This is a genomic window from Psychrobacter sp. 1Y11, assembly GCF_052259045.1.
Lineage (GTDB): Bacteria > Pseudomonadota > Gammaproteobacteria > Pseudomonadales > Moraxellaceae > Psychrobacter.
In genome coordinates this window covers 57,672-101,950 of record NZ_JBQQER010000010.1, presented here as the reverse complement: position 1 = coordinate 101,950, position 44,279 = coordinate 57,672, and the positions used below count along the sequence as shown (strand labels likewise).

Annotated in this window: 43 protein-coding genes; 17 read left to right on the top strand and 26 right to left on the bottom strand. The window is 44.4% G+C overall.

Annotated elements, in window-relative coordinates; genetic code table 11:
* Positions 1 to 399: 399 nt before the first annotated feature.
* Both ACTXGJ_RS10030 and ACTXGJ_RS10025 read left to right on the top strand, forming a co-directional pair.
* Complete coding sequence (locus ACTXGJ_RS10030) at positions 400 to 1,206, top strand: hypothetical protein (RefSeq protein ID WP_439240464.1); 807 nt, start codon at positions 400 to 402, stop codon at positions 1,204 to 1,206.
* A 374-nt stretch (positions 1,207 to 1,580) separates the two neighbouring features.
* The gene (locus tag ACTXGJ_RS10025; RefSeq protein WP_439240466.1) at positions 1,581 to 1,961 is read left to right on the top strand and encodes a hypothetical protein; all 381 of its coding nucleotides are present in this window, start codon (positions 1,581 to 1,583) and stop codon (positions 1,959 to 1,961) included.
* Positions 1,962 to 2,094: 133 nt separating this feature from the next.
* Here ACTXGJ_RS10025 and ACTXGJ_RS10020 read toward each other — a convergent pair whose 3' ends face one another.
* Complete coding sequence (locus ACTXGJ_RS10020; RefSeq protein WP_439240468.1) at positions 2,095 to 4,611, bottom strand: Tex family protein; 2,517 nt, start codon at positions 4,609 to 4,611, stop codon at positions 2,095 to 2,097.
* A gap of 430 nt (positions 4,612 to 5,041) precedes the next feature.
* Here ACTXGJ_RS10020 and ompR point away from each other — a divergent pair, with 430 nt between their 5' ends.
* A complete protein-coding gene (ompR, locus tag ACTXGJ_RS10015; RefSeq protein WP_439240470.1) occupies positions 5,042 to 5,797 on the top strand; it encodes an osmolarity response regulator transcription factor OmpR in 756 nt (251 codons plus the stop codon).
* Between the two features lie 20 nt (positions 5,798 to 5,817).
* Positions 5,818 to 6,519, top strand: coding sequence for an exopolysaccharide biosynthesis protein (locus ACTXGJ_RS10010; protein ID WP_439257352.1), 702 nt, complete (start codon positions 5,818 to 5,820; stop codon positions 6,517 to 6,519).
* A gap of 45 nt (positions 6,520 to 6,564) precedes the next feature.
* On the opposite strand, the gene ACTXGJ_RS10005 is transcribed toward ACTXGJ_RS10010, so the two are convergent.
* The 4 genes from ACTXGJ_RS10005 to ubiG form a co-directional block, all read right to left on the bottom strand.
* Positions 6,565 to 6,831: a DksA/TraR family C4-type zinc finger protein gene (locus ACTXGJ_RS10005; RefSeq protein ID WP_439240474.1), complete on the bottom strand. Its 267-nt coding sequence runs from the start codon at positions 6,829 to 6,831 to the stop codon at positions 6,565 to 6,567.
* A gap of 148 nt (positions 6,832 to 6,979) precedes the next feature.
* Positions 6,980 to 7,801, bottom strand: a complete 822-nt coding sequence (locus ACTXGJ_RS10000; protein ID WP_439240678.1) for a YciK family oxidoreductase — start codon at positions 7,799 to 7,801, stop codon at positions 6,980 to 6,982.
* A gap of 77 nt (positions 7,802 to 7,878) precedes the next feature.
* Entirely contained in the window at positions 7,879 to 8,589 is a 711-nt protein-coding gene (locus tag ACTXGJ_RS09995) for an HAD family hydrolase (RefSeq protein WP_439240476.1), read from the bottom strand.
* Between the two features lie 89 nt (positions 8,590 to 8,678).
* Positions 8,679 to 9,500: a bifunctional 2-polyprenyl-6-hydroxyphenol methylase/3-demethylubiquinol 3-O-methyltransferase UbiG gene (gene ubiG / locus ACTXGJ_RS09990; protein WP_439240478.1), complete on the bottom strand. Its 822-nt coding sequence runs from the start codon at positions 9,498 to 9,500 to the stop codon at positions 8,679 to 8,681.
* A 424-nt stretch (positions 9,501 to 9,924) separates the two neighbouring features.
* Between ubiG and ACTXGJ_RS09985 the strand changes: the two genes are divergently transcribed.
* Complete coding sequence (locus tag ACTXGJ_RS09985; protein WP_439240480.1) at positions 9,925 to 10,542, top strand: thiol:disulfide interchange protein DsbA/DsbL; 618 nt, start codon at positions 9,925 to 9,927, stop codon at positions 10,540 to 10,542.
* A gap of 160 nt (positions 10,543 to 10,702) precedes the next feature.
* On the opposite strand, the gene ACTXGJ_RS09980 is transcribed toward ACTXGJ_RS09985, so the two are convergent.
* Entirely contained in the window at positions 10,703 to 12,229 is a 1,527-nt protein-coding gene (locus ACTXGJ_RS09980; protein WP_439240483.1) for a DUF3360 family protein, read from the bottom strand.
* 179 nt (positions 12,230 to 12,408) lie between these two features.
* On the bottom strand, positions 12,409 to 12,747 hold the full coding sequence (locus ACTXGJ_RS09975) for an HNH endonuclease (RefSeq protein ID WP_443565834.1): 339 nt from the start codon (positions 12,745 to 12,747) through the stop codon (positions 12,409 to 12,411).
* Positions 12,748 to 12,961: 214 nt separating this feature from the next.
* Here ACTXGJ_RS09975 and ACTXGJ_RS09970 point away from each other — a divergent pair, with 214 nt between their 5' ends.
* Positions 12,962 to 13,567: a DUF4442 domain-containing protein gene (locus ACTXGJ_RS09970; protein WP_439240488.1), complete on the top strand. Its 606-nt coding sequence runs from the start codon at positions 12,962 to 12,964 to the stop codon at positions 13,565 to 13,567.
* A gap of 152 nt (positions 13,568 to 13,719) precedes the next feature.
* On the opposite strand, the gene rplS is transcribed toward ACTXGJ_RS09970, so the two are convergent.
* The 4 genes from rplS to rpsP all read right to left on the bottom strand — a co-directional run bounded on the left by rplS (position 13,720) and on the right by rpsP (position 16,102).
* Positions 13,720 to 14,151: a 50S ribosomal protein L19 gene (gene rplS, locus ACTXGJ_RS09965; protein WP_439240490.1), complete on the bottom strand. Its 432-nt coding sequence runs from the start codon at positions 14,149 to 14,151 to the stop codon at positions 13,720 to 13,722.
* A 231-nt stretch (positions 14,152 to 14,382) separates the two neighbouring features.
* Positions 14,383 to 15,135, bottom strand: a complete 753-nt coding sequence (trmD, locus tag ACTXGJ_RS09960; RefSeq protein WP_439240492.1) for a tRNA (guanosine(37)-N1)-methyltransferase TrmD — start codon at positions 15,133 to 15,135, stop codon at positions 14,383 to 14,385.
* 20 nt (positions 15,136 to 15,155) lie between these two features.
* On the bottom strand, positions 15,156 to 15,686 hold the full coding sequence (gene rimM, locus ACTXGJ_RS09955; protein WP_443565831.1) for a ribosome maturation factor RimM: 531 nt from the start codon (positions 15,684 to 15,686) through the stop codon (positions 15,156 to 15,158).
* Between the two features lie 146 nt (positions 15,687 to 15,832).
* A complete protein-coding gene (gene rpsP / locus ACTXGJ_RS09950) occupies positions 15,833 to 16,102 on the bottom strand; it encodes a 30S ribosomal protein S16 (protein WP_439240496.1) in 270 nt (89 codons plus the stop codon).
* Positions 16,103 to 16,342: 240 nt separating this feature from the next.
* Here rpsP and ACTXGJ_RS09945 point away from each other — a divergent pair, with 240 nt between their 5' ends.
* Positions 16,343 to 17,815, top strand: a complete 1,473-nt coding sequence (locus tag ACTXGJ_RS09945; protein ID WP_443565830.1) for an ATP-binding protein — start codon at positions 16,343 to 16,345, stop codon at positions 17,813 to 17,815.
* A gap of 98 nt (positions 17,816 to 17,913) precedes the next feature.
* Here the strand turns inward: ACTXGJ_RS09945 and ACTXGJ_RS09940 are convergent, their stop codons facing one another.
* From ACTXGJ_RS09940 to ACTXGJ_RS09880, 13 genes are all read right to left on the bottom strand, one after another.
* Positions 17,914 to 18,093 carry a hypothetical protein gene (locus ACTXGJ_RS09940; RefSeq protein WP_439240500.1) on the bottom strand — a complete coding sequence of 60 codons (180 nt, stop codon included), beginning with the start codon at positions 18,091 to 18,093 and terminating at the stop codon, positions 17,914 to 17,916.
* 85 nt (positions 18,094 to 18,178) lie between these two features.
* The gene (locus tag ACTXGJ_RS09935; RefSeq protein WP_439240502.1) at positions 18,179 to 19,861 is read right to left on the bottom strand and encodes an ATP-binding protein; all 1,683 of its coding nucleotides are present in this window, start codon (positions 19,859 to 19,861) and stop codon (positions 18,179 to 18,181) included.
* Positions 19,862 to 20,034: 173 nt separating this feature from the next.
* Positions 20,035 to 20,751 carry a response regulator gene (locus tag ACTXGJ_RS09930; protein WP_439240504.1) on the bottom strand — a complete coding sequence of 239 codons (717 nt, stop codon included), beginning with the start codon at positions 20,749 to 20,751 and terminating at the stop codon, positions 20,035 to 20,037.
* A gap of 532 nt (positions 20,752 to 21,283) precedes the next feature.
* Complete coding sequence (locus ACTXGJ_RS09925) at positions 21,284 to 21,700, bottom strand: F0F1 ATP synthase subunit epsilon (RefSeq protein WP_439240506.1); 417 nt, start codon at positions 21,698 to 21,700, stop codon at positions 21,284 to 21,286.
* Positions 21,701 to 21,811: 111 nt separating this feature from the next.
* Positions 21,812 to 23,245 carry a F0F1 ATP synthase subunit beta gene (gene atpD, locus ACTXGJ_RS09920; RefSeq protein ID WP_439240508.1) on the bottom strand — a complete coding sequence of 478 codons (1,434 nt, stop codon included), beginning with the start codon at positions 23,243 to 23,245 and terminating at the stop codon, positions 21,812 to 21,814.
* Positions 23,246 to 23,283: 38 nt separating this feature from the next.
* The gene (gene atpG, locus ACTXGJ_RS09915) at positions 23,284 to 24,165 is read right to left on the bottom strand and encodes a F0F1 ATP synthase subunit gamma (protein ID WP_439240510.1); all 882 of its coding nucleotides are present in this window, start codon (positions 24,163 to 24,165) and stop codon (positions 23,284 to 23,286) included.
* A gap of 201 nt (positions 24,166 to 24,366) precedes the next feature.
* Positions 24,367 to 25,911 (bottom strand): F0F1 ATP synthase subunit alpha, encoded by a 1,545-nt coding sequence (atpA, locus tag ACTXGJ_RS09910; RefSeq protein WP_439240513.1) that lies wholly within the window; start codon positions 25,909 to 25,911, stop codon positions 24,367 to 24,369.
* A 109-nt stretch (positions 25,912 to 26,020) separates the two neighbouring features.
* The gene (locus ACTXGJ_RS09905; protein ID WP_439240515.1) at positions 26,021 to 26,644 is read right to left on the bottom strand and encodes a F0F1 ATP synthase subunit delta; all 624 of its coding nucleotides are present in this window, start codon (positions 26,642 to 26,644) and stop codon (positions 26,021 to 26,023) included.
* A 13-nt stretch (positions 26,645 to 26,657) separates the two neighbouring features.
* A complete protein-coding gene (locus ACTXGJ_RS09900; RefSeq protein WP_443565826.1) occupies positions 26,658 to 27,128 on the bottom strand; it encodes a F0F1 ATP synthase subunit B in 471 nt (156 codons plus the stop codon).
* A 116-nt stretch (positions 27,129 to 27,244) separates the two neighbouring features.
* Positions 27,245 to 27,493, bottom strand: a complete 249-nt coding sequence (gene atpE / locus ACTXGJ_RS09895) for a F0F1 ATP synthase subunit C (protein ID WP_010197960.1) — start codon at positions 27,491 to 27,493, stop codon at positions 27,245 to 27,247.
* Positions 27,494 to 27,526: 33 nt separating this feature from the next.
* Positions 27,527 to 28,393 carry a F0F1 ATP synthase subunit A gene (atpB, locus tag ACTXGJ_RS09890; protein WP_439240520.1) on the bottom strand — a complete coding sequence of 289 codons (867 nt, stop codon included), beginning with the start codon at positions 28,391 to 28,393 and terminating at the stop codon, positions 27,527 to 27,529.
* 911 nt (positions 28,394 to 29,304) lie between these two features.
* Entirely contained in the window at positions 29,305 to 29,703 is a 399-nt protein-coding gene (locus tag ACTXGJ_RS09885; protein WP_443565825.1) for an ATP synthase subunit I, read from the bottom strand.
* A gap of 272 nt (positions 29,704 to 29,975) precedes the next feature.
* Positions 29,976 to 30,857, bottom strand: a complete 882-nt coding sequence (locus ACTXGJ_RS09880) for a metal ABC transporter solute-binding protein, Zn/Mn family (protein WP_443565824.1) — start codon at positions 30,855 to 30,857, stop codon at positions 29,976 to 29,978.
* A gap of 112 nt (positions 30,858 to 30,969) precedes the next feature.
* On the opposite strand from ACTXGJ_RS09880, the gene ACTXGJ_RS09875 reads away from it, so the two are divergent.
* The 6 genes from ACTXGJ_RS09875 (at position 30,970) to gluQRS (ending at position 36,189) form a co-directional block, all read left to right on the top strand.
* Positions 30,970 to 31,488 (top strand): transcriptional repressor, encoded by a 519-nt coding sequence (locus ACTXGJ_RS09875; RefSeq protein WP_443565823.1) that lies wholly within the window; start codon positions 30,970 to 30,972, stop codon positions 31,486 to 31,488.
* Between the two features lie 91 nt (positions 31,489 to 31,579).
* The gene (locus tag ACTXGJ_RS09870) at positions 31,580 to 32,371 is read left to right on the top strand and encodes a metal ABC transporter ATP-binding protein (RefSeq protein WP_439240528.1); all 792 of its coding nucleotides are present in this window, start codon (positions 31,580 to 31,582) and stop codon (positions 32,369 to 32,371) included.
* Between the two features lie 79 nt (positions 32,372 to 32,450).
* Positions 32,451 to 33,269: a metal ABC transporter permease gene (locus tag ACTXGJ_RS09865; RefSeq protein WP_443565821.1), complete on the top strand. Its 819-nt coding sequence runs from the start codon at positions 32,451 to 32,453 to the stop codon at positions 33,267 to 33,269.
* Positions 33,270 to 33,470: 201 nt separating this feature from the next.
* Entirely contained in the window at positions 33,471 to 34,316 is an 846-nt protein-coding gene (locus ACTXGJ_RS09860; RefSeq protein WP_439240532.1) for a metallophosphoesterase, read from the top strand.
* Between the two features lie 267 nt (positions 34,317 to 34,583).
* On the top strand, positions 34,584 to 35,021 hold the full coding sequence (dksA, locus tag ACTXGJ_RS09855; protein WP_439240534.1) for an RNA polymerase-binding protein DksA: 438 nt from the start codon (positions 34,584 to 34,586) through the stop codon (positions 35,019 to 35,021).
* Positions 35,022 to 35,262: 241 nt separating this feature from the next.
* Positions 35,263 to 36,189 carry a tRNA glutamyl-Q(34) synthetase GluQRS gene (gene gluQRS / locus ACTXGJ_RS09850; RefSeq protein WP_443565842.1) on the top strand — a complete coding sequence of 309 codons (927 nt, stop codon included), beginning with the start codon at positions 35,263 to 35,265 and terminating at the stop codon, positions 36,187 to 36,189.
* 86 nt (positions 36,190 to 36,275) lie between these two features.
* On the opposite strand, the gene ftsW is transcribed toward gluQRS, so the two are convergent.
* Positions 36,276 to 37,472: a putative lipid II flippase FtsW gene (gene ftsW / locus ACTXGJ_RS09845; protein WP_439240536.1), complete on the bottom strand. Its 1,197-nt coding sequence runs from the start codon at positions 37,470 to 37,472 to the stop codon at positions 36,276 to 36,278.
* Positions 37,473 to 37,619: 147 nt separating this feature from the next.
* Positions 37,620 to 39,047: a UDP-N-acetylmuramoyl-L-alanine--D-glutamate ligase gene (murD, locus tag ACTXGJ_RS09840; protein ID WP_439240538.1), complete on the bottom strand. Its 1,428-nt coding sequence runs from the start codon at positions 39,045 to 39,047 to the stop codon at positions 37,620 to 37,622.
* 418 nt (positions 39,048 to 39,465) lie between these two features.
* Between murD and ACTXGJ_RS09835 the strand changes: the two genes are divergently transcribed.
* The 4 genes from ACTXGJ_RS09835 to ACTXGJ_RS09820 all read left to right on the top strand — a co-directional run bounded on the left by ACTXGJ_RS09835 (position 39,466) and on the right by ACTXGJ_RS09820 (position 44,128).
* Positions 39,466 to 40,965 (top strand): SulP family inorganic anion transporter, encoded by a 1,500-nt coding sequence (locus tag ACTXGJ_RS09835; RefSeq protein ID WP_443565820.1) that lies wholly within the window; start codon positions 39,466 to 39,468, stop codon positions 40,963 to 40,965.
* A gap of 34 nt (positions 40,966 to 40,999) precedes the next feature.
* On the top strand, positions 41,000 to 41,854 hold the full coding sequence (locus ACTXGJ_RS09830) for a universal stress protein (protein ID WP_443565819.1): 855 nt from the start codon (positions 41,000 to 41,002) through the stop codon (positions 41,852 to 41,854).
* Positions 41,855 to 42,409: 555 nt separating this feature from the next.
* A complete protein-coding gene (locus tag ACTXGJ_RS09825) occupies positions 42,410 to 42,748 on the top strand; it encodes a P-II family nitrogen regulator (protein WP_201611156.1) in 339 nt (112 codons plus the stop codon).
* A gap of 117 nt (positions 42,749 to 42,865) precedes the next feature.
* Positions 42,866 to 44,128, top strand: coding sequence for an ammonium transporter (locus ACTXGJ_RS09820; protein ID WP_439240545.1), 1,263 nt, complete (start codon positions 42,866 to 42,868; stop codon positions 44,126 to 44,128).
* The last annotated feature ends 151 nt before the right edge of the window (positions 44,129 to 44,279 follow it).

Sequence of the window (44,279 nt, the reverse complement as noted above, 5' to 3'; positions counted from 1 at the left end):
TGAATAAGTCATCGTTTATTTCATTAAATGCAATTGTTAATAGGATTGTATCGGTTTTATTTGGATTAGACTATATATACAATGTTATCAAATAATAACAACGTATCACTTGCGTAATTGACGCTGCTAATTTTTAGATATTAAACACATAATGCTACATATTGTTAGCCGAATGACACAGCGATAATTTAAGCGCTCAAGTAATATTGTTTGTGTCTAGGCGTTAATTATTGAAAAGAAGCACTTATTAGTCAGTAAAAGCTAAATACTAAGAAAGATTATCTCAGCTAGATAGTTCTAATTAATAGAGTTGTTTTAACGAAATAAAAACCGACTAACGCTTAAGAATGACCACGAACTTTGTTAAAAATTAATGATAATAATTGAGAGGGAATAATTATGAAATTCAATGTATTGACAGCAGCTCTACTCACCTCTGGCCTAGCTATGGCTGGAACTAGTGCTAACGCTGCTATGACGACGGATAGTCACGGTAACGTCGGTTATGACAGCTATGATGAATGCGTCATGGCGGTAAAAGACGGTTCTGCCAAGTTCTATACTCCTTATACTTACCAAAAGCCTATGCCACGTGCTGGTGAAGCTAGCGTGGCAAAAATGCGTTTATCAGAGGTGATGATTCCTCAGCGCGTTGTTAGCGATAATAACTTGCGTACTGGTGATTATGAAGCAGGTGCTTGTGATCTAGGTGTGGGTCAATCAAATGGTCGTTATGGCGTGTCTGGTGCATTAGTAGGCAAATACGTTCCTTTCGCTGCGGATATGCCTGTGAACGTTTATATGGATAGCAGCGGTAATCCATTACGCGTTACTATGCAGCAATGTGATAACCATTTTGGTAGTAACTTTCCAACGCCTGTCATCAGTGAGATGAAAGCTCCAGAAGCTGAAGTTGCTATCGCTGAAGCGCGTACTGTCGAGCCAGTCGTTGTGCAGACCAGACGTGTCATCCGCCCTTCTACTTATAGCGTAAAAGAAGTGATTGTTGCTCCTGCAGATCAGATTCAGCGCGTTAATACGAATACAGGCACTGCCATTGCTATTCAAGATGGTCGTCAGACAGCTATCGTAGGACAAGAAGTGGATCCTGCTATATTAAATCAAACTGAAGTCGATCAAACCTTCCCAGTTATTCGAGTTCCTGATGCAGATGTAGAAATGGATGATATGGAAGATATGAATTAATAAAGTTAATGTAGTTTTACTATATTTTCATACCCGACAATAAGAGTACAATAGTTGCACAAAGTCACTTACGAACATTAATGTGTTAGATTTTTAATCTATGCACTACTGAATTAACGGTAACTTAATTGGTATTCTGCCGCTTAGAGTTTTTGACTGATTTAGATTGGTTAATGATACTCTTTATTCGAATCGATCATGATAGTCGCTTAGCGATTATCATGATTTTATTTTATTTAGAGATAATATGTTAGATATAATAAATATATAGATTTAAAATTCTAAATAAATTCGTAATATACAAAGCCAAATACAGGTTAAGTTTAATGTCTTTTAAGCTGACACTATAAAAATGCAAACTAAGGAATCAATTGATGAAACACCGTACTCTACCTTTATCGTTAGTTATTGGCGCTGCACTTACTATCCCAAGTTTAGCAATGGCAGCACCTACTGAGACTACCCCAGTAGATATACAAGATGCTGCTACTGCAACCACTCTTGAAACTGAAGCTAGCAACGCTAATAATGAGTCAGTATTAAATCAATCTGATTCGTTTCAAATCAGCGAGACCCAAACCATATCTAGAGCAAACACTAATAATCCTAACCAACAGCCGATGACTACCGAATTAGAAGCTCCAGCAGATGCTTTGCAAGACCAAGAGTTGCAAACAACTGAAGTGACCTCTCAAGATGCTTTGTTAGATGAAGCAGAAGATCTACCGGAGGTTTCGGAAGAAGACGATCAATAAGTACATAGCTCATCAACTTTACTTACGCAATCATTGCTATATCTCATTAGTCAAAAACAATGTTGGTATCGATGATTCAACAAAAAAGGCAGCCTGATGGCTGCCTTTTTAGTGCTAGTTTATAATAATATAGTTATTTCTTTTTGGTGACGCCAGCTTCTTGTAACAGAGCTCCTAGCGTACCGATTCTGCTAGGCGTTTCCGCTTTTGGTTTTGGCGTACGATTGGGCTGATTACTCGAACCTTTGCGCTCTTTGTCAGTACGCTTACCACGCGGCGCTGAACGCTTATCTTTGGGACGATTAGGCCGATCAGTAGTGTTGGTACTCGCCTCTTTAGTCTTGATATCCGCTGCAGGCTTCACTCGGCCTTCAGACTTTTGGGCTTCGGGTTTCATGCTAAAGCCAATGCGCCCACGCGGCTCATCAATAGAGATGACACGTACTGAAACGATGTCGCCTGGTTTGACACGATTCATCGGATCAGCGACAAAATCATTAGCCATCTGCGAGATGTGCACGAGCCCATCTTGATGCACGCCCACATCTACAAAGCAGCCAAAAGCCGTTACATTCGTCACGACGCCCTCTAACTGCATACCTTCTTCTAGATCTTTGATGCTATTAACGTCATCGCGGAAGCTTGCGGTCTTAAACTCAGGACGCGGATCACGAGCGGGTTTGGCAAGCTCTTCTACTATCGCTTTAATACTAATGTTGTCATCGTTAGCAGCGATCGTACTAGTATCTAGACTATTAAGCACCCCATCATTACCGATAATCTCGTTTAAGTCTTTATTGGTGTGTTCAAGTAAGCTATTCACCATATCGTAACTCTCAGGGTGTACGCCAGTTGCATCAAGAGGATTACTCCCCCCATGTACTCGCAAAAACCCAGCGGCTTGCTCAAAGGTTTTCACGCCCAAACGTGGTACCTCTTTTAGCGCTTCACGACTAGCAAAAGCGCCGTGCTCTTTGCGATAACTGACGATCTGCTGCGCGACATTGCGATTAAGACCAGCGATGTGCGTCAGTATTGCTGGGCTTGCCGTATTGACATCAACGCCCACCGCATTGACGCTATCTTGAGTGACTTTATCCAGACTATCGGCCAACTGGTTTTGATTAACATCGTGTTGATATTGTCCCACACCAATAGCTTTTGGATCGACTTTTACGAGCTCAGATAACGGGTCTTGCAAACGACGAGCAATAGATACCGCGCCGCGTACCGAGACATCTAAGTCAGACAATTCATCACTAGCCAGCTCACTGGCAGAATAGACCGAAGCGCCAGACTCATTAACGATGACAGCCTTGGCCTTTAATGATTGGTTAGCCGATAAAATCTCTTTTATCATAGCGTCCGTTTCGCGGCTAGCGGTACCGTTACCTATAGCGACCAAATCGACGGCATAAGTGCTTAATAACTCATCGATAAGCGTTTTGGCCTCGCTCATTTTGTTATCAGGAGCAAAAGGATACACGGTAGCGACAACAGGCTTGTCAGCACTATCAAGCATTACATGGCCTTGCGCATCGATGATAGCCATTTTGACGCCATGACGAATACCAGGATCGACACCCAAGATCACTTTCGGGCCTGCTGGAGCTGACATCAATAAATGCTGCAAGTTATTAGCAAAGACATCGATAGCGTCAGCTTCTGCGGCTAAGCGCTTTTCCGTTAATAAGCGATGCTCAATATGTGGACGCCATTTATCTTTCCACAAGCTGTTCGCCGCCTCTAATAGAAACTCGCGGCGCTCGCTTGGCGCTGTCGCATCAATATTGAAATGATTGATAATTTTTTCGATAAAAGGCGTATCTTCGCCGTCAACTTTTATACCTAACACATTCTCTTGACGACCGCGTAGCATGGCAAGCAGGCGATGATTGGGCAGACGCGCTAGACTCTCACTATGATCAAAATAGTCTTTGAACTTCTCTCCGACTTCGCGTTTATCTTCACTGGCAACGCTTGTGACGATGCTAGCCGTTTTGGCAAAGCCACTACGTAAGTTATCGAGCAGGTCAAGCGCTTGCGTCCACTCATCAACGATAATGGCCTGGACACCCGCCAGCTGCTTATCGAAGTCGCTAAAATCAACTTCAATCTCATTGCCGCTATCATCAGTGACACTCGTAGGCAGCTGATACTCTGCTAGCGCCTGCGTAGGCGTAATCTCTTGCGTTAACAGAGCTTGTGCTGCGCTGTCTAAACCAGCAGCGCGGGCCTTAGCCGCCGGGGAGCGGCGACGTGGACGATACGGTAAGTAGATATCTTCAAGCTCAAGCTTCGACGCCGCATTATCAATACGGGCTTGTAGCTCGTTCGTTAGAGTGTCTTGCGCGCGCAGCAGCTCAGTGATTTTCAAGCGACGGTTGGCCATATCACGCTCATAGTTGAGCGACTTTTCTAGTGCCCTGAGCTGTGCATCGTCGAGATTTTGCGTTTTTTCTTTACGATAACGCGCAATAAAAGGAACCGTTGCGCCTTCATCAAAAAGTTTGACAAAAGCGTTGACTTGAGCCGTCTTAATGCCAAGCGCGCGAGCAAGCTTGTCGTGGATATTCGCGTGTGTGGTTGCATCTAATCCCTGCGCATTTGCTGAGACTGCCGATGACGTTAAGCTATCAGTGCTACTCATATACGTATCAATCGTTGAGAAATGGTGATTGGCATTATAGCAAAAGCTGACTGATTTATAATCCTTTTTATACTTTCGCTGTATATCCTTGTATTTTATGGATGAAATAGCATTTTTTTAGGCTAAAATGACGCAAAATCAAACAAATAAATGTTTTATTTACCCTGTTAAACAAACGCATACAGCATTTCAGTGAACAAGTGATGCAATTAGTAGCGCAATCTTATACACTGAGGTACTACTTTGATACTTTTAAAAGTAACCCTAGAAGAAAGAAAAAACAATAGGGAAAAAGATAAGGTTTTAAGGATTAAACAGCTCAGTAAAAGCGATGACACAAATTCAGAACCATTACATAATTATGAATAGATGGGTTCTCCAATCATTACCGCTATTTTTATAATAATAACCTTCACTAGAGGATATCTATATGACTGATAATAAAAGCTCCGATACTCTGACTCAGCGTATCTTAGTCGTTGACGATGATGCGCGTCTGCGCTCTTTGCTCCAGCGCTTTTTAGAAGATGATGGCTTTGTCGTACGTACCGCCCATGACGGCAGTCAAATGGATAAACTCATGCAGCGTGAACTGTTTTCTTTAGTCGTTCTCGATTTAATGCTACCAGGTGAGGATGGTATCAGTATCTGTAAGCGCTTGCGCGAAGATAACGCCGATATTCCGATCATTATGCTAACCGCAAAAGGCGGCGATGCCGATCGTATCGCTGGCCTAGATGCCGGCGCTGATGATTATCTGCCAAAGCCTTTTAACCCAAAAGAGCTGCTCGCCCGCATCAAAGCAGTATTGCGTCGGCAGAACCGTGAGTTACCTGGCGCGCCAAGCCATCAGCTAGAGGTGGTTGAGTTTGGTCCCTGGACGCTTGATTTGTCTACACGTACCCTCAAACGTGACGGCAATGTGGTAACGCTGACCACTGGTGAATTTTCAGTACTAAAAGCCTTAGTACAGCATCCTCGCGAGCCTTTGACCCGTGATAAGCTGATGAATCTTGCGCGTGGCCGCGAATGGGGCGCGATGGAGCGCTCTATCGATGTGCAAGTATCACGTCTGCGTCGCCTAATCGAAGATAATCCTTCGCAAGCTCGCTATATTCAAACCGTATGGGGCGTCGGCTATGTATTCGTTCCAGACGAGGCGGATGCTGACGTTGAAAACAGGTAAGGCGTAAACGTTTAGGAACTATGGTGACAGATCATAACGCTCCCCCTCACAAGTCTAACGTTCGTACAGACCACACTCAAGCGACTCTAGATGAGCATGAAAATGCTCATTATGACAAAGATGATGCAAAGTCGAATCCTTCTTCATCAGAACACAGTTTAACTGCCGTACTTGAGCAATTAGACCCTGATAAAGATGCTGGCAAGGTAAATATCGGCGATATCATGGATACGCTTAACTCTAAAGGCTTTGGGCCTTTAATATTTGCCCCTGCACTTATTGCCATCATGCCAACGGGAGGCATCCCTGGGGTGCCAACGGTTTGCGGTGTGATCATTATTTTGATAAGCATTCAGATGCTGTTTGGCAAAGAGCGGCCTTGGCTACCGCAATTTGTCGATAATATCTCTTTTGATGAGGACAAGCTGGATAAAGGTGTAAATATTGCATCAAAAGCCACAAAACAGATTGATAAAGTCGTTAAACCCAGACTTGAGCAGTTAACATCTAATAAAGCAAAAAAGGTGGCGGCAGCCCTTTGTATTCTTGCCGCCCTTGCTATGATTCCGCTTGAGCTCGTGCCTTTCGCGGTTATGATACCTGCGGCCTCGGTGATTTTATTTGCCATCTCTTTAATTACAGAAGATGGCTATGTATTTTTAGCCGGTTTATTGCTCAATTTGGCTACTATTTGTTTTTTGATTACGCAAGTGCTTTTATAAAAAAACCAACCGCATCGAGTTGGTTTTTTTATAGATATACGCTTATCAACGCAGTTGACTGTCCTTACTACCACGGCGATTAAATAGCTCAGAAGCCTTAGCGTCTTGTTCAAGATCGTTCTGACAGCCAATACAGTGCTGCACACCAGGTACCGCAGCTCTTCGCGCTTCTGGTATTGGCTCACCGCACTCATCACAATACTGCGCACTCTCGCCCTTTGGTAGTGCTTGGCGTACCCGGTCCAACGCATCGTTGACGGTAGCATCCATTTGTTCGTGCTCTGCTCCATCTCTTGACCATCCACCTGCCATAATCTAACTCCTCTCAATCTTATCTATATTTATCATAAAATTCTTTAATTACAGATAGATGGGGCGTATTAGCTAGGATTTCAACACATGGATCGTTAGGTATATACAAGAGGATTTGGGCAGTAAAAGCCGCGCATACTTTATTATATTATTTGGGCTGCAGGGCTATCACTTGTCCGCGCACATCGATACTCTCATCGCTCATCAAGCAAATATAACCTGGCATAATGTCTTCTGGTGTTTTGAGACTCATAGGACTCTCTCCCGGATAGGCATGTGCGCGCATATTAGTGCGAGTGCCACCTGGATTGATGCAATTAAAACGAAGGTTGGTGGTGTTTTGCGTTTCTTGAGTAAAGATATCGCTCATTCCTTCGACGGCCTGTTTGGATAAGGCATAAGCGCCCCAAAAAGCGCGTGGATAAGTGCCGACCGTGCTTGAGGTAAAGACAATAGAGCCGTTTTTGGCATCTTTCAATAGTGGCAGTAACGCTTGAGTCAGCTTAAAGGTAGCGGTGAAGTTTATCTGCATGACTTTAGCAAACATATCGACATCATACATCTCAAGCGGAGTTAATGCTCCCAAGATGCCAGCATTATTGAGAAGACCATCTAATTGACCGAACTCTTTATCAATAAGCCGCTCAAGTTTTTGCATCTCATCATAACTGGCGGTTTCTAGATCCATAGGCAAAATAGCCGGCTGCTTACCGCCTATATTTTCGATTTCATCATAAACAGTCTCAAGCTTACTAGTGGTGCGGCCTAAGAGCAGTACTGTCGCACCAAAACGTGCATAAGTTAAAGCGGCAACTCGGCCAATACCGGCCCCCGCTCCAGTCACTAGAATAACCTTGCCCTCCAAGCTGTTATCCTTTGCGACAAAATTACGGATTTGCTCATGACTTAAAGGCTGATGACTGTTTTTGGTTGTCGTATTACGCTCAGAGTTTTTCTCAGTACCGCTCATAGTATTATTCATGGTATTGCTCACTGCTATCGATGTATTTTGGACGAGATTCATTACTATTAAAAAAGCACTACCGCTTACAAGTAATCAAACTTACCAGACCTTAATAATAACTGCTTAAGCTGCATCGGCGTCTCGACAATGTGAGTTGCACCCCACTTTTTTAGGGCAGGCTGATCATCTACTGAGATATAGCCATAAGCCGCTAGAATGGTAGGCATACCAGCGGCATTTCCCGCTTCGATATCACGAATATGATCACCAACATAAAGTACGCAAGCAGAGCCGCCACGCGCTATTCCTAATTTCTCTAGTGCCAGATACATAGGCTCAGGATCAGGCTTAGTACGTGACACATCCTCAGGACAGACCAGTACCGAGCAGCGCTCCTCGAGCTGTAGTTTATTCAGTAGTAACTCTGCTAAGTGGCGTGGTTTGTTAGTGACAATACCCCAAGGTGTGCCATTCCTCTCAAGGGTTTCTAGTAGCTCGTCAAGCTCAGTAAAGACACCACTATCGACACAGATATCGGCTTCATAATCATCCAAAAACTGCTGACGATAAGTGAGTAGCTCCTCCTCAGTGACACCAGCTTGACCATTATGCTCTAGCATCAGCTTAACCATTGCTGAGGCGCCAGCAGAAACCTGCTGACGAATATCGGCATCGCTTGGCGCTTGCCAACCATTTTCTTGGCTCATCTTGCCAATGATACGCACAAAATCAGCAGCGGTATCGATCAAAGTGCCGTCTAGATCGAAAAGTACCGCCTTTACAAAATTAGTCATAGTAGCTGCCTTAATTGATAAGCATTATTATGCTTTTATAAAAAACACGTTTGCACTTACTTCTAAGCTTTATTTATTGAAAAACTTATTTATTCAGCATTGGGCTTATGCACCGCCATCATATAATTGACATCGACATTCTGTGCTAACCAATAGCGCTTGGTAATTGGATTGTAGTGCAGTCCAATAATATCTTGGCGGTTAAATCCGGCATTGAGCGCCATTTTATCTAGCTCAGCTGGGGTGATGAATTTGGCGTAATCGTGCGTACCGCGATCTAGTAGTCGCAGCACATATTCAGCACCAACGATAGCAAACAGATAGGACTTAGGATTACGGTTAATAGTCGATAACACACAAACACCGCCTGGCGCTAATAGATCGTAACAAGCCTGCACGATGGCACTCGGATCTGGGACATGCTCTAGCATTTCCATACAAGTGACTACATCGAACTGACCTGAATGCTTCGCAGCAAAATCCTCAACCGCGATATGCTGATAACGTAGCGTCTCCGCAAGACCGCTTTGCTGCGCATGGACAGTAGCCGCCTTTAGGTTTTCAGTACCCAAATCGATACCAGTGACGTCCGCACCGCGCCGTGCCATAGACTCGGATAAAATCCCGCCGCCGCAGCCGATGTCGAGTATCTTTTTACCTTGTAAGCCATCGGCTGCAGTCTTGCTAGTATCCGCGCTTTGATAACCGCGCTCCACATTTTCGGTGATCCAGTTGAGCCGCAAAGGATTGATCTCATGCAAAGTCGCAAACGCGCCTGTTTTGTCCCACCACTCGCCGGCAAGTTTGTTGAATTTATCGACTTCACTAGGATCCACATTGGTTACCGTTTGATCAGCTATATCCTCTTGAACATTGTTAGTCGTATTTTGCTGAGGTTGCGTTGCGCTCATAGAAATATCCTTTAGTACCATTATTGTCGTTGTTATTAGATCGTAGCGATTATGCTCAAAAAACTAAGAATTCATCAATGATAGCGATAAGGTCTTAGCAAGCTAATACTAAAAACACCTTATTACCAGTATCAATAGCGTTAGAAACAAAAGTTAATGTTAACATGAGAGCCGTTGTTTTACCTTAGGCACCTAGTGACTGATTGTGAACGTCTGCATTAGATAATCAGTTGTCTAATATTCGGCGTCTATTCGTTATCTGACTATAAATAATATCTACAGCATGGCAACTATTGGTTAAGAATACGGTTCACAATGACTGTGATTTTACGTTATTATAGCCGAACTGTATTTAATCTTTTCTTAACACTTTTGAATAAGTGTTTTTTAATACCCTCAAGCCTTAAGAATCAAAGGAAAAAGTATGAAACGTGTCCTCGCATTGACTGGTTTGGCCTGCGCTGTTGGTTTCGCCAGTATGGGCGTACAAGCGGCCGATTATGTCGCCGGCAAAGACTATAAAGTTCTTGATAATCCAGAAAAAATCAGCGGTGATGCTATCATTGTTCGTGAGTTTTTTTGGTACGGTTGCCCGCATTGTTACTCTTTGAACCCGCATATGGAAAAATGGGCAAAAAGCAAAGATAAGGACGTCGCTTTTTTTAAAACTCCCGCCGCTTTAAACCCGGTTTGGGAAGCTAGCGCTCGTGGGTTCTACGCCGCGCAGCTACTTGGCTATGAGAACAAAACTCATGACGCGCTGTTCGATGCGATCCACAAGGATGGTAAAAAACTATTTGATCAATCCTCACTCGCCAATTGGTATGCCTCACAAGGCGTCGACAAAAAGAAGTTCAACAGCCTTTATAACTCTTTTGCGGTAGGTACGAAAATTGGACGCTCGCAAGCAGGCGCCAAGCGTTATCAGCTATCAGGAGTACCAGCAGTCGTGGTGCAAGGCAAATACGTAGTGTCTGGTGAGAGTGCGAAAGTCCCTAAAGTAGTAGATTTCTTAGTCGACAAAGTACGTGCTGAAAAATAACAGCGCCGTTAAATAGCAACTGAGTCCAACACCCTATCGGTACATAATACTGGAAGTACGTCGGACAGAGAGTGCATAACGTTGAGAGTATAAAAAGCCAGCTTCATCAAGCTGGCTTTTTACGTTTGTGGCTCTGTTATATTAAAGCTTTAGCCCCACCCTAATGGCGGAAGTTTGGTAATAGTGCAGGAATACCGGGCAGCATACCCACAATAGCCATCACCCCAGTCAAGATCACAAAGGTCACTACCGGAATAATCCAGCGACTCATCTTAGATAAGCTAGCACTGCGCTCTTTTGAGCCAATCAGACCTAAGTTATCTAATACTAAGGTAATAGACCAACCAAAAGCTGGATTTACTAACGCTGAGGCAAAAACGACTATCGCGGCCGACTGCGTTGTTTTGCCTTCACGAGTCATCTCCATACCTGCCTCAAGTAGCGGAATAAACACCCCAACGATTAAGGCCACACACATGACTGGCTCCCAAATCGCAAGGTCCATTGGATAACCCCAAACGCCTGCAATCACACAAAATAGTCCCGTTAGTACCGCGCCGGCGGGAATAGGGCGCTTAGCAATCGCGGCGGGCACAATATAAGTGCCCCAAGAGGAAGCAAAATTAGAGCCACCAAGCACGGAGCCTGCTACCTGACGGACCGAGGCGCTAATCATAGTATCATCGATATCCATGCGCACGCGCTCAGTGCGTTTAGGGTAGCTTATCTTTTGGAATACTTGATGTCCCAAAAAATCCGGCGACCACATCGCCACTGCTAAGACCGCAAATGGCAGTACCACGATGAAACTCTCAATCGTTGGTAGTCCTAACATCCAGCCGGTGTTTTCACCCCACCAATACATTGGGCTCATATTTGGTAAGCCGGGCGTGGTTTTAAACGCAAACGGTGCGCCCATAGCAAAGGCCACTCCGCCCCCTAATAAGCAGCTTAGCGGCACCGCAAGCCAACGTTTCTGATAGTTTTCTAGCACCGCATATAGCACAATAGTGAGTAAAATCACCACAAAGGCAATATGCGCCATACCGATGCCTTCTGCCCAAGCAAAGAGGTTTTTGACTTGCGAGGTAGTACCAATAAAGCCGAGATAGAGCAGCAGACCGCCACAAACCCCCTTACTGGTTAGATTGGCCAATAAGCTCCCGCCTTTGCTGATCGCTAGCAGCAGACCAAAAGCACCAATGAGTAAGCCAAAAGCCATAGGATGGCCACCAGCTGCGACCACAATTGGGATAAGAGGAATTAGCGGGCCATGAGTACCAGCAAGGTTAGCAGTGGGGAGTAAAAAACCTGAGAATAAAATGACAAAAAACGCAACAATGAGCAGCTCATAACGCACGTTTTCTAAAACAAATGCCTCCCCTAAACCAAGAGGACCTGCAAAAGTAGCAGCGATAGCGCCGACCATGACCACTTTACCGATAGTGGCTGCCATCGCAGGGATGGTATCTTCAAATTCGAAGCGATAATCTCTAAAGGGTAAGTTTGGTCGCCAGCGCTTAGGCTGCATGATCTGTAATTCATGGTTGAGATAAGCGTCGCGACTTTCAAAACTAGCGTAGGGTTGATGTAATTCTTCATAGCTACCTTGCAAATTATCGTTTTCTTGGGCAAGGTTGGGATTAGCTTCTGCGGTTTTCGATGCGGGGATTTGAGGATTACTCATCACATCTCCTTATGTTGACTGAGAACTTAGATAATCCTTTATTCGCTTCAATTACCGATAGTTAGGACTGCTGTCTAGACCTATTCTTAAAGGTTAAACTACCGCGAACAAAGGGGTGGCCATTGTAGGTCATCAGTATCCATAATGCGAGTGTTGTTTTTCTAGAACGATTTGTAGCTTTAATTTCTCACCCTTATTTTCAGCCTCGTTGGCCGCTTTTTTACCCAATTTACAAATTTTTCGACTTCGCTATGCTTTTGTAAGCGCGCTACCGTGTGATAGTAATTTGCCAACTCATGATTAGCAAAAATGTTATGGATTTGGCTGTGGCAAGGACGACAGAGCATAGCAATATCATCGCTCATCTCCGTACGGCTAAAACGGCGCTGCGTACGGGCTTTATTATGGCGTGAGCGCGGAATAAGATGATGTCGGGTTAAGGGCAGATTCGTACGTCCACAGAGCTCGCAGCTCTCCTCTAACGCTGCCTCCTTGTGCTCACTATTCATCTTTGACATAGATAGTCTCCTTTTGTCCTTCTCTCGCTTTATTTTCTATTATAGAATAAAATTTGAGCATTCTAAGTGTACACTTGTACGTTAGACATGCTAACGAATGATAAGTAACGGATGCTTTTCATTATGCAAACCTCTACTTGCGAGAGCTTATTTACTCACAGCTGATTGTAACTAATTGATATTATTATAAATATTAGGGATTGAAGGATAAAAAATGAAGCTATTTCCAAAAAAATTCGAGATACTCAATCGTAAAGCCAAGCAATACATTATGCCGATACTGACGCCGCATCTATTAAAACTACGTATCAATACCTATGCGCCTTATGTGGGTGCCGGTATCAAGCTTGAGTACTTAGATACCGATCAAGGGTTATGCGTCGTCAGTATGGATCTGACGGCTTTGAATAGGAATATCGTTGGCACGCAGTTTGGCGGTAGTTTGTACGCCATGACCGACCCTTTTTATATGCTGCTATTGATGCAGCAATTGGGTAGCAACTATGTGGTGTGGGATAAAAGCTCGCACATTGAATTTGTCGCCCCAGGAACTAGTAAAGTAACTGCGCGGATAAAGGTATCGAGCAGTGAAGCGACGACTATTCGTAAATTAGCTGAGAGCGGCGAGCCGGTATTTCGCGACTATCGCACTGAAATCGTCGATAACAATCAAAAAATCATCGCTATCGTGACCAAGACCGTCTATATTCGTCTGCGTAAGCACAGTAAGTCTAAGAGTCAAGCCAGTCGTCTAGATTTACCTGATAAGCCAAGCGACCAAGCAGCTGATAAAGCAAGCGGCAAACCAGACACTAAATAAAGTTAGTAAGTTTTTGCCTTATAAATACAAAAACCCCAATCTAGCTTATGCATAGATTGGGGTTTTGTCTTTTTTGGTACGCCTACTTATTTATATAATAAACCTATGAATAAGGGCTGGTAACGAAGCTCAAACTGAACTTCGTTACGAATTTAGATACCAGGTGCGGTATCCACAGCGTCAGGTACGCCGGCGTCAGTTTTCTTCTGAGCGCCTTGTTTTGCTGGACGTGCGCCAAGCTTCTCACGGATACGTGCTGATTTACCAGAACGCTCACGTAAGTAGTATAGTTTCGCGCGACGAACGGCACCGCGACGTTTCACTTCGATGCTGTCGATAATAGGAGAGTGCAATTGGAAAGCACGCTCAACACCAACGCCACTTGAGATTTTACGAACCGTAAAGGCTGAATTCAGACCACGGTTACGCTTAGCGATGACGACGCCTTCAAAGGCCTGTAGACGCTCACGCTCGCCTTCACGTACCTTTACTTGTACGACAACGGTATCACCAGCGCTAAAGTCTGGGCGTTCTACTAGTTGAGCATTTTCAACGCTTTGAACTAATGGATGTTTGTTGCTCATGAGAGTTATCTCCTCACATTAGATAATAGAGGCTAAGCGCATATCACCTGTTTGTAATAATTAATTGTCTCTGCCTACTCTTTTAATCAATAGTAGGTAGATACAAGGTAAATGGGGTTGGTTAAACGGCCATTACACTATAGCCGGTTAATTATTGCGCAAAATTCTTTTTTAACGGTTTAGCTATACTTATACTGACTATATTAGTTAGCGTCTAGATATTTAGACAGGCTACTTTGACTGCTCTTTTAGCCAACGTGCTTGTTCAGTAGTTGGACTAAAAGCTTGCCATAAGTCCGGACGCCTGGTCTGAGTACGCTGTACTTGCTGATGAAAGCGCCACTTAGCAATATTGGCATGATGGCCTGAAAGCAGTACTTCCGGAACCGCCATACCCGCAAACTCATGCGGCTTAGTGTAGTGAGGACAATCGAGCAAGCCATCGACGAACGAGTCTTGCATCGCGGATTTATCATCACCCATAATGTCAGGTAGACGACGTATCACACTATCCATCAACACCATAGCTGGGAGCTCACCGCCGGTTAAGACGTAATCACCAAGCGATACTTCCGCATCGACGTATTGTGCTAATAAGCGCTCATCAATGCCTTCATAACGACCACATAATAAAATCATGCCGTCATAATCAGCCATTTCAAGCACGCTATCTTCACTGAGCGTCTGCCCTTGTGGTGACAAGTAGATCACCGGACAGTGTTTGCTATCAGTACGGCAACCTTGCAGACCAGCTCGCTCTTTCGCATCGTCAATCGCTTGCGACAATGGCTGAGCCATCATCACCATACCAGGACCACCACCATAAGGACGTTCATCAATACGGCGATAATTGTCCGTGGTATAGTCGCGTGGATTGATGCAGTCAATCAGAACTTGCTGCTGAGTCACAGCGCGGCCAGTGATACCAAAATCACGAATCGCGGCAAACATCTCAGGAAAGATACTTATAACGGCAAAATACATCAGCAATCACTAATCACTGGTCAATAGTCACTAGGCCAAGCCGCTATAACGGTTTTAGCCGTTATATCGACTTTAAGCACTGTTTGCTTATGCCAAGGTATGAGACGCTCTTCATTATCTAAGCTGTCTGAGGTAGCCGCTACCCGCATAATGTCATGGGCACCAGTTTCAAACATCTCAGTAATATCGCCTAAATACTCATCTTGCTCATTAAATACTCGTACCCCGATCAGATCGGACCAATAGTACTCATCTTCACCAGTCTCAGGCAAGACATCTTGCTCCACCCAAAGGGTTACCCCATTCATGGTTTCTGCAACATTGCGATCAGGAACTTGCTCAAACTGCGCAACAATGCCCGATCCTTGCTCTCGCCAAGCTTTGACAGTCAAAGGCTTCATTCCCATAGCTGTCTTCATATACCAAGGCTGCATAGCAAATATAGCGGTTCGATCATCGGTATCGCTAAAAACCCAAAGCCAACCTTTTATACCGTAAGGCTTTTTGAGCTGACCTATTTTCATAAGGTTATTAGCAGGTGCTGATGACATAACGACTCTAAATGTTATAAATACAGTGTAGGATAAAGAAGATAACGATATGCTATGGAACGCTAGATTTTTAAGTCAGTATTTTTAGTTTTTAAATTCAGACCTTAAAATAGCTCGTAAGCTATCTATAGATCATCACTTAAAACTTAAGCCGTCGCTTCGCTTTCAGCAGCAGTCTTATTGTAAGACTTCGCTAATGAAGCAACGCGATCTGAAGGCTGTGCGCCTTTTGCGACCCACGCATTGTATGCTTCCATGTTTAAGCGAACCGCTTCTTCTGACTCTTTAGCCAATGGGTTAAAAAAGCCAATGTTTTCGATGTAACGGCCATCACGCGCGCGGCGTTGATCAGCAACTACAACTTGATAAAATGGGCGTTTTTTGGCACCGCCCCGTGCTAAACGAATAACAACCATCTGATTTCTCTCTTTCGCAGGTATACCAAAAAGGGCACAATTATATCATAGTCTATTATTTTTGAAAACATAATCTGTGTTTATTTAGTTGTTTGATAACAATCACTTAGCTGAGCTGTTTTTGCTGAGCATTTAACGCAAGCCATAGCGCATTTTATGCGATTGCACTATACTCATCTCAGAACGTCTTTATCTTATTTCTAACTATTTTTTGTACCTCTTTTGGAGCAATCGTCTGCTATGAGTACCGCGAATATCCCGACACGTCGCTCTAGTAGTTGGTCGAACAGCTGGCTGACCACTTTTATGATTACCTTTATGGTCATTATCAGCGTCAGTTTATCTATTTGGTTTTTTTGGCGTAGTCTTTATTTACCTGAGCTAAAAACCCATGCCCGCTATTTGACCAGTGAGCTACAATTGATGAATAGTGCCAAACAAGATTGGCGAGATAACCCTGAGGTTCAACGCTGGATCTATGAGCACTCACATGTGGTGACGATAGACAATCCTAGCGACTTTCCGCAAGTTGAGAAAAAAGTCTTTGTCGGCTTTTTTACCAATGTATTACAACGTGAAATCAGTGCGCAGTTAGGCCGCCCGGTAGAGGTTTATTTTAAGTTTAAGCCAACCCCGCAGTTATGGGTGCAAGATAGCCGGGATACGAGTTTTTGGATACGTGAGCCTGTTATCTACTACTCCCAGTACAGTCCGACCCTGTTAGGTTTTTTTCTACTCGGTATTCCTATTCTCACACTGCTAACCATTATCCTGATAGCACGACAGTTGAACCGGCCGCTGCGGCACTTACAACGAGCCGCGACTAACTATATTCGTCGTGGTCATGCCACTACCCTTCCGACTCAAGCAGGACCTACTGAGATTCGACAAGTCAATTTGGCTTTTAACCGGCTTTTTACCACCCTTAATCAAGCACAAAAGGAGCGCACGATTATGCTTGCGGGTATCTCGCACGATTTGCGAACGCCGCTGACACGCATGCGCCTCACCGCTGAGATGTTACCGGATGATTTTTTTCGGGAAGGCTTGATTTATGATGTTGAAGATATGGATGCGATTTTGGAGCAGTTTATCTCCTTTATGAAAGATGGCTCTGACGAGCCGGTGCGCTTGACTGATTTAGATACGATATTTAATGAGGTTATAGTACAGTTTGCACCAATGGAATTCGTTTACGAAGACCAACTTGATAAGCAAGTACCGGTAAGACCCTTATCTATCAAGCGTATGGTTATCAATCTAGTCAATAACGCCAATCGTTACGGAAAGACGCCTATTTATTTGTCAGCGACGGTCGTACCAACTTTCAAAGAAACGCTAGTCACAAGTGAAAGCGATGTGGTTAGCGAGAGCGAGGTCATGGGTGAGGCGCAGGAGCAGCTTGTCATTTGTGTTCGTGACTGCGGTGATGGCGTGGCAGAAGATCAATTAGAGCGTATTATGCAGCCGTTTGAGCGCGGCGAAACTGCTCGTACCACTCAAGGTAGTGGTCTAGGTCTGGCTATTGTGAACCGTATTGCTAGATTGCATCACGGTACGGTAGAGGCGATTAATCACCCCGAAGGCGGCTTACAAGTCTGTATCAAAATACCGCTGATATCTAAAGTGGATCAAGCAGCAGCTACAGATAAAGAAACTGTCGATAAAGAGGTTAGCTACAAAGAGACCGAGGATACAACCGAAAATAGCTAAGTGCTATTATTTAAATGCTATCGGCGACACTCTTAAGGTGGTAAAGAGTTAAGATACGGTGAAAATAAAAGATTGCTGATTAACAGGTAACCCAAGAGTTAATTTGTAGTGCCAATAGGCGGCGGTATATGCTCTGAGCTGTTGATAAAGTCTATAGGCTGCACTAGCTCATCTTGCGCTTGTTGTAAGCTTTGCGTAGTACTGGGCTGTTGAAAAAACAAATAGCTGATCAGTACAGCCGCATTGAGTATTATCAAGCCACCAAACAAATAAGGCATCCTCGCTCTCCTCTATTGTCATCCTATTGATAAAGCGCAGCTATAATATTTAGCAAACATCCTGTCATAGGCTAATTGTTTAAGCTCAACTCTCAAAGCTGCGCTCGCTCTTTTCTTGCGTGATTTGGTCAGCGGCAATGGTCTGGGTTAAGGGTTTGATAGGCCAAGTCATGATAAAACGGGCACCGCCAAGCTCTGGACTCTCATCAACGCTCATATTGCCATTGAACCAAAAAGCAATTCGCGAAACAATAGACAACCCCAACCCATAACCACCTGAAGCGCGGGTACGGCTGTCATCTAAGCGTGCAAAAGGAATAAAGACTTTTTCGCGATCTTCCTCTGGAATACCCTGCCCATCGTCTTCGACACTGACATATGCATTGCCTTTTTTCACCCAAGCACTAATAATGATCGTACCTTCGGCATAACGCAGCGCATTACCCGCAAGGTTTTGAATCACTCGGTGCAAGTAGCGCCGATCGGCGACGGCGGTCACTTTACTATTCGGTGGATTACCAACGATTTTGATATCCTTGCCTAGAGCGTTAGTCTCACGGACGATTTGCTCAACTAACTCCTTTAAATTGACCGACTCTAAGTCGAGCTTAGGCGACCCTTCCTCTAATTTAGCATAGGTTAAGATCTCATCAATTAGACCATTCAAAGATTCGATATCTTCGTCGATATAATCCCGCTGCATAAAGCGCGAGTCTTCATCGTCGGTATCGGCTAGCATATCGACCGCAAAGCGAATACGGGCAACCGGTGTTCGTAGTTCGTGCGATACCGCGCGTGTCAGCTCGCGCTGCGACTCAATCAAGCGCTTGATATGGGAGGTCATCGCATTGAAGGTAGCGGATAAGCGCGCAATCTCATCTTGACCAATAACTTGTACCTGAATATCAAGATTGCCATCGCTAACTTCATTAACCCCAACTTGTATCAGCTGTAATTTGCGCTCAAGTGGGAAAATGAGCGCATAGACGCCTAAGCTGATTAGAAACATACTAATCAATACCATACTGATAATCAAATTCAGTGGAAACCAGTTAAATAAAGGTATCGGCCCCATAAGAACGGCCATATCATTGATCTCAGAGGGAATAACAATCTTGATAGAAGAGTTGCCTTGGCTACTATTGCTATCTTGCAACAAAATAACCACTTCATCACGGCGCAAGCGTGCCAATTGGTCATCATCTAGATTAAAAGTATCTATAGTGTCTAAAGACAACGGATAAGAGAATTTGTTTTCGAGCTCTGTCAAGCGTGCACGCTTCTCAGGAAGCGTAGCGTAATAAGAGAGATCATCTAACAAAAACACCGCCATAGCGCGTACTTGCTGTTCAGTGACCTGCGAGACTCTTACTGTCAACACTTTATCATTGGGTAAACGGTGATAAACATCGGCATAAGCCGGCTGACTCACATAGCGAACTACCGTCTCACCATTTTCGAAACGACGCCGTTCACTGGCGCTGAAATCTATATTTTCTAGCGCTACTATACGAAAGGTCGAACCAAATAAACTACTGGCATCAGATAGCCAATATTCGCGCTGGGTTTCCGTCTCTTGATGCGCAAGACCCTCGCTCACCAAATAAAAAGCGCCAGTCGCCATATTCTCGCGATAGGTTTGCATACGCTCTTGATTGATAGTATCCATCAATAACTGCGCAAAAAGAGCAACACACAAGCAGACTATCAATAGCCCAGCGTATATTCGAACAAAGATACTGTGTTTCAAGGATGAGACTAATGACATAATTGCCGTAACCAAAGCATGGGATGAGTTATGAGTAACACTTACTGCTGCTATTCTATAGCAACGCTCATAAATATGTTAGAGTTTGCTGCATTAAAACCTGAATTAAGAGCTTTGGCTAAAAAATAAAAAACCAGCATAGCGCTGGCTTTTTATAGACTCTCAACAAAGGCTTAGTTGCCTTCTTTGACGAACAGATAGCCTTTACTGCGGACCGTCTTGATACGTTTTGGATTTTCTGGATCATCACCAATCTTCGGACGAATACGTGAGATACGCACATCGATAGAGCGATCTTGACCATCATACTCAATACCGCGCAGACGCTCGAAAATATCCTCACGTGATAAGATGCGGCCAGCATTAGAAGCTAATAACCACAATAAATCATATTCAGCACTCGTAAAGTCGACCAACTCATCGCCTAAATTGACTGAACGACCGCCATTATCGATGACGAGCTCGCCAAACTCAAGACGCTGCGGCACATCTTCTGATGGTGCGTTTTCTGAGCGGCGTAGTAGCGCACGAATACGTGCAAGCAGTACGCGCGGCTGAGCGGGCTTAGCAACATAATCATCCGCACCCATCTCAAGACCTAATACTTGATCCATATCTTCAGTACGAGCGGTCAACATCAAAATTGGGTTTTGATAATGCGGGCGTACTTCACGGCAGACGGTCAAACCATCGCTACCTGGTAGCATGACATCAAGTACTACCATATCAGGCTGTTCATTAACGATACGACGAATAGCACGGTTGCCGTCTGTCTCAATTGCGACTTCTAAGCCATTTTTAACCAGATAATCTTGGGTTAACATAGCCAGACGCTCGTCATCCTCTACAATCAAAATTCGCGGGGTGTTGTCGTCTTCAGGTGTTGTCATCGTTATATCCTCTAATACATCTCAATTAAAAACAGAAAATTTGCAGCGGGAAATAAGTATCAAGGCAGCAATAGTCTTAAAAATGCTACTGCTTATCCTCAATATCTTTGTATATTTTGTTTGTAAGTGCAGCTCAGTCATAGCAAGCTAGTATACTACTAAACTTATAACTTACCCTACTATAGCTTATTGTCGTTAACAAAACCTATAAAGAAGCCCGCCTAAAATCTTAGTTTTCGTCCAAAATCAGATAAATACAGATCTTTTATAAAACAAAAAATAGATAGTGACGTCATTTATAGGTTTTGATTAAAAATTAATAGTTAAGCTAAGTATTATCTAACTATTTAGATAAGCCTAATATAAGTAGCCGAATGATAAAATACTAAGCCAGCTATATACTTTTATGTTAATAATATAACTAAATTCTTGTCTGACTACTAGGGTCTATAAACAAAAAAAACAGCCCCTATGGACTGTTTTTAGCAAAACCTTAAAGTAACTTAGACGCCCGTCTAGCGCATCAAGCTAATTAAGAGCGGTTTTGATACTTACGAATAGTCTGTAGCTGCGCAACTGACTCAGCCAATGAAGCTAATGCTGCATTGGTCTGCAGTGTGTCGGTTTGATTGACTAATAACTGCTCAGCCTGCCGACGAGCTTCGACGATTTTACTTTCATCAAGATTATGCGCACGCATAGCAGTATCGGCTAGTACCGTAACCATTTTTGGCTGTACTTCAAGTACGCCACCGGACACGTAGATGACTTCCTCTTGACCGTCTGGTGTTTGTACTCGCATTGAGCCAGGCTTTAGCAAGGTAATCAATGGCGTGTGACCTGGTAGAACACCAATCTCGCCTTCGCTACCAGTGGCAATTAGCATACTGATCTCGCCTGAATATAACTCTTCACGGGCGCTTACGACGCGGCATTGTAACGTTGCCATACCTAAATCCTTATTATGAAAAAGTCTCAAAAACAGCTAGCTCTCTATAAAGCCAACTAGCGAATGAAAGTGATAAGCCAACTTTATTCGCTAGGCTGACTCTCTAGCGATTTATGCCGCTGTAGATTTCATTTTTTCGGCCTTAGCGACAACTTCGTCGATACCGCCAGCCATATAGAAGGCTTGCTCTGGAAGGTCATCGTACTCACCAGCGATAATCGCTTTAAAGCTAGCAATGGTATCGCGTAGTGGTACATATTTACCAGGTGCACCAGTGAATACTTCAGCGACGTGGAATGGCTGAGATAAGAAGCGCTGAATCTTACGCGCGCGATAAACGACGAGTTTATCTTCTTCTGATAGCTCATCCATACCTAAGATGGCGATGATGTCTTTTAGCTCCTTATAGCGCTGCAATACTTCCTGCACACCACGAGCTACGTTATAGTGCTCTTCACCGATGACTTGTGGATCGAGCTGACGTGAGGTTGAATCTAGTGGATCAACCGCAGGGTAGATACCTTGTGAAGCGATATCACGGCTTAGTACGACAGTCGCATCCAAGTGCGCAAACGTCGTCGCTGGTGATGGATCCGTCAAGTCATCGGCTGGTACATATACCGCCTGAACTGAAGTGATAGAGCCTGACTGGGTTGAAGTAATACGCTCTTGTAGCATACCCATCTCTTCAGCGAGTGTTGGCTGATAACCAACTGCTGAAGGCATACGGCCAAGTAGAGCTGATACTTCGGTACCCGCTAGCGTATAACGATAAATGTTATCAACGAATAGTAGTACGTCACGACCTTTGCCAGTAGCAGGATCTTTAGTATCACGGAAGTACTCAGCCATAGTTAGACCAGACAACGCAACACGTAGACGGTTACCCGGTGGCTCATTCATCTGACCATATACCATGGCAACTTTAGACTTACTAAAGTCTTCAGTGTTCACAACGCCCGCTTCTTGCATTTCGTGATAAAAGTCGTTACCTTCACGAGTACGCTCACCAACACCAGCAAATACCGATAGACCTTCGTGTTTTAGAGCGATGTTGTTGATCAACTCCATCATGTTGACGGTTTTACCAACACCAGCACCACCAAACAGACCAACTTTACCACCTTTTGCGAACGGGCAAAGTAGATCGATAACTTTGATACCAGTCTCTAATAGCTCAGTGCTGTTAGACTGATCCGCGTAGCTTGGTGCTTCACGGTGGATAGACCATTTCTCATCAGCAGCTACAGGACCTTCTTCATCGATAGGACGACCTAGTACATCCATAATACGACCAAGCGTACCAACACCTACAGGTACTGCGATTGGGCCACCAGTATTCGTCACTGGCAAATTACGCTTAAGACCTTCAGTTGAGCCCATAGCAATCGTACGCACGATGCCATCGCCTAGTTGTTGCTGAACTTCTAGAGTGGTTTCGGTGCCATCAACTTGTAAGGCATCAAAAATTTGAGGAACTTCGTTACGGTTGAACTCGACGTCAAGAACCGCGCCAATAATCTGTACAATACGACCGCTACTCATTGCGTTCTCCTTGAACTTCTATATATGGTTGTAGTCAATTATGAAACAGCAGCAGCACCGCCAACGATTTCCGAGATTTCTCGGGTAATCGCCGCTTGACGCAGCTTGTTATAAACCAACTGTAAATCGTTAATTAGGTCACCAGCGTTATCAGTTGCTGCTTTCATAGCAACCATGCGTGACGACTGTTCAGAGGCAATATTTTCCATGACCGCTTGATAAACGATCGATTCAATATAGCGTCCAAGTAATTCATCAATCAAAGTCTTGACATCAGGCTCGTAGATATAATCCCAGCTAAGCTCAGTCTGCATACCGCTAGCATCATCATCAAATGACCCTTCAGGCAGAGGCACTAACTGATTGACTGTTGGCTTTTGCGTCATCGCATTAATAAATTTATTATAGACTACATAAATGCGATCAAGCTTGCCATTAGCATAATCATCAAGCATAGCTTGTACCGGTGAATTCACCTGCTCGAAAGTCGGTTTATCGCCATAATCTGTCACCGCAGAGGTAACTTTACCGCCGAAATTCTTAAAGAAGCTGACGCCTTTGGCACCGATAACGGCGAATTCGGCTTGTACAGACTGATCTTGATAGTCTTGAATACTTTTAGATAAAGCTTTGAACAAGTTAATGTTCAAACCACCCGCTAGGCCACGATCCGAGGTAATAACAATATAGCCCACTTTATTAACCGGACGCGCTACCATATAAGGGTGTTTGTAATCTGATGAGGCATGTACCAAATGCGAGATAACCCGGCGCATACTATCAGCATACGGGCGACCCACTTCCATGCGCTCTTGGGCACGGCGCATCTTACTCGCTGCAACCATTTGCATAGCGCGAGTAATCTTTTGGGTACTTTTAATACTGGTGACTTTGGCACGTATCTCTTTTAAGCTTGCCATAATGATTCCAATATAAGAGGGTTAAAAAGCAGTGGCGCATGCCGCATATGATAGAGATTTAACACTTAATAACAAGGGTTATATGCAAGCATAACGCGATCTAATACCGATAAGGGTTAAAGCAGTGGCGCAACTATCTACTCAGACAACGCGCCACTTGGTATATGATAAGCTAAAACCAAATCGGCTTAACCCATTAAATTAATAACTGTGATTTTGTTTAAAAGTCTCAACAGCTGACTTCAAACGAGAAGCAATATCATCATTGTAATTTGCAGTCTCATTGATTTCCGTCATAAGCTCGCTCTGTTCGTCATGCATATAACGTAAGTAAGCTTCTTCAAAAGAACCGATTTTCTCTACCGGTACATCAGATAAGAAGCCTTCGTTTGATGCATAAATAACCGCCGCTTGTTCAGCAACAGACATGGGCTGATACTGCTTTTGCTTCATAAGCTCTGTGACGCGCTCACCATGATCCAGCTGCTCGCGAGTCGCATCATCAAGGTCAGAGGCAAACTGAGCAAACGCTGCAAGTTCGCGGTACTGAGCTAGTGCGGTACGAATACCACCAGAGAGCTTTTTGATAATCTTAGTCTGAGCTGAACCACCAACACGCGATACTGAAATACCAGCGTTCACTGCAGGGCGGATACCTGAGTTGAATAGGCTTGACTCTAAGAAGATCTGACCATCAGTGATTGAAATCACGTTAGTCGGTACGAATGCTGAGACGTCACCGGCTTGGGTTTCAATAATAGGTAGAGCAGTCAAAGACCCAGTCTTGCCAACGACTTCACCATTAGTAAACTTTTCTACGTAGTCAGCGTTGACTCGTGATGCACGCTCAAGTAGGCGTGAATGTAGGTAGAAAACGTCACCAGGATAAGCTTCACGGCCTGGTGGACGACGTAATAGCAGTGAAATCTGACGATAAGCAACCGCTTGTTTTGATAAGTCATCAAAGACAATTAGCGCGTCTTCACCGCGATCACGGAAGTATTCACCCATGGTACAACCTGAGTACGGTGCGATATACTGTAGAGCAGCCGGCTCAGAAGCAGAAGCAACAACGACAGTGGTGTATTCTAAGGCACCGGTTTGCTCAAGCTTACGAACGACGTTAGCAATAGTAGAGCGTTTTTGACCAATAGCGACATAGACACACTTAATGCCAGAAGATTTCTGCGCGATGATCGCATCGATAGCCATAGCGGTTTTACCCGTCTGACGGTCACCAATGATAAGCTCACGCTGTCCACGACCGATTGGAATCATGGTATCAACGGCTTTATAACCGGTCATAACTGGCTGATCTACTGATTGACGGTCGATAACGCCTGGGGCGATTTTTTCGACTTTATCCGTCATCTTGGCATTGATAGGACCTTTGCCATCAATAGGGTTGCCTAAAGCATCAACAACACGGCCTAATAATTCAGGACCTACTGGTACTTCAAGAATGCGACCCGTGCAATAAGCTTTTTGGCCCTCTTGCAATTGCAGATAATCACCGAGTACGACTGCGCCAACAGAATCACGCTCTAAGTTAAGCGCCATTCCGTAGATTTCGCCTTCAAACTCAATCATTTCGCCGTACATGGCATCTTCAAGACCATGAATTTGCACAATACCGTCAGATACTTTGACAATCGTGCCTTCATTCTTTGCAGTTGCACCTGCATCAAGGTCTTGAATACGCTGCTTAATCAGATTACTGATTTCCGCTGGATTCAGTTGTTGCATTGCCTTGTTTCCTTTAATTTATGATAACCCGCCCACTGACTTAAATGCTCTTACTATCACGCAGCCGCTACTCCTTACTAATATAGTAGCGCTGCGCTTGTGACTGGCATTAGGCAGTTAGCTGTGTTTTTAACTGTTGTAACTTGCCGCGCATCGAATCATCAATGATTTTGTCACCGACTTTTATGGTAGCGCCTGCCAATAGACTAGGATCAACCGTTTCGTGAATCACCACACTAGCATTGAGCGAGGCAGCTAGACGCGTTTGAATCATCTCACGTTGGGCTTCAGTCAATGGATAAGCGGTCGTTACATAAGCATCAAGCTGTTTTAAGCTAGTCGCTTTATGGCTACGATAGTGCTGATAAACTTCAGGAAGTAGGGCTAGACGCTCTTGCTGCGCCAATTGCTCTACGAAGTTGTTTAGCGCTGGTGACACTTTAGGATAGCTAATACTATTACCATAACGAGAACCTTTGCTCTCGCCTAGTAGTTGCTTAAAAGCAGAATCGTTATCACCAGCCACTTGTGAGTCATAAAGATCAACCAAAGCAGCTGACTTATGCTCAGCCGTGATGGCTGGGTTTTCTAGCCAAGTACGAAACGCTTTGTCATTGACAATGTTACTTGCAATAAACAAGAAATTTTCCCACTCGTTTATAGCCCCGTTTTCATTGGCATAGTCAAACGCGGCTCTTGCGTAGGGTCGTGCTAAGGTTGATAAATCAGCCATTATATCCTCACAGTTACAGCTTCGCCGCCAGTTGGTCTAACATGCTAGCATGTTTTTGCTCATCGACTCTATCTTGCAAAATCTTTTCAGCACCAAGGACAGAAAGCTCTGCCACTTGCGCACGCAGTGACTCGCGCGCTTGATTGATCTCTTGATCAATTCCTGCTTGAGCTTGCTGGCGAATACGCTCACCTTCCGCTTGCGCTTGTGATTTTGCATCTTCGACCAGTTGATTAGCGCTCTTATTCGCTTGCTCAATTAAGGCTGCAGCTTTAGTCTTAGCCAGTTCAAGCTCTTGCTGGACATCTTGCTCTGCCGTAGCCAAGTCAGCTTTTGCTTTCTCAGCGGCATTTAGGCCATCAGCGATTTTACGCTGACGATCATTGATTGCGCCGATAAGTGGTGGCCACACGAATTTCATGCAAAAAACCACAAATATTGCAAAAGCAATGGCTTGACCGACGATGGTAAAATTGATGTTCACGTGATCACCTCTTTGTTAATGAAAAATCAGTGTCATTGATCCTGTCTAACCGTCAGACTCTGTATAACTTAGCAGACAACTTAAGACGGTCAAACAGTTACAACTGAGCTTTCTGATTAACCTGCTAGAGGGTTAGCGAACAACAATAGCATAGCGATACCGACACCGATCATTGGGATCGCATCAAGTAGACCTGCTACGATGAACATACGAGTTTGCAATTGTGAACCAAGCTCTGGCTGACGGGCTACGCCTTCCAAGAATTTGCCACCTAAGATCGCAAAACCAATACCTGTGCCAAGTGCGCCTAAACCGATTAGTAGCGCTACTGCGATAACTGTGTAACCACCTAATACTGGATCCATTGATGTATCCTCTTATGCCTATTGAATGTCTAATTAATGTTCAGTTGATGATGCTAATGACATGTAAACTATCGTCAGCATCATAAATACGAACGCTTGAAGGGTAATAATTAAGATGTGGAAGATAGCCCACGGTACTGACAACGCCCATTGAATCCAAAATGGCATCAGGGCAATCAGTATGAAAATCAACTCACCGGCATACATGTTGCCGAATAGTCGTAAGCCTAAAGAGATAGGTTTCGCTATCAGAGTCACAAACTCTAAAATAAAGTTAACTGGAATTAAAATAATTTGTAAGATTGGGTTTTTGGCGCTGAACGGATGTAGCGTTAACTCACCAATAAAGCCGCCGACACCCTTTTCTTTGATACTATAGAAAATAATCAACGCAAAGACCGCGAATGACATACCAAGCGTAATGTTAGGATCAGTCGTTGGAACGATTTTGAAGAAGACATGATGCGGATCATGACCCATCATCGCGCCGATTTGGCCAGCAAGCGCTGGAATAAAGTCAACCGGCAATAGATCCATCAAGTTCATCAGGAATATCCAGACGAAGATGGTTAATGCTAAAGGCGCAATCAGTTTTGAGGTACCACTATAAGAATCGCGAACGTTATTATCAACGAACTCAACGATCATCTCAACGGCAGCCTGCGTTTTGCTAGGTACTCCTGAAGTCACCTTTTTGGCAACCATCCAAAAGATAGCACAGAACACTATGCCCAAGCCTATTGACCACAACATAGAATCAAGGTGGATAGCATTAAAGCCCATGGCACTCGCCTCTTCAGCGGTGTAGGCAACTTTCCAACCTTCGCCCGGCAAATAGCCGTACGTCCAGTTTGTTAAGTGGTGAGAGATATATTCTGTTGTTGTTTGTTCGCCTGCCATAGTGTCAGCTTCTCATTAATCAACGATTTAATCAATTACCAAAAATACGGTCGTTATAAACTAAGAAAATAGTCATTTAAATGTGCAGCAATACTCTTGCCATCTTACAATATTTAAATTTACCTCAAGCTTATAACAGCCAACCTAATCTAACTTGTAATACTAAGGTAATTTGCAGTACCAGGATAAGCAGTACCAAGAAGATTAGCACTGTTACAAATACCTGTTTTTAATAGCATTTCACTGAGTTGCAGAAATTTTAGCTAGCAAAAAAGGGCTTATGAGTAGTTCTTACCAGCCCTTGGTACTGACACATAATCCTATTATGTGGCCTCTTGCTTGTTTCTCATAGTGAGAATGGTGCTCACTGAGACACACTCAAGCAAAATATTTAGCTGTATATCTTAATGCAGCGTAGTAATCATGTAAAGTCAATTATTTATATTTTATCAAAGGTATAAGTAGCGTTTCTACTGATAGCCGATAGGGATGGACATTTGCGCCCAAAAATAATTTATAAAACATCAGTGCTTTACTCTTTAAATGGCGTTTATAACTGATATTTTTGACTTAATTTGCAACATATTCTAGTTATTTCAACGTTTCATGCTACTTTTTGACTGATGAAAAGTAAAAACAATGTATCTGTTCATTAGCGGTAAGCTCATTTTGTCGCTTTAAAGCAGCGACTGTTCACTCAGCTAGTATTCAATTAAGGGATATCATTAGTCATGGAGAAATTGGACGGCAGGATGGCTTTTCTACGATATAGCTTTTTTCTTTATAATTTATAAATAATTTACTTTATAGTTTATAAACAAATAGTAAGGTAAAAGCATCACACTATAGACAAAACTGCTTTATATTTAGGGACCTCCATAACATAGAAAAGTCGCCATATAAATAAGCCTTTAGCGTATACGCCATAACATCCAACTGTGACTAATCTGCATGACCATAAAACCGATAAATAGCGCTGGGGCCGATAGGGGTTTTATGGTGATAAAGATTAGTGCGAAACCAAATAGAGTCAATAGCCATTTGGCCATTTGGCCTCGATAGAGCTGATTGACAATATGCAAGCGAGCACGGTAGCCCGTGTGCCAAAAAACAAATCCAGCAAAAACGGCTTGGGTTATAAAGCTAAGCAAAGCACCAATGGCGGTGCTTTTTGCTACTAAAAGCTCACTATGCAGCCAGATGTTATCTATCAGCCAAGTGATAATGATCAGGATAAATAGTATCCAAGCTTGGCGTTTGATATAGATACTGATTTGCTGGTTTTGCGTACGTTTAGCGGGCTTGGTCATTATCAATCCTAATGCGCAGATCGTATCCAAATTACCAAAAGTCAAACCATGAAATTAGCATTCATCAGTTCGCTATCGCGTAATTGTCATCTGACCAAAACAAAACGTCGCTTATTGTAAGTACTCTGCTACTCTTTAGCAAGCTAATTATAATAACTGCCGCGTCATAACCGCCATATAATAACTAAACAAGCAAATATTCAATAGATCAAGCAAAAAGAGGCGTTCTCGTTAAGTAAACGCTAACGCCCAAAAACAGGCTATTGATGCTATCAAGACGTACACTTCATTATCTGCTGCGCCATCTCGCTCCAGCCTGTCACAAAGTCGTTGCTCCCGCTCATATCCTCTAACTGAATAGTCGTTTTAACCGGCTGCAGCTTCGTGATAAGTCCTTTAGCTGGCTTGCTCTGCGTCACCAAGCACATGCGTTTGTTTGGACGCTGCTCATTCAGCCAACGTAGCTGACTCGCTTTTGGCGCTAAATGATGATCGCTACTGAGACTACCAACCAGCTGCAAATTGAGACTGGGTTCTAAGTACTGATAAGCATCATGGTAAGCCCAGTAAGGTCGTCTCTGTTTTCCGTTTTGTAGCTGAGCCGTGACTGCCCTATCCATCCGCTGCGCAAATTTCTGTGCATTGGCTTGATAGAGCGTTTTATTTTTTGGGTCGGCATGACTGTGGATAACGGCTAAAGCCCGCGTGATGGCTTTGGCGTTTTGAGGATCTAACCAAATATGGGTGTCTAACGTATTGGCTATTGGCTTGCCCTTGACATCGCGCATGGGATAACGCTTGAAAGCATCAAAAGCAAATAAAGAGATAGCATTAGGCGCAGTATCTAAGCTTTGAGCTAAGTTGTTTTCTAGTGGCGCGCCAAACCAAACCACAAAGGTACTGTCTTGAATCGCTTTGATATCTTTTGGGCTGATGCTACCGTGATGCCCTACTTCACCTGGGTTTAGGAGTTGCTTGGCGGACGCTGCGCCTGCTGTTACCGCTTCACTTAGCAAAAATAAAGGATAATTACTGACGCTTACGGTGTTGGCCGCTTGCGCGCTTGTACTAAACAAGCCTGCTACTAGAAAACTTGCAACTAGGCTCTTAAGCCAAGACTTCAAGGATAGTATTTTTTTTTGCATCGGTTTCATAATGTCACTTTAGCCAATTGGTTTTGATAGTTGTCATTAAATAATCTATTTTCTAACTATCATTATGTTATACTATAACAATAAAAAGTGCACTATTATTTTAGGAGCGGTTATGGTCCATTCTTTATTAGCTAGTCATCATCTCCATGACGTCCAGCAGTTCAGTGCTAATGAGGTGCATGCGCGTCTGACTGCCGCTATAGAGCAATGTCGCCTTCGCGGTGTGCGATTTACGCCGCTGCGTCAACAGATCTATGAGCTGGTATTGCAAGCTGAGCGACCGGTTGGCGCTTATGATTTGATTACCCAGTTGCAGCAAGCTCGCCTGCTAGACAAAGACCACGAGCATCGAACCAAAAATGTCGCACCGCCAACGGTTTATCGTAGCTTAGAGTTTTTATTGGCTGAGGGCTTGATTCATCAGCTCACCTCCATTAATGCTTATGTGCCTTGTTGTCACCCTCGGGCTCAGCACGCCGCGGCATTCTTGATTTGTGAGCAGTGCCAGCGGGTACAAGAATGTAGCAGCTTACCGGTGCAAGAGATGATGAGCTTTGCCGAGCAAGATGTGGGGTTTATGGTCAATCATAGCGTTATCGAATTAAGCGGTCGCTGCCAAGCTTGTCAGTAGTTTTTTATTCAGCTCATAATTCTGCTAAGGCCTTCTATTATGATTTTATGCCCTTTGCCTTTAAAGCCGTTCTCTAACCAACAGGTCAGCTATGATCTCAAATAATTTATCATCTAGACCTTCACTCTTACCGCTTCACTCAAATGATAGCGCTAAGCTGCTGAGCCTTAACAATGTCAGCTACGATATCGATAGGCAGCGACTGCTATCACATATCAGTATCGATATCGCTGTCAATGAAACGGTGAGCCTTATCGGTCCCAATGGCGCGGGCAAATCGACTTTAGTGAAGCTTATCTTAGGCCTTATTACGCCTAGCGCGGGTACTATAAAAGCTCATCAGCCTCTACAGCTCGGCTATGTGCCTCAGCGTTTCTCAATACCGCCTATCTTACCTCTGCGAGTCAAAGACTTGTTAGCGCAAGCGGATAAACGCCGACTACAGCCGGAGCAGCGGCAGTTTATTTTTGATAAGTTGTCTCTGAATCATTTGTTATCACGGCAAATGGGTCATTTATCTGGTGGCGAGACGCAGCGGGTGCTGTTAGCGCGAGCCTTACTAGATAAGCCAAATCTATTAATCTTAGATGAGCCGATGCAGGGGCTTGATCCTGATACTGAAGTTTGGCTCTATCAGTTCATCGATGAGCTGCCGGAGTTCTTACGCTGTGCGATGCTCGTGGTATCGCATGATCTGCATTGGGTGATGAAAGGTAGCCGGCGCGTCATTTGTCTCAACAAGCACATTTGCTGTGAAGGGCAACCGAGCGAGCTTGCTATCACCAGCGAGTTTCAAAAGCTCTTTGGTCATCATTATGAGCAGCCTTATGTGCATCAGCATCACGCTTGTGAGCATCATGCCCCTAGCGATTTGGCACCATAAGTCCTCAGTCGCTATGAATACCACTTTATATTGAAGCTTCTATAAATACCTTTTAGTGCCTATTTAACGGATATCAGTTATGACTGCTTGGTTAGCCATTATTGCCCCGGCTTGGATTGCCGGCAGTATTCTCGCGCTGCTCTCAGCCCCTTTAGGCTGTCTCGTGTTATGGCGGCGTATGGCTTTTTTTGCCGATGCTTTAGCGCATGGTACGCTCTTGGGTGTAGGACTCGCGGTTCTTTGGCAGTTACCGATGGGGTTTGGCGTCGGTATTGTCAGCGTGCTGGTAGTGCTCGGCTTAGTGGTGATTGACGATGAACGTTTGCCAATGGATGCGGTATTAGCCGTAGTTGCAGTTACTTTATTATGTTTGGGTTTGCTGACACTTACTCAATTAACGGACCAACAAGCCAACGTCTTAGGGTTTTTATTTGGTAATTTATTAGAGCTAGATTGGGCGGATTTGCCGATATTAGCAGCGAGTGTCCTGATAGGATTGGCCTTACTTATCTATATTTGGCCCGCGCAAATCAAACTAGCTACCCATGAAGCCTTAGCTCGTATTCAAGGCGTAAACCCGACCTGGCAGCGCTTGTTTTTTATGGGAATACTAGCAGGATTTTGTGCGATCGCTTTACAAGCGGTCGGTAGCTTATTAATTAGTGGGCTTTTGGTACTGCCCGCGCTAAGCGCCAGATTATGGACAACATCACCGAAGCAGATGGTCGTCTTTGCGCTCATTATCGCCCAGTGTGGGGTGACTTTGGGAGTATGGGGCAGTGTCTGGATGGATATACAAACCGGTCTTTCAATTGTATTAGTGCTCGCTATTTTATTTTTCATCGCGTTATTTTTCTCAAAACTGCTTACTAGATTGACCCTAACTAATCGCAAATAAAAAGTAAACTACGAGCGGATATTATTGATCATCGCGCTTACCTTTATCGACTTTCTTTTACTAAGTAGTTGGTTACTGCATAAAACTGTGCTATAAACAGGCAGATATCTAATCGCTAAACGGTTAATAGACGACCAGGAAGTGTTAAGGTTATCAGAGCGTTTAGGATTATTATCTACTATGACCTAAGAGATCTTACTCATGCTGAGCTACCCCACTTATCGAGTAAACAAGCCGGATGGACCGTTAAACATTCTGCAAATTACCGATATGCATTTATTGCCACTAGCTAGTACAGATAATGCTGAAGACCATGACGATGAAAAACCCAACTGTCGGCACTGCTTTGAAGCCAATCTCGCGCAAGCGCTTGCTGAAGATATTCGTTGTGATTTGATAATAGTAACCGGAGACTTACTCAGTAAAGTTGAGACATCAACTTATGACTATATTTTTGATGTACTTCATAACACGCAGATACCTTTTGCTTGTATTGCCGGTAATCATGATGTCACCGACGAGTCTAGTCATGACCTGCCCTTTGAGCAACGCGAGCTGACGGCTTGTACTATGGATTCGCGGCTGCTGAGTCAACATGTGATTGAGACGGACTATTGGCAGGTGTTATTGCTAGACTCTTCAATCCCTGGCAAGATTGCAGGTGCGGTGACTGAGGCGGATATGGACTGGCTGTGCGCGCAGCTTGAGACTTGTAATAAGCCAGCTTTACTAGCAATACACCATCACGTACTACCGATGTATTCTGAGTGGATAGATGCGCACATGATAGAAAACGCCGATTATTTTTGGCAGCGTATAGCCTCTTATCCGCACTTAAAGGTCATTATCAGTGGTCATACGCATCAAGAGCAAGTCCGTCATCGAAATGGGGTAACAGTTTACTCGACCCCATCGACTTGCTACCAGTTTATGCCTTATGAGGATGACTTTAGTTATGATAAACAAGCACATGCCGGCTATCGCTGGTTGCAATTAGCCAACAATGGTAATCTTGCAAGCTGGGTCAAAAGACTAGATACTTGGTAGCCGGTTTTTAGTGGCATAATGAATAATAGCAAACAGTGGACGTTGGTTAGTATAATAATGATAAAGGAAGTAATCGTTATTAGCTTAATATGAGCGATTGATAACGTATCGCATCACATTGGTGCTAGGTTTATCTATCATATGATTGGCGTACCCCGTGGTGAAACGTTCTAGAAAGGACAAGTCGTAGGGCGATAGATGATTTTTGAAGCCTTGTCTTTTGCAACATCGTTTTGTTGAATTAATTTGGAAAAATAGGATACCCTTATGAGCACTTCAACGACGTCTCCAGCTGAGGTAAAATTTACCCCTTATGTTCCTGCCAAAGACGAAGAGTATATGTCTGATGCGCAGCTTGAACATTTTAAAGCGATCTTACTCGACTGGAAAAGCCAGCTTATCGGTGAGGCTGACCGTACTAAGACTTATATTCAAGATGAGTCAAGCGCTATGCCAGATATCAACGACAGAGCGACTCAAGAAGAAGAGTTCGCCTTAGCACTGCGCACTCGTGACCGTGAGCGCAAGCTGATTCGCAAGATTGATAAGTCGATGGCTGAGATTGAAAATGACGACTATGGATTTTGTGAAACTTGCGGGGTTGAGATTGGCCTGCGCCGTCTAGAGGCGCGTCCGACTGCTACGCAGTGTATCGACTGCAAAACCTTATCAGAAATGAAAGAGCGTCAAAACCAAGGTCAATAGCGAGTCCTTAGCGATATCTATAAATTCTCAAAGCGAGCGCTCTTGATAGAGTCGCTCGCTTTTTTATGCGCAAAATTAAATACGCTCGAACCAACAAATGCGCCTTTAGCCCTACTAAAAACTAATATATTTTCAAAGCCAGCTTGTTTATGCTAGTGCCATTATTTTATCTCGGCAGCCGAATACTGTGAATTATCCTACAAATAATAACGATCCTTTTTTAGCAGGGCCTTCAGCTTTAATAGAGCCTTCAGCTTCCCTGCTTACTCAAAGGCCTATAGGCCGCTTTGCCCCTTCTCCTACGGGTGAGTTACATCTAGGCTCTTTGACGACAGCGCTGGCGAGCTACTGTCATATCAAATCTTTGGGTGGAGAATGGTTACTACGTATAGAAGATACGGATACTGAGCGCTGTGATCGGCAGTTTACCGAACAGATATTGATAGATCTAGAGACGCTTGGTCTACAGTGGGATGGTGATGTTATCCACCAATCTGAGCGCATCGATATCTATAACGATTACCTACGGGAAGCGCTAGCACCTTTGACTTATGGCTGCCAATGCTCACGTAAAAGCTTAGCTAGATATTGGGATAATATAGAAAACTTGAGTGACTTGATACCTAACAAGCAACGTTATCCGCGCTGCTGTATTGCCAAGGATTTAGATAAACAACAGCATAAGCTACGCTTGCAGCTACCAAATTATGCCATTGGCTTTATGGATGGTATTCAAGGGATACAATGGGATAATCCACAACAGACTTTGGGCGATATGGTAGTACGTCGGCAAGACGGCATGATCAATTATATTTTAGCCGCGAGTATCGATGATGGTTTACAAGGTATTACCCACATTATGCGTGGGCTAGATATCTTGCCAATGACTACCGCGCAAATCAGCCTATTACAAATGTTAGACCTGTCTGCAGTCAGCCACTGGTATCATTTGCCACTGATCTGTCATGCCAATGGGCAAAAACTCTCTAAACAAAATCTAGCTCAGCCTATCGATACTCGTGATCCAAGCGCACTCATTGCGGAAGCTTTAAAATTATTACAACAACTGCCCGTTGATTTGGATACGCCAGAGCGGATGCTAAGACAAGCTATTAGCCAGTGGGATAACGCACCGCTACAAAATAAACAGCAATTAGCTATTTTTTAATAGCTAATTGCTAATAGCGTTCTACGCACCATACAAAAGCTATTATTTATGCTTGCTGCTCATTACAGGTCAACTGATTCACCTTATTAATAATGACGACATTGGCTCTTTTCGATCTCAGGGCTTTCTTTATATATCTTCAGCAATAACGCTACCATCACTAAGCTAATCAGCATCGAGGAGCCGCCATAGCTAAAGAACGGCATAGTTAGGCCTTTCGTCGGCATCGCACCCATATTCATTGCCGCATTGATAATCGTCTGCGCAATAAAGATAATACCAATACCAAAAGCGGTATAACTCATGCGCATCTGCCGACGTTTCAGCGCGTTATAGCTAATACGCATGGCGCTACCGATAATTAAAGCTTCGAGCAGCAGTACCAAAGTTACGCCAACAAACCCCAGCTCTTCGCCAGTGATGGCTAACAAAAAGTCCGTATGCGCTTCTGGCAGGTGTGAGAGCTTCTGTACGCTCTCGCCATAACCGACTCCGGTAAACTGACCGCGGCCAAAGGCAATCAAACTACGCGCCAACTGATAATCGGTATCCTGAATATCATCAAAAGGATCTAAGAACGATAAAGCTCGCGTCAGTCGATATTGAACCAAGGTTACTGCTAATACCCCAAGTACGCCAACTACCGCCCCTAGCGCGATAAACTGCTTATAAGGCGCGCCGGCAATATAAAATATCGCAAATACCGTCCCAACGATGACCACCAATGAGCCAAAATCTGGCTGCAATAATAGTAAAAAGGTCATCATACCGATGACTAGTGAGATTCGCAAAAAGCCATCCCAACCATTACGCACCTCAAAAGAGCGGCGCACCACAAAGTCGGCAACAAAAATAATAACGACTAGCTTAGCAAGTTCAGCGACCTGGAAGTTGAACACCCCTAAACTCAACCAACGCTTTGAGCCATTGATCGGCGTGCCAAATAAAGTGGCGACTAACAACAGCGCTGTCACTATCAATAAAAAGAACTGCGTACCCGTCTGATACAGCATCTTAAGCGGTACAAACTTATAAGGTAAAAATGCCAAAAATAGACCAATGCACATATAGAGCAATTGGTTTTTGAAAAAATAGAGCTCTGTCATCCCGCGACTGAGTGCAAAAGGTATAGAGGCAGAAGCGACCATTAGCAAACTCAGTACCAGCATGCAACCCACGCTAGCTAACAAAATAGCGCGAGCTGAAGGTAGGGACAACACGCCGTCACTACTGGTTTTGGCATAAGAGCTGGAGTTTGAGCGAGAAAAAAAAGAGAGCGCCATAATATTCAAATATACTAACAAACAAAAAATACGGCGTTCAGCGAACACCACCATCAAAACCTAAAAAATAACTCATGCCAAATTTTATTATAAACTATAGAATAAATAATCAGTAATATCTATCACTTATAAAGATTTATAGCTCATTCAGCTATCAGCGGTATCTTGCGTCACTAGCTGCTGCACCAACTGACTAAAATGCTTACCGCGCTCAGCATAACCACTGAACTGATCGAAGCTGGCACAGGCTGGAGACAAGAGTACCGCTTGCACTTGCGATAAGCTGCTATCTGTCACTTGCTGAATACAATTAAAAGCGTTATCTAGCGTCTGGCACTGATGCAATCTGACATCGTCGCTAAGTTCGGCTTCGCGCAAATGCTGCTCAATGAGCTTGGCATCCTCACCGATAATGAGCACTTGACTGACATAGTGGTTAATGAGCGGCGCCAATTCGCCGAACTGCTGGCCTTTTGCTTGACCGCCTAATATCAACAACAGCTTACCATCTTTTGGTGTATAGACGGCTCCTAGGCCTTCAACCGCCGCCATAGTCGAGCCGATATTAGTGCCCTTTGAGTCGTTAAAAAAGTCGATATCAGCCACTGAAGCTACAAACTGGCAACGATGATCGAGCCCCGTAAACTGCTGTAACGTGGCGATCATACTCTCTAGAGGCAACCCTGCCAACTCACCCAAAGCAAGCGCGGCCTGCGCATTAAGCAAGTTGTGACGACCCTTGACCGGTAGCTGATCAGAGGATATGAGGCGCTCGGTACCGCGAGCCAAATATATCTGCCCATCAGGATCGGTAATCAAACCATATTGATCTTTATCAGGAGCATGAATGCCAACACTGATACGAGGCAAATTGTCCGCGACTAAAGGCCGAGTCAAGGCGTCTTCACGGTTGACGACTACCGATTTTGCGCCTTGAAAGATACGGTGTTTGGCCTGATGATAGCCGAGCATATCGCCATGTCGGTCTAGATGATCAGGAGACATATTGAGCACAGTCGCCACTTGCGCGCCTAAGTTGCTGACAGTTTCTAACTGAAAGCTGGATAGCTCAAGGACCACCAGCTCCATGTCTTTATTGGCTAGTAAGCTCAAAGCCGGCACGCCAATATTGCCACCGACGCCTACCTTCACCCCAGCATCACTTGCCATCTGTCCCACTAAAGTGGTGACGGTGCTTTTGGCGTTGGAGCCGGTGATAGCGACTATTGGTATGCTACAAGCTTCACAAAACAGCTGAATATCACTGACGACTGGTATATTAGCTTGCCGCGCTTGCGCCACTGCTGGGGTTGTTAATGAGATGCCAGGGCTGATGATAATACGCGCTGCTTGTAATAATAACTCGCTGTCAAGGCCGCCAAATTGACGAATCTCGACTGCAGCTGGTAGCTGGTCAGCCAATACTGGCGTAGGGTGATTGTCAGTGACTGCAACACGATATCCTTGCTCGGTGAGATAATGTGCTACTGATAATCCGGACTGTCCTAAGCCAACGACCACTTGTAGGCCACTGCCTTTATGAATCAATGTCGCTGGTGCCTCAGAGGTCGACATATGCTTTCCTTATCTTAAACTATGGAAGCGCTCTGAAATGCGAATCACGGATGAGAGCAATCACGTCATTCTGAGCGATTAATATAAGCATCATAACGGTATCGTTGATATTTCGGTACTGCTTTTTTGCCACTTTGTGCTATTATGCCCATGTTTTTATAGCTAATAACGAATGGCTAATATCTTAGCTGTTATTAGTTTATCATGTTGTCACTAGCAGCATGCCTCTGCAACTAGTATCAAGCCCTATTATCTCACTATTCGTTATTGGCTTTTGCTTATATGCAAGTGTCATATCTTTTGACAGGCTCAGTCTGTTGAGCCACGTCTTAGCTCTCTTGTCAGTGACTATTATCAGTAGATAATAGGCTCATGATCAGCGACTACCTTTTTGCCTCTTACTCTATGCAGCTTTCTTATGATATCTTTTGTTGATAACTTACGTGATGAGTGGTTCTCTAATGTTCGCGGCGATATTTTGTCAGGACTCGTCGTCGCCCTCGCCTTGATTCCAGAAGCCATCGCCTTCTCTATTATCGCCGGCGTTGATCCGAAGGTAGGTTTGTACGCCTCCTTTTGTATCGCTGTCGTCATAAGCTTCGTTGGCGGACGCCCAGGGATGATCTCGGCGGCCACCGGTGCGATGGCATTAGTCATGGTCGATCTCGTTGCTGATCACGGGCTCCAATATCTGCTAGCGGCAACCTTGCTATGCGGCGCTATTCAGGTGGTGATGGGTATCTTAAAGCTTGGCAATCTCATGCGTTTTGTCTCGCGCTCAGTGGTGATAGGCTTTGTCAATGCGCTAGCGATTTTGATCTTTGCCGCCCAGCTGCCTGAACTCAATCCGATGACGGAGCGGGTCGGTATGACCGTCTATATCATGACGGCGGTAGGCTTAGCGATCATTTATTTGTTTCCACTTATTCCAAAGATTGGCCGCATTATCCCTTCACCGCTGATTTGTATCGTCGGTTTGACAGCGGTGGCGATGTACATGAATCTAGACATTCGTAATGTCGGCAGTATGGGCGATCTGCCCGATTCGCTGCCGGTATTCTTATTGCCAGATATTCCGCTCAACCTTGAGACGTTACTTATCATCGCCCCCTACTCTATCGCTTTGGCTATCGTCGGCTTGCTTGAGTCGATGATGACCGCGACCATCGTCGATGAGCTCACGGATACGCCGAGTGATAAAAATAAAGAGTGCCGCGGTCAAGGTATCGCTAACGTCGTCTCTGGGTTTTTTGGCGGTATGGCTGGCTGTGCAATGATCGGTCAATCGATGATCAACGTAAAGTCTGGCGGCCGTACTCGTTTATCGACTTTAATAGCGGGCATTGTGCTACTGATTATGGTGGTGTTCTTGAGCGAATGGGTCAGCCAGATTCCGATGGCAGCGCTAGTAGCGGTGATGATTATGGTCTCTATCGGTACCTTCAACTGGCAATCCATTCGCGAGTTTAAAACCCACCCTATGTCATTTAATATTGTGATGCTAGCGACAGTGTTGACAACCGTCATCACCCATAACCTTGCGTATGGTGTCGGTGTCGGCGTACTATTATCCGCCTTAGCCTTCGCCAATAAGATCGGGCAATTCTTGACTATATATAGCGATTATGACGATAGCACCAATACGCGCTATTATTATGTGCAAGGGCAAGTATTCTTTGCCTCGACCACGCAATTTCTAAACAGCTTCGATACCAAAGAAGCGTTAGATATCATTCATATCGATGTCAGCCAAGCGCATTTTTGGGATGTCAGCGCCGTCGATACGCTTGATAAGCTCGTCATGCGCTTGCAACGCGAGGGTATTGATGTCAAAGTAGTTGGACTAAACAATGCCAGTCGTACTTTGATCGATCGCTTCTCTATCCATGATCGCCGCGATATTGGATTGCTTGATTAGATAGCTCATGTCATTTAGCTAATACGGTTGCCTTATGAGTAATTTAAAGCCAGATAGTGTCATTGCTTGTCTAGACTGTCCTGATCACGTGCAAGCGGTATTGGACGCAAGCATGTGGGCCTCCAATCGCCTGCAAGCGCCGATTGGTTTGTTGCATTCTGTACCAAGCATGCAGCAAAAAGCAGCGGTGAACTATTCTGGCTGCTTAAATATCGATGATGAAAGTCACTTGTTAGATCAATTTACTAGTCATGAGCACTTAAGTAATTTTGAGCTTAAAGCTCAAGGTAGGCTACTATTGCATCAAGCTAAAGCATACTGCGAAGAGCATCAGCACAAACGCTCCGTCTATACCTTACATCGCCATGAAAACCTCAGCGAGAGTATCGACTATGTGGATGAAAAATCGCAATTGATCGTTATCGGTCATCACGTCACTTGCAAAACCACCTTAAGCCAGCTAGTCAGATTGAGTCATTGCCCCATTTTGGTGACTCATGCACCATTTTTACTCCCTACTACGGCACTATTCGCTTTTGATAACCGCATTACCACCCACCGGATGCTCGATTGGCTGTGCAAAACGCCTTTAGTGCGCGCTTTAACCATTCATATCGTAATGGTCGGCAAAGATAGTAATGATAACTGCGACGCACTGCGTGAAGCTTATGCGCGTCTCAAGCAAGCAGGTATCAACGCCAAAAAAGCCCTGTTAGACTGCCGTGATGTCAGTGCTGCTCTCACCTACTATCAAAACGAGCATGAGATTGGGATGCTGATGAGCGGTGCTTTTGGGCAATCGCGTCTGCGGGAGATCTTACGAGGTAGCGATACTAAAAAACTGCTCGTCAGTACCAAAACGCCGTATCTACTTTTTCCAAAGCTCTAGTCTGTTAGAGCTAATTCTCACATTCAACCCGACTGACTGTGAATCAGCGAATATCCATCAATACCCTATCATTAATCTTCTACGCTCAATCCACTGTTGCACAGCGCTTACCGCTCTTAGGCGATAAGCGCTGTTTTATCTTGCGATCACTTTGCTTTTATCTCGCCTCACTGTATTCATTTTTGCTGACACTAGACGGCTGTTTTTGCACTTGCCTTTGCTCCTGTCTATGCTACAGCCTTCTGATAATCGCTATTCCCTGCTCTATATGATGTTTTAGTAACTCAGTAGGGTATAGCCTCCCCGAAGGCTTATAAGTTCGTTATAATAAAGCTCTTTTTAAGCCAGTGCTACATCGATAAATCGTCTGGTCGTATTGTTTACCCCTTTGTTTATGACGCGCTAAAGTCGTTTAAGGCACCAAGCTTACCTCCCCCTTGAGTAGGCTTGGCACAGTTCTTGAATGACTACTAGTAAGCATAAAAGAGGAGTAATACAGCGAATACTTCCTGATAGTGTCCTCTTTGTAGCCTCACTCATGTAAGGATAACACTTATGAAGTTAATCACTGCGGTTCTAAAACCTTTCAAGCTTGATGATGTACGTGAAGCGCTCTCTGACATCGGTGTCAAAGGCGTTACTGTCACTGAAGTAAAAGGTTTTGGACGTCAAAAAGGACACACTGAGCTGTATCGCGGTGCAGAATATGTGGTGGATTTTTTGCCAAAAGTAAAAGTAGAAGTCGCTGTCATTGATGAGATGGTCGAACCAGCTATCGAAGCTATCACTCGTATCGCTAGCACTGGCAAGATTGGCGACGGTAAAATCTTTGTCACTAGCTTAGAACAAGTTATTCGTATTCGTACCGGCGAGACAGGTCCTGATGCTATATAAAGTATAAAGCTGTAGAAGTATAAAACCGTACTTGCCCACTACTGGTGCAAGAAACGGTAAAAGCCTTAATTATCGGCAAGCCCGATAGCTGCATTGTCAATTCAAGGGGGAATTAAGATGCAAAGTCAGATTTTTGAGTTACAGTACGCGATTGATACGTTTTATTTTTTGGTCTGCGGCGCGCTAGTGATGTGGATGGCCGCTGGTTTTACGATGTTAGAGGCAGGAATGGTGCGTTCAAAAAACACCGTTGAGATCTTGACCAAAAACATCGCGCTGTTTGCGACCGCCTGTACTATGTATATGATCTGTGGCTACGCTATTATGTATGGCGGCGAGCTATTCTTAAGCGGCATCGTAGGCGACGCCGCGCTAGCAGCAGACGCGCTAGCCACTTCCGCGGAGAATGGCTTCGGCGGTGACTCAGTCTACTCAGCAGCCGCTGACTTTTTCTTTCAGGTAGTGTTTGTCGCGACCTGTATGTCTATCGTCTCAGGCGCAGTCGCTGAGCGCATGAAACTGTGGTCGTTTTTATTGTTTGCCGTAATCATGACTGGCTTTATTTATCCTATGGAAGGCCGCTGGACTTGGGGCGGTCAGGATGTCTTTGGTTTGTATAATTTGGGCGCCATAGGTTTTGTGGACTTTGCCGGCTCAGGCATTGTACATATGGCAGGAGCGGCAGCAGCATTGTCGGGTGTGTTGTTATTAGGAGCGCGCCACGGAAAATATGGCTCTAAAGGTGAGATACGAGCCATTCCTGGTGCCAACTTACCACTAGCGGCGCTTGGCACTTTGATCCTATGGATGGGCTGGTTTGGTTTCAATGGTGGTTCAGTACTAAAACTAGGAGATATCGCTAGCGCTAACACTGTGGCTATGGTGTTTTTAAATACCAATGCCGCGGCAGCAGGCGGCGCTATCGGAGCGCTGTTATTAGCAAGGCTTATCTTTGGTAAAGCCGATTTGACTATGCTCTTAAATGGTGCACTAGCGGGGCTAGTCGCTATTACCGCCGAGCCTTCTACGCCTTCTGCCCTACAAGCTACCCTGTTTGGAGTGGCTGCGGGTATCATTGTCGTGTTATCTATCCTCGCTTTAGATAAAATAAAAATTGACGACCCTGTTGGCGCTCTTTCGGTGCATGGCGTGGTCGGTCTATTTGGGCTATTAATTGTACCTATTACGAACCCAGCAGCTACCTTCATAGGTCAGCTCGTTGGCGCGGTTACCATCTTTGCTTGGGTATATGTGGCAAGCTTAGTAGTTTGGCTAGTAATCAAAGCCGTTTTCGGTCTGCGTCTCTCTGAAGAAGAGGAATATGAGGGTGCGGATATCGCTGAGTGCGGGATGGAAGCTTATCCTGAATTTGTCCGATAGATGCAGCGAGTAGTGATTTGAAAATATCAGTGTTCTAAAGTCATCAAAATAAAAATCCCGCATAACCTACTGGCTACGCGGGATTTCTTTTACTGGTTTGTTTTATAGACTGATTAATAAGTCTTAACTATTACTAATAGTCCTAAAATTT

Coding starts and splice junctions, on each gene's coding strand:
- ACTXGJ_RS10030 (WP_439240464.1), top strand. CDS start 400: ATGAAATTCAATGTATTGACAGCAGCTCTACTCACCTCTGGCCTAGCT.
- ACTXGJ_RS10025 (WP_439240466.1), top strand. CDS start 1,581: ATGAAACACCGTACTCTACCTTTATCGTTAGTTATTGGCGCTGCACTT.
- ACTXGJ_RS10020 (WP_439240468.1), bottom strand. CDS start 4,611: ATGAGTAGCACTGATAGCTTAACGTCATCGGCAGTCTCAGCAAATGCG.
- ompR (WP_439240470.1), top strand. CDS start 5,042: ATGACTGATAATAAAAGCTCCGATACTCTGACTCAGCGTATCTTAGTC.
- ACTXGJ_RS10010 (WP_439257352.1), top strand. CDS start 5,818: ATGGTGACAGATCATAACGCTCCCCCTCACAAGTCTAACGTTCGTACA.
- ACTXGJ_RS10005 (WP_439240474.1), bottom strand. CDS start 6,831: ATGGCAGGTGGATGGTCAAGAGATGGAGCAGAGCACGAACAAATGGAT.
- ACTXGJ_RS10000 (WP_439240678.1), bottom strand. CDS start 7,801: ATGAGCGGTACTGAGAAAAACTCTGAGCGTAATACGACAACCAAAAAC.
- ACTXGJ_RS09995 (WP_439240476.1), bottom strand. CDS start 8,589: ATGACTAATTTTGTAAAGGCGGTACTTTTCGATCTAGACGGCACTTTG.
- ubiG (WP_439240478.1), bottom strand. CDS start 9,500: ATGAGCGCAACGCAACCTCAGCAAAATACGACTAACAATGTTCAAGAG.
- ACTXGJ_RS09985 (WP_439240480.1), top strand. CDS start 9,925: ATGAAACGTGTCCTCGCATTGACTGGTTTGGCCTGCGCTGTTGGTTTC.
- ACTXGJ_RS09980 (WP_439240483.1), bottom strand. CDS start 12,229: ATGAGTAATCCTCAAATCCCCGCATCGAAAACCGCAGAAGCTAATCCC.
- ACTXGJ_RS09975 (WP_443565834.1), bottom strand. CDS start 12,747: ATGTCAAAGATGAATAGTGAGCACAAGGAGGCAGCGTTAGAGGAGAGC.
- ACTXGJ_RS09970 (WP_439240488.1), top strand. CDS start 12,962: ATGAAGCTATTTCCAAAAAAATTCGAGATACTCAATCGTAAAGCCAAG.
- rplS (WP_439240490.1), bottom strand. CDS start 14,151: ATGAGCAACAAACATCCATTAGTTCAAAGCGTTGAAAATGCTCAACTA.
- trmD (WP_439240492.1), bottom strand. CDS start 15,135: ATGTATTTTGCCGTTATAAGTATCTTTCCTGAGATGTTTGCCGCGATT.
- rimM (WP_443565831.1), bottom strand. CDS start 15,686: ATGTCATCAGCACCTGCTAATAACCTTATGAAAATAGGTCAGCTCAAA.
- rpsP (WP_439240496.1), bottom strand. CDS start 16,102: ATGGTTGTTATTCGTTTAGCACGGGGCGGTGCCAAAAAACGCCCATTT.
- ACTXGJ_RS09945 (WP_443565830.1), top strand. CDS start 16,343: ATGAGTACCGCGAATATCCCGACACGTCGCTCTAGTAGTTGGTCGAAC.
- ACTXGJ_RS09940 (WP_439240500.1), bottom strand. CDS start 18,093: ATGCCTTATTTGTTTGGTGGCTTGATAATACTCAATGCGGCTGTACTG.
- ACTXGJ_RS09935 (WP_439240502.1), bottom strand. CDS start 19,861: ATGTCATTAGTCTCATCCTTGAAACACAGTATCTTTGTTCGAATATAC.
- ACTXGJ_RS09930 (WP_439240504.1), bottom strand. CDS start 20,751: ATGACAACACCTGAAGACGACAACACCCCGCGAATTTTGATTGTAGAG.
- ACTXGJ_RS09925 (WP_439240506.1), bottom strand. CDS start 21,700: ATGGCAACGTTACAATGCCGCGTCGTAAGCGCCCGTGAAGAGTTATAT.
- atpD (WP_439240508.1), bottom strand. CDS start 23,245: ATGAGTAGCGGTCGTATTGTACAGATTATTGGCGCGGTTCTTGACGTC.
- atpG (WP_439240510.1), bottom strand. CDS start 24,165: ATGGCAAGCTTAAAAGAGATACGTGCCAAAGTCACCAGTATTAAAAGT.
- atpA (WP_439240513.1), bottom strand. CDS start 25,911: ATGCAACAACTGAATCCAGCGGAAATCAGTAATCTGATTAAGCAGCGT.
- ACTXGJ_RS09905 (WP_439240515.1), bottom strand. CDS start 26,644: ATGGCTGATTTATCAACCTTAGCACGACCCTACGCAAGAGCCGCGTTT.
- atpE (WP_010197960.1), bottom strand. CDS start 27,493: ATGGATCCAGTATTAGGTGGTTACACAGTTATCGCAGTAGCGCTACTA.
- atpB (WP_439240520.1), bottom strand. CDS start 28,393: ATGGCAGGCGAACAAACAACAACAGAATATATCTCTCACCACTTAACA.
- ACTXGJ_RS09885 (WP_443565825.1), bottom strand. CDS start 29,703: ATGACCAAGCCCGCTAAACGTACGCAAAACCAGCAAATCAGTATCTAT.
- ACTXGJ_RS09880 (WP_443565824.1), bottom strand. CDS start 30,857: ATGAAACCGATGCAAAAAAAAATACTATCCTTGAAGTCTTGGCTTAAG.
- ACTXGJ_RS09875 (WP_443565823.1), top strand. CDS start 30,970: ATGGTCCATTCTTTATTAGCTAGTCATCATCTCCATGACGTCCAGCAG.
- ACTXGJ_RS09870 (WP_439240528.1), top strand. CDS start 31,580: ATGATCTCAAATAATTTATCATCTAGACCTTCACTCTTACCGCTTCAC.
- ACTXGJ_RS09865 (WP_443565821.1), top strand. CDS start 32,451: ATGACTGCTTGGTTAGCCATTATTGCCCCGGCTTGGATTGCCGGCAGT.
- ACTXGJ_RS09860 (WP_439240532.1), top strand. CDS start 33,471: ATGCTGAGCTACCCCACTTATCGAGTAAACAAGCCGGATGGACCGTTA.
- dksA (WP_439240534.1), top strand. CDS start 34,584: ATGAGCACTTCAACGACGTCTCCAGCTGAGGTAAAATTTACCCCTTAT.
- ftsW (WP_439240536.1), bottom strand. CDS start 37,472: ATGGCGCTCTCTTTTTTTTCTCGCTCAAACTCCAGCTCTTATGCCAAA.
- murD (WP_439240538.1), bottom strand. CDS start 39,047: ATGTCGACCTCTGAGGCACCAGCGACATTGATTCATAAAGGCAGTGGC.
- ACTXGJ_RS09835 (WP_443565820.1), top strand. CDS start 39,466: ATGATATCTTTTGTTGATAACTTACGTGATGAGTGGTTCTCTAATGTT.
- ACTXGJ_RS09830 (WP_443565819.1), top strand. CDS start 41,000: ATGAGTAATTTAAAGCCAGATAGTGTCATTGCTTGTCTAGACTGTCCT.
- ACTXGJ_RS09825 (WP_201611156.1), top strand. CDS start 42,410: ATGAAGTTAATCACTGCGGTTCTAAAACCTTTCAAGCTTGATGATGTA.
- ACTXGJ_RS09820 (WP_439240545.1), top strand. CDS start 42,866: ATGCAAAGTCAGATTTTTGAGTTACAGTACGCGATTGATACGTTTTAT.